This is a genomic window from Frankia nepalensis, assembly GCF_016786325.1.
Classification (GTDB): domain Bacteria; phylum Actinomycetota; class Actinomycetes; order Frankiales; family Frankiaceae; genus Pseudofrankia; species Pseudofrankia nepalensis.
The window spans coordinates 1-55,497 of the sequence record NZ_JADWYU010000142.1; the positions used below are offsets into that span (position 1 = coordinate 1).

The 55,497-nt window shown below is 67.6% G+C and carries 54 protein-coding genes and 8 pseudogenes; 29 read left to right on the forward strand and 33 right to left on the reverse strand.

All coding sequences use genetic code 11. The features are described 5' to 3' along the window. Both I6A81_RS21185 and I6A81_RS21190 read left to right on the forward strand, forming a co-directional pair. A pseudogene (locus I6A81_RS21185) lies at window positions 1-269 on the forward strand (phosphoribosylaminoimidazole synthetase); the annotation flags it as partial. Between the two features lie 170 nt (window positions 270-439). Further along, a pseudogene (locus tag I6A81_RS21190) lies at window positions 440-790 on the forward strand (IS66-like element ISFsp11 family transposase); the annotation flags it as partial. A gap of 102 nt (window positions 791-892) precedes the next feature. Here the strand turns inward: I6A81_RS21190 and I6A81_RS43670 are convergent. Further along, window positions 893-1,033, reverse strand: a complete 141-nt coding sequence (locus tag I6A81_RS43670; protein ID WP_238428026.1) for an integrase core domain-containing protein — start codon at window positions 1,031-1,033, stop codon at window positions 893-895. Between the two features lie 769 nt (window positions 1,034-1,802). Here I6A81_RS43670 and I6A81_RS21200 point away from each other — a divergent pair. Continuing rightward, window positions 1,803-2,111, forward strand: coding sequence for a hypothetical protein (locus I6A81_RS21200; protein WP_202998788.1), 309 nt, complete (start codon window positions 1,803-1,805; stop codon window positions 2,109-2,111). Window positions 2,112-2,414: 303 nt separating this feature from the next. Here I6A81_RS21200 and I6A81_RS43675 read toward each other — a convergent pair whose 3' ends face one another. Next, window positions 2,415-2,558, reverse strand: coding sequence for a hypothetical protein (locus tag I6A81_RS43675; RefSeq protein WP_238427992.1), 144 nt, complete (start codon window positions 2,556-2,558; stop codon window positions 2,415-2,417). A 147-nt stretch (window positions 2,559-2,705) separates the two neighbouring features. On the opposite strand from I6A81_RS43675, the gene I6A81_RS21205 reads away from it, so the two are divergent. Together I6A81_RS21205 and I6A81_RS21210 are read left to right on the forward strand one after the other, a co-directional pair. Next, complete coding sequence (locus I6A81_RS21205; RefSeq protein ID WP_203010282.1) at window positions 2,706-3,725, forward strand: polymorphic toxin-type HINT domain-containing protein; 1,020 nt, start codon at window positions 2,706-2,708, stop codon at window positions 3,723-3,725. Beyond that, window positions 3,722-4,222: a hypothetical protein gene (locus I6A81_RS21210; RefSeq protein ID WP_202998784.1), complete on the forward strand. Its 501-nt coding sequence runs from the start codon at window positions 3,722-3,724 to the stop codon at window positions 4,220-4,222. The genes I6A81_RS21205 and I6A81_RS21210 overlap by 4 nt, the downstream gene beginning before the upstream one ends. 39 nt (window positions 4,223-4,261) lie before the next feature. Here I6A81_RS21210 and I6A81_RS43680 read toward each other — a convergent pair. Continuing rightward, window positions 4,262-4,982: pseudogene (locus I6A81_RS43680) on the reverse strand (IS701 family transposase); the annotation flags it as partial. A 2-nt stretch (window positions 4,983-4,984) separates the two neighbouring features. Here I6A81_RS43680 and I6A81_RS21220 point away from each other — a divergent pair. The 7 genes from I6A81_RS21220 to I6A81_RS21250 all read left to right on the forward strand — a co-directional run bounded on the left by I6A81_RS21220 (window position 4,985) and on the right by I6A81_RS21250 (window position 10,287). Beyond that, window positions 4,985-6,586, forward strand: a complete 1,602-nt coding sequence (locus I6A81_RS21220; RefSeq protein WP_202998780.1) for an RHS repeat-associated core domain-containing protein — start codon at window positions 4,985-4,987, stop codon at window positions 6,584-6,586. Continuing rightward, a complete protein-coding gene (locus tag I6A81_RS21225; protein ID WP_202998778.1) occupies window positions 6,553-7,101 on the forward strand; it encodes an EndoU domain-containing protein in 549 nt (182 codons plus the stop codon). Before I6A81_RS21220 ends, I6A81_RS21225 begins: the two co-directional genes overlap by 34 nt. Then, window positions 7,101-7,574 carry a hypothetical protein gene (locus I6A81_RS21230; protein WP_202998776.1) on the forward strand — a complete coding sequence of 158 codons (474 nt, stop codon included), beginning with the start codon at window positions 7,101-7,103 and terminating at the stop codon, window positions 7,572-7,574. Before I6A81_RS21225 ends, I6A81_RS21230 begins: the two co-directional genes overlap by 1 nt. A 193-nt stretch (window positions 7,575-7,767) precedes the next feature. Further along, entirely contained in the window at window positions 7,768-7,983 is a 216-nt protein-coding gene (locus I6A81_RS46250) for a deaminase domain-containing protein (RefSeq protein WP_203031661.1), read from the forward strand. 62 nt (window positions 7,984-8,045) lie between these two features. Continuing rightward, window positions 8,046-8,420: an SMI1/KNR4 family protein gene (locus I6A81_RS46255; RefSeq protein WP_202998772.1), complete on the forward strand. Its 375-nt coding sequence runs from the start codon at window positions 8,046-8,048 to the stop codon at window positions 8,418-8,420. A 476-nt stretch (window positions 8,421-8,896) separates the two neighbouring features. After that, a complete protein-coding gene (locus I6A81_RS21245) occupies window positions 8,897-9,448 on the forward strand; it encodes a polymorphic toxin-type HINT domain-containing protein (protein ID WP_307874807.1) in 552 nt (183 codons plus the stop codon). Window positions 9,449-9,522: 74 nt separating this feature from the next. Beyond that, window positions 9,523-10,287 (forward strand): barstar family protein, encoded by a 765-nt coding sequence (locus I6A81_RS21250; protein WP_202998768.1) that lies wholly within the window; start codon window positions 9,523-9,525, stop codon window positions 10,285-10,287. 246 nt (window positions 10,288-10,533) lie between these two features. On the opposite strand, the gene I6A81_RS21255 is transcribed toward I6A81_RS21250, so the two are convergent. The 8 genes from I6A81_RS21255 to I6A81_RS21290 form a co-directional block, all read right to left on the reverse strand. Continuing rightward, complete coding sequence (locus tag I6A81_RS21255) at window positions 10,534-11,277, reverse strand: class I SAM-dependent methyltransferase (protein WP_307874799.1); 744 nt, start codon at window positions 11,275-11,277, stop codon at window positions 10,534-10,536. 156 nt (window positions 11,278-11,433) lie between these two features. Further along, entirely contained in the window at window positions 11,434-12,879 is a 1,446-nt protein-coding gene (locus I6A81_RS21260) for an ATP-binding protein (protein WP_202998766.1), read from the reverse strand. 123 nt (window positions 12,880-13,002) lie between these two features. Further along, the gene (locus tag I6A81_RS21265; protein WP_202998764.1) at window positions 13,003-14,592 is read right to left on the reverse strand and encodes an SCO6880 family protein; all 1,590 of its coding nucleotides are present in this window, start codon (window positions 14,590-14,592) and stop codon (window positions 13,003-13,005) included. Then, complete coding sequence (locus tag I6A81_RS21270) at window positions 14,589-15,794, reverse strand: hypothetical protein (RefSeq protein WP_202998762.1); 1,206 nt, start codon at window positions 15,792-15,794, stop codon at window positions 14,589-14,591. Before I6A81_RS21270 ends, I6A81_RS21265 begins: the two co-directional genes overlap by 4 nt. Next, entirely contained in the window at window positions 15,779-16,675 is an 897-nt protein-coding gene (locus I6A81_RS21275) for a hypothetical protein (protein WP_202998760.1), read from the reverse strand. The genes I6A81_RS21270 and I6A81_RS21275 overlap by 16 nt, the downstream gene beginning before the upstream one ends. Further along, the gene (locus tag I6A81_RS21280) at window positions 16,672-17,088 is read right to left on the reverse strand and encodes a hypothetical protein (protein WP_202998758.1); all 417 of its coding nucleotides are present in this window, start codon (window positions 17,086-17,088) and stop codon (window positions 16,672-16,674) included. The genes I6A81_RS21275 and I6A81_RS21280 overlap by 4 nt, the downstream gene beginning before the upstream one ends. Window positions 17,089-17,798: 710 nt before the next feature. After that, the gene (locus I6A81_RS45015) at window positions 17,799-19,472 is read right to left on the reverse strand and encodes a TerD family protein (RefSeq protein ID WP_202998756.1); all 1,674 of its coding nucleotides are present in this window, start codon (window positions 19,470-19,472) and stop codon (window positions 17,799-17,801) included. Between the two features lie 80 nt (window positions 19,473-19,552). Next, complete coding sequence (locus tag I6A81_RS21290) at window positions 19,553-19,936, reverse strand: hypothetical protein (protein WP_202998754.1); 384 nt, start codon at window positions 19,934-19,936, stop codon at window positions 19,553-19,555. A 102-nt stretch (window positions 19,937-20,038) separates the two neighbouring features. Here I6A81_RS21290 and I6A81_RS46260 point away from each other — a divergent pair. The 3 genes and pseudogenes from I6A81_RS46260 to I6A81_RS46265 form a co-directional block, all read left to right on the forward strand. Beyond that, window positions 20,039-20,846, forward strand: a pseudogene (locus I6A81_RS46260) (IS5 family transposase); the annotation flags it as partial. A gap of 242 nt (window positions 20,847-21,088) precedes the next feature. Further along, window positions 21,089-22,543 (forward strand): IS110 family RNA-guided transposase, encoded by a 1,455-nt coding sequence (locus I6A81_RS21300; RefSeq protein ID WP_202998802.1) that lies wholly within the window; start codon window positions 21,089-21,091, stop codon window positions 22,541-22,543. A gap of 183 nt (window positions 22,544-22,726) precedes the next feature. Beyond that, window positions 22,727-22,816: pseudogene (locus tag I6A81_RS46265) on the forward strand (IS5 family transposase); the annotation flags it as partial. Between the two features lie 111 nt (window positions 22,817-22,927). On the opposite strand, the gene I6A81_RS21305 reads toward I6A81_RS46265, so the two are convergent. Continuing rightward, window positions 22,928-23,275: a VOC family protein gene (locus I6A81_RS21305; protein ID WP_047224654.1), complete on the reverse strand. Its 348-nt coding sequence runs from the start codon at window positions 23,273-23,275 to the stop codon at window positions 22,928-22,930. A 499-nt stretch (window positions 23,276-23,774) separates the two neighbouring features. Here I6A81_RS21305 and I6A81_RS21310 point away from each other — a divergent pair, with 499 nt between their 5' ends. Further along, window positions 23,775-25,055, forward strand: a complete 1,281-nt coding sequence (locus tag I6A81_RS21310; protein ID WP_202998753.1) for an IS256 family transposase — start codon at window positions 23,775-23,777, stop codon at window positions 25,053-25,055. Window positions 25,056-25,225: 170 nt separating this feature from the next. On the opposite strand, the gene I6A81_RS21315 is transcribed toward I6A81_RS21310, so the two are convergent. The 3 genes from I6A81_RS21315 to I6A81_RS21325 all read right to left on the reverse strand — a co-directional run bounded on the left by I6A81_RS21315 (window position 25,226) and on the right by I6A81_RS21325 (window position 27,150). Beyond that, on the reverse strand, window positions 25,226-25,912 hold the full coding sequence (locus tag I6A81_RS21315; RefSeq protein ID WP_202998752.1) for a hypothetical protein: 687 nt from the start codon (window positions 25,910-25,912) through the stop codon (window positions 25,226-25,228). 170 nt (window positions 25,913-26,082) lie between these two features. Then, window positions 26,083-26,625, reverse strand: a complete 543-nt coding sequence (locus I6A81_RS21320) for a hypothetical protein (protein ID WP_202998751.1) — start codon at window positions 26,623-26,625, stop codon at window positions 26,083-26,085. 51 nt (window positions 26,626-26,676) lie between these two features. Then, a complete protein-coding gene (locus I6A81_RS21325) occupies window positions 26,677-27,150 on the reverse strand; it encodes a hypothetical protein (protein WP_202998750.1) in 474 nt (157 codons plus the stop codon). 438 nt (window positions 27,151-27,588) lie between these two features. Here I6A81_RS21325 and I6A81_RS21330 point away from each other — a divergent pair, with 438 nt between their 5' ends. Then, window positions 27,589-28,299 (forward strand): hypothetical protein, encoded by a 711-nt coding sequence (locus I6A81_RS21330; RefSeq protein ID WP_202998749.1) that lies wholly within the window; start codon window positions 27,589-27,591, stop codon window positions 28,297-28,299. Window positions 28,300-28,543: 244 nt separating this feature from the next. Here the strand turns inward: I6A81_RS21330 and I6A81_RS21335 are convergent, their stop codons facing one another. The 5 genes from I6A81_RS21335 to I6A81_RS21355 all read right to left on the reverse strand — a co-directional run bounded on the left by I6A81_RS21335 (window position 28,544) and on the right by I6A81_RS21355 (window position 34,792). Next, window positions 28,544-31,459: a TIR domain-containing protein gene (locus I6A81_RS21335; RefSeq protein ID WP_202998748.1), complete on the reverse strand. Its 2,916-nt coding sequence runs from the start codon at window positions 31,457-31,459 to the stop codon at window positions 28,544-28,546. Window positions 31,460-32,212: 753 nt separating this feature from the next. After that, the gene (locus I6A81_RS21340; protein ID WP_202998746.1) at window positions 32,213-32,914 is read right to left on the reverse strand and encodes a helix-turn-helix domain-containing protein; all 702 of its coding nucleotides are present in this window, start codon (window positions 32,912-32,914) and stop codon (window positions 32,213-32,215) included. Next, complete coding sequence (locus tag I6A81_RS21345) at window positions 32,911-33,462, reverse strand: hypothetical protein (RefSeq protein WP_202998744.1); 552 nt, start codon at window positions 33,460-33,462, stop codon at window positions 32,911-32,913. The genes I6A81_RS21340 and I6A81_RS21345 overlap by 4 nt, the downstream gene beginning before the upstream one ends. A gap of 59 nt (window positions 33,463-33,521) precedes the next feature. Then, window positions 33,522-34,097: a recombinase family protein gene (locus tag I6A81_RS45695; protein WP_202998743.1), complete on the reverse strand. Its 576-nt coding sequence runs from the start codon at window positions 34,095-34,097 to the stop codon at window positions 33,522-33,524. Window positions 34,098-34,249: 152 nt separating this feature from the next. Further along, window positions 34,250-34,792 (reverse strand): ATP-binding protein, encoded by a 543-nt coding sequence (locus I6A81_RS21355; RefSeq protein ID WP_202998742.1) that lies wholly within the window; start codon window positions 34,790-34,792, stop codon window positions 34,250-34,252. 291 nt (window positions 34,793-35,083) lie between these two features. Here I6A81_RS21355 and I6A81_RS21360 point away from each other — a divergent pair, with 291 nt between their 5' ends. The 6 genes and pseudogenes from I6A81_RS21360 to I6A81_RS21380 all read left to right on the forward strand — a co-directional run bounded on the left by I6A81_RS21360 (window position 35,084) and on the right by I6A81_RS21380 (window position 38,085). Continuing rightward, window positions 35,084-35,953: a helix-turn-helix domain-containing protein gene (locus I6A81_RS21360; RefSeq protein ID WP_307874802.1), complete on the forward strand. Its 870-nt coding sequence runs from the start codon at window positions 35,084-35,086 to the stop codon at window positions 35,951-35,953. 14 nt (window positions 35,954-35,967) lie between these two features. Next, window positions 35,968-36,177, forward strand: a complete 210-nt coding sequence (locus tag I6A81_RS21365; RefSeq protein ID WP_202998740.1) for a DUF397 domain-containing protein — start codon at window positions 35,968-35,970, stop codon at window positions 36,175-36,177. Between the two features lie 281 nt (window positions 36,178-36,458). Continuing rightward, window positions 36,459-36,923, forward strand: coding sequence for a hypothetical protein (locus I6A81_RS21370; RefSeq protein ID WP_202998739.1), 465 nt, complete (start codon window positions 36,459-36,461; stop codon window positions 36,921-36,923). Between the two features lie 202 nt (window positions 36,924-37,125). Further along, window positions 37,126-37,379 (forward strand): annotated as a pseudogene (locus I6A81_RS46270) (DUF4291 family protein); the annotation flags it as partial. Continuing rightward, window positions 37,371-37,799, forward strand: a pseudogene (locus I6A81_RS21375) (transposase); the annotation flags it as partial. The pseudogenes I6A81_RS46270 and I6A81_RS21375, both read left to right, overlap by 9 nt. Before the next feature lie 37 nt (window positions 37,800-37,836). Next, window positions 37,837-38,085, forward strand: coding sequence for a hypothetical protein (locus tag I6A81_RS21380; protein ID WP_202998737.1), 249 nt, complete (start codon window positions 37,837-37,839; stop codon window positions 38,083-38,085). A 189-nt stretch (window positions 38,086-38,274) separates the two neighbouring features. On the opposite strand, the gene I6A81_RS21385 is transcribed toward I6A81_RS21380, so the two are convergent. The 4 genes from I6A81_RS21385 to I6A81_RS21400 all read right to left on the reverse strand — a co-directional run bounded on the left by I6A81_RS21385 (window position 38,275) and on the right by I6A81_RS21400 (window position 43,239). Further along, a complete protein-coding gene (locus I6A81_RS21385) occupies window positions 38,275-39,405 on the reverse strand; it encodes a hypothetical protein (RefSeq protein ID WP_202998735.1) in 1,131 nt (376 codons plus the stop codon). 83 nt (window positions 39,406-39,488) lie between these two features. After that, window positions 39,489-39,770 carry a hypothetical protein gene (locus I6A81_RS21390; RefSeq protein WP_202998733.1) on the reverse strand — a complete coding sequence of 94 codons (282 nt, stop codon included), beginning with the start codon at window positions 39,768-39,770 and terminating at the stop codon, window positions 39,489-39,491. Next, window positions 39,767-42,448, reverse strand: a complete 2,682-nt coding sequence (locus tag I6A81_RS21395) for an SUMF1/EgtB/PvdO family nonheme iron enzyme (protein ID WP_202998731.1) — start codon at window positions 42,446-42,448, stop codon at window positions 39,767-39,769. The genes I6A81_RS21390 and I6A81_RS21395 overlap by 4 nt, the downstream gene beginning before the upstream one ends. Next, entirely contained in the window at window positions 42,445-43,239 is a 795-nt protein-coding gene (locus tag I6A81_RS21400; RefSeq protein WP_202998722.1) for a class I SAM-dependent methyltransferase, read from the reverse strand. Before I6A81_RS21400 ends, I6A81_RS21395 begins: the two co-directional genes overlap by 4 nt. A gap of 318 nt (window positions 43,240-43,557) precedes the next feature. On the opposite strand from I6A81_RS21400, the gene I6A81_RS21405 reads away from it, so the two are divergent. Next, the gene (locus I6A81_RS21405; protein ID WP_202998720.1) at window positions 43,558-44,223 is read left to right on the forward strand and encodes a hypothetical protein; all 666 of its coding nucleotides are present in this window, start codon (window positions 43,558-43,560) and stop codon (window positions 44,221-44,223) included. A 207-nt stretch (window positions 44,224-44,430) separates the two neighbouring features. Here I6A81_RS21405 and I6A81_RS21410 read toward each other — a convergent pair whose 3' ends face one another. Beyond that, window positions 44,431-45,588 (reverse strand): hypothetical protein, encoded by a 1,158-nt coding sequence (locus tag I6A81_RS21410; RefSeq protein WP_202998718.1) that lies wholly within the window; start codon window positions 45,586-45,588, stop codon window positions 44,431-44,433. Next, window positions 45,588-46,478, reverse strand: a complete 891-nt coding sequence (locus I6A81_RS21415) for a GNAT family N-acetyltransferase (protein WP_202998717.1) — start codon at window positions 46,476-46,478, stop codon at window positions 45,588-45,590. The genes I6A81_RS21410 and I6A81_RS21415 overlap by 1 nt, the downstream gene beginning before the upstream one ends. Window positions 46,479-47,030: 552 nt before the next feature. Between I6A81_RS21415 and I6A81_RS21420 the strand changes: the two genes are divergently transcribed. Beyond that, entirely contained in the window at window positions 47,031-47,288 is a 258-nt protein-coding gene (locus I6A81_RS21420) for a glutaredoxin family protein (RefSeq protein ID WP_202998716.1), read from the forward strand. Window positions 47,289-47,661: 373 nt separating this feature from the next. On the opposite strand, the gene I6A81_RS21425 is transcribed toward I6A81_RS21420, so the two are convergent. From I6A81_RS21425 to I6A81_RS21435, 3 genes are all read right to left on the reverse strand, one after another. Further along, window positions 47,662-48,153 carry a hypothetical protein gene (locus I6A81_RS21425; protein WP_202998715.1) on the reverse strand — a complete coding sequence of 164 codons (492 nt, stop codon included), beginning with the start codon at window positions 48,151-48,153 and terminating at the stop codon, window positions 47,662-47,664. A gap of 1,194 nt (window positions 48,154-49,347) precedes the next feature. Further along, window positions 49,348-49,686: an ankyrin repeat domain-containing protein gene (locus I6A81_RS21430; RefSeq protein ID WP_202998714.1), complete on the reverse strand. Its 339-nt coding sequence runs from the start codon at window positions 49,684-49,686 to the stop codon at window positions 49,348-49,350. Window positions 49,687-49,712: 26 nt separating this feature from the next. Then, a complete protein-coding gene (locus I6A81_RS21435; RefSeq protein WP_285222610.1) occupies window positions 49,713-50,231 on the reverse strand; it encodes a phosphotransferase family protein in 519 nt (172 codons plus the stop codon). 165 nt (window positions 50,232-50,396) lie between these two features. Between I6A81_RS21435 and I6A81_RS21440 the strand changes: the two genes are divergently transcribed. Together I6A81_RS21440 and I6A81_RS21445 are read left to right on the forward strand one after the other, a co-directional pair. After that, a complete protein-coding gene (locus I6A81_RS21440; protein WP_202998713.1) occupies window positions 50,397-50,939 on the forward strand; it encodes a hypothetical protein in 543 nt (180 codons plus the stop codon). Window positions 50,940-51,431: 492 nt separating this feature from the next. After that, window positions 51,432-51,665, forward strand: coding sequence for a hypothetical protein (locus I6A81_RS21445; protein WP_202998712.1), 234 nt, complete (start codon window positions 51,432-51,434; stop codon window positions 51,663-51,665). Between the two features lie 55 nt (window positions 51,666-51,720). On the opposite strand, the gene I6A81_RS21450 is transcribed toward I6A81_RS21445, so the two are convergent. Further along, window positions 51,721-52,281, reverse strand: a complete 561-nt coding sequence (locus I6A81_RS21450; RefSeq protein ID WP_202998711.1) for a hypothetical protein — start codon at window positions 52,279-52,281, stop codon at window positions 51,721-51,723. A 178-nt stretch (window positions 52,282-52,459) separates the two neighbouring features. Here I6A81_RS21450 and I6A81_RS21455 point away from each other — a divergent pair, with 178 nt between their 5' ends. Continuing rightward, window positions 52,460-52,906 (forward strand): hypothetical protein, encoded by a 447-nt coding sequence (locus I6A81_RS21455; RefSeq protein ID WP_202998709.1) that lies wholly within the window; start codon window positions 52,460-52,462, stop codon window positions 52,904-52,906. Here I6A81_RS21455 and I6A81_RS21460 read toward each other — a convergent pair. After that, on the reverse strand, window positions 52,881-53,234 hold the full coding sequence (locus I6A81_RS21460) for a phosphotransferase family protein (protein WP_323132736.1): 354 nt from the start codon (window positions 53,232-53,234) through the stop codon (window positions 52,881-52,883). The two genes, I6A81_RS21455 and I6A81_RS21460, sit on opposite strands and share 26 nt — an antisense overlap. Before the next feature lie 7 nt (window positions 53,235-53,241). Next, window positions 53,242-53,544: a hypothetical protein gene (locus I6A81_RS46030; protein WP_323132737.1), complete on the reverse strand. Its 303-nt coding sequence runs from the start codon at window positions 53,542-53,544 to the stop codon at window positions 53,242-53,244. Window positions 53,545-53,915: 371 nt separating this feature from the next. Between I6A81_RS46030 and I6A81_RS21465 the strand changes: the two genes are divergently transcribed. Further along, window positions 53,916-54,485: a hypothetical protein gene (locus I6A81_RS21465; protein WP_202998706.1), complete on the forward strand. Its 570-nt coding sequence runs from the start codon at window positions 53,916-53,918 to the stop codon at window positions 54,483-54,485. A 157-nt stretch (window positions 54,486-54,642) separates the two neighbouring features. Here the strand turns inward: I6A81_RS21465 and I6A81_RS21470 are convergent. Next, window positions 54,643-55,497 (reverse strand): annotated as a pseudogene (locus tag I6A81_RS21470) (hypothetical protein); the annotation flags it as partial.

The following is a 55,497-nucleotide window of genomic DNA, read 5'->3' on the forward strand; positions in this document are numbered from 1 at the left end:
ACCCAGTAGCTGCGATATCGATTTATGGTGGCATGCTTATGGTCTTGATCCGAGACGACACTAGCCTCCCTAACTGGTACCCCATGGAAATGTTTGAGGTAGTGGACTCCCGCCTGCCTCCCGGCTGGTTATTTACTAGTTATCCTAACTCGGATTTCCTTCAGGCGATCTGGGGATATGGGGAGCTGGTAATGGATGAGTTCCATTACGACGCGTTGCTGGAGCGCGAAGAGAACGCCCTCATGATTTTTAGCTCCAGAGTAGCGTGATTTCCTTCATGATCGATATCATGTAGGTCACAGTGTCGCGGGCGTTGAGGGCGTCCTTCGTTCGCCTGCGTTGGTGCCCATTCAGGGGTGTGCAGGGGTAGCCGCTGACTTGGGGTTTGTGTTGCGGGGACGCGTTGTGATCGTTGCTTGATCCTGGTGGCTGGGCGTCGATGATCAGGGTTGTGGCTGACCCGTCCGCGTACTCGTGGGAGTCGCGTCTCGCGGCTGCTGAGGCGCGGATCGGGGAGCTCGCTGCCGGACAGGCGGCGTCGCTGGCGGCGAATGACCGGCTGGCGTCGGTTAGCGAGCGGCTGCGCCGCGTCGTGGACGACGCGGTCGCGCGGCACCAGGAGGAGCTCGGCGCGGTGCGCGCCGAACGGGACCGGGCTGCGCGGCGGGTCGAGGAACTCGAGCTTGAGATCGCTGACCTGCGCCGGCAGGTCTCCCAGGACAGCACGAACTCCTCGGTGCCGCCGTCGAAGGACCCGATCGCGGCCAGGGAGAGGCGGAAGGCCGAGCGGCGCGAGGCTGAAGGGTGCAACTAGACGATTCCGCTGGTCAGGTTATTGATCAGGCGGCTCTTTGATATTCGTGGAGAAGGCCGCCGAGGCGGTCGATGCGTTTCATTGGGCCGCTTGGATCGCCGACTGAGGCCGGCCGATCGGGGATGTCGAGCGGTGAGGTCGAGCGGTGTTGTAATGCTCGACGTAGATCGACAGGACCTGTTCGGCGCGGCAACGGTTCCAGATCAAGGTCCAGTCCAGGCACTCGGCGCGCGCGGTGCGGACCCAGCGTTCGGCGAACGCGTTCGCGCGCGGCGCCTGGGTCGGTGTCTCCTACGACGCCGGTGGCCTTCCCGTCACCCTGCTTGCCCCAGGCGGCGTGACCCGCAGCGCCACCTACGACGAGTTCGGCTGGCGCATCACCGAGACCGGCTACGGCTCTGGCGTGACCGGCGCGGCCCGGGCGCTCGAGTACGACCTGGTGGGCAACCTCGTGCAGATCGACATCCCGGCGGGCAGTATCCCGTTCGACTACAACGACCGCGGAGAAACTGCTACGCCCCGACGGACGCCAGGCCACAGTCTCCGGCCTCCAACCCGACACCAGCCGCCAGGCACCCGCCTACAACCTCACCGTCGCCGACCTCCACACGTACAATGTGCTCGCGGGTTCGACACCGGTCCTCGTTCACAACTCCGGGCCATGCGAGATTCCCTGGTCTAGTGGGTCGGTATCGAGGGCGTCGAAGGCAATTGATGAAGGTGCGACGAGTATCGTGGTTCGATCCAGAGCTGACGCAGAGGAACTCTTCCTTGGGAAATTTCAAGGGCAGGGATACCGGAACGCTCAGGGCTTCGACGGGCCTGGCACGAAGCAGTACTTTGGTAGGAAGCCCGGCCTTATCATTGGGACGATGAACTTGGCCCTGATGGACGTGTTCTCGGCCATGGATCCGCAGATGGAGACTTCCACCACCTGCAGATCCATGCATTCGATGGCCCGGTCATCCGGATCTTCTGGGGAGGGTAGATGAAGACTCAAGCGAAGAACCGCCTGGTCATGACCAAGGCGGAGATCTCGGTCCGTCGACCGAGCAGTAACCCTGGCTGCTACTCGTGGGTCTGGGTGAACCCGATGCTGGACGGTCGGTTCCGGGTCGCTGCGATTGAGGTACCCAAACACCTTGTAGACGAGGACGTCTGTTTCTACGATGGTGATTTCGAGACCCCGTATATTAAGATTGTCAGCGAGATCTCGGAGATTGATGATGCGGTAAGGGAAGTCGGAGCCGATCCGGAGGAGCTGGACGCGCCCTGGTATAACGACTTTCCCTTGTGATCGATGCTTTGGCGATTCAACGTTGGTCCATGGCCATCGTGGTCGCACAGGGCCACCACGTCGCGGTAGTCCGGTGGTGACTTGAAAGGTGCGGCGTTGTCCTCGGCGGACAGTTCCAGCACGGTCTTGCGAGTGATGTCGGGCGTTTCAGATCGCGTTCGGTGGTGACGATCTACTCGGTAAGCGCGGCGATCTCGGCATGAAGCCGTTCCACGGTCCGCGCGGCTCGGATCCGCCAGGCCTCGATCTGTTCCAGCAGGTCTTTCATCACCGGTCCTGGCTCTCGCCCCGGTTGTCTGCTGGTCAGGTCGGTGGGTCGCGCCAGGTCGGCGTGGACGCGCGGGTCAGCCGCCGGGTTATCACGTCGACCATCGACCAGCGGATAATCGCGACCGCACTGGACAGTTTCGCCTCATAGTCCGCGGCCAGGCGGCGGTGCAGCATCAACGTGCCGAACGTCTGCTCGACCCGCTACCGCTTTGGCAGCGGCGTGCCCCCCGCACCCCGGGCTGGCGGCCGACAACCGCCACGGCGATGCCCAGACCGGCGCCGTGCGCGGCGACGGCGTTCTTGAACCCGGCGTCCACCCACGCCATGCGCACCGACGGTGCCGACGCCGCGACCGCGTCCAACGTCAAATCCACCGTCAACGGCGTCGTGTCCGTCGCGAGCACGGTCAAGGACGTCGTCGTCGATGCCAGCAAGGCCACCTTCTCCGCGCTGCAGACCGGTGGTGCCTGGGTCGCGAACAGTACGTTCTTCCAGTACTGCGCCATGGTCCCCGGTGTCGTCGGTACCGTCTGCGGCTCCGCCCAGGCCGTCGGCTACGCCCTCAACGGCCAGTGGGCCGAGGCCGCCCTCGCCGGCGCTGGGATGCTCCCCGGCGCGGCCGTCGTCGCCGGCGGCGCCAAGGCCCTCAAGACCCTCAAACAAGCCGAAGCCGCCGCCACGACCGCAAGCCGCTACGGCGACGACATCACCGACGCCGCCCTCTCCTGCACGGTCGGCGGCGGCCGCAAGAGCTTCGCCGGTGATACCCCTGTTCTCCTCGCCAACGGCACCACCAAACCCATCGACCAGATCAAGGTCGGCGACCAGGTCCTCGCCACCAACCCCGAGAGCGGGGAGCAGGGCCCGAGAACAGTCACCCACACCTGGATCCACCTAGACGACCTCTACCAGCTCGAGATCAACGGCGAGCTGATCGTCGTCACCGAGGACCACCCCATCTGGTCGATGACTGACCACACCTGGGAAGACACACAGGACCTCGACACCGGCGAACACGTCCTCACCGCCAACGGCACCACCCTCCCCGTCACCCACCCCATCAACCCCGACACCGCCGCCGCCTACAACCTCACCATCGACGGAATCCACACATACTACGTCCTCGCCGGTAATGAATCCATACTTGTCCACAACTCTGGTGGCGTAGACTGGGATGCCGTCAGAAATAATCGGGATGGTAGATATGTCGATGACGATGACTACAATACACCGCGAGATCATGAGAGGCAGAATCGGCAGTTTGACGACGCCGTGGATCAACTCGGACGGGAACGGGGTATCCGCTCACTGAAGCTGAGGAGCGGAGGCTGCATGATGCTGTGACGGGGCAGAGATATGACTACCACGGAATCGTCGAAGAGGAGGGAAAATCTTTGGCGGTTGAGCACTGGCAGGAGCATATTCGTACGCTTCTCGTTGATACACGGCTGGTTTCTATAGGCAGGGCGCTCAACCTGATGATTATCGCATTTTCTCCAGGGGGAGACCTTGGCGACGAGAGTGTTCGCCTTCACGTTCAATGTCCGATGAGGTTCAGGCACCGTGACAGTCTGCTCATTGGAAGTGGTGACTTGGCATTCGAGAGGCCGGAAACTGGCGAGAAAAGATACGACACGCGTGCGGCTGAGTTTAATTCTGTTCTGAAGGGGGAGGTCGTCAGAGTTGAGGATGTTCGCCACGGTCCGGCGGGAAGTCTTTCCGTGGAGTGCTCGGGTGGTCTTTTCATTGAAGTTTTCCCCGCCACTCTCCGGCACGTCGAGGCGTGGCGGGTCCTGAGAGTCGGAGATGAACATTTTGGCTATCCACCGGATTTGATCTAGTACTACAGGAACAGTGGTCTTGCCGTGGCGCTGGGTGGGTCAGACTGGTGCGGCGGCTGGTCGTATTGCGCCGATGCGTCGGAGGAAGTGGTAGCGGCGGGCGGTTGCCTGGTGGTGGCGGCAGTTCGATCACCAGATTACGAGTGCGGCGGGCAGGATATCTGTCCGGATCAGTGCGACGAGATGACGGATGTCGTTGAGGCTGATCGGGATAATCGTGGTTCTATCCGGGGCCGCGTGGTCTGTGATGGGAATGCGGTCGGAGCGGCGCCGATTGCCGGCGGCGGTGGTCGTTGGTGTTCCAGTCGGGGAATCGGTGCGGCTTTTCGCGGCGGTGACAGCGAGCCGGGCGTGGGCGAGCATCGCGAGGGTGATGTGCCGGTACCAGGATGGTCGAGTCGGACCTCGATACCCGATCGGCGGCCCGCGACAGTCACCAGCGTCGCGAGCGGGACCGGTGTCGGGCTATGCGTGAGGAAGAGCGCGGCTTCCCGTTCCTGGTCCCGGCCGCGGCGGATGAGTACCTGATGTGGCCGGTTCTCGGACCCGGCGCGGTCGGTCGTGTCTACCAGCGCCCAGTCGTAGAGGCGAGGGCCTTTCGCCCGTCCACAGCCAAATAGGTCCCGCAGGCGGTGGCCGGGACGAGAACCGCGAGTTCGTCGGCGCGGCGGCGTCCGACGGCCGTGGTCACCTGGAGGTCGTACCGGATACCGAGCACGAAGCCGACCTGGTGTTCTTCCAGCCAGTCCCGGTGAATCGGCGGTGGGTGTCCGTGTCGAGCGTGTCTTCGAGGTAGTCCGTGACCGGCCCTCGAACCGGTCCAGCCCGGTCAGCACCGCCGATTCCACGGTCACGACGTTCGGGTTCGACGCGTTCGACCGGCTGGTGTCCCACACCGCCGGCCCGGTCACCACCGACTACACCTACGACGGGCTGGACCAGATCGTCACGGGCAACAGCGCCGAGGACTTCGTCTACGACGGTCTTGAGAAGGAACCCGGCGTCGACGGCACGTCGGCCTACGTCCGCGGCCCCGCCGGCGAGCTTCTCGGGACCAGCACCGCGGGCGGTGCCTGGGCCACGCTGGAGAACCAGCACGGTGACGTCGTCGCGGCGCTCACCATCGACGGCACCGCGCTGACCGACGACCGCTCCTACGACCCGTTCGGTGTTCCCCTGGACGCCGGTGACCCGAACCTGCGGGTCGGCTACCAGGGCAGCTGGACCGACCCGGACACCGGGCTCGTCAACGCCCTGGCCCGTTGGTACGACCCGGCGACCGGCACGTTCCTCTCCCGGGACACGGCGGCCCTGTCCTGGACCGGGACCGCGGCTGACAACCGCCACACCTATGGCGGGGCGAACCCGGTGCGCTACTCCGACCCGACCGGCTTCGACCTGGCCGTCGGCCGGTCCAAGCAGTCGACCGAGCAGGAGCCACGGTTCGCGCGGTACTCGAAGGACCCGCGCTACGGCGAACTGACCGACTCGCAGCTGTGGGAGATGGCCCGACTCGGCGAGGACCAGTTCTGGGCCGGCATCAGGGCCTACAACGCCGGCGTCAGATCCTACAACAGTTACGGAGATATCTTCGGGGGCGGCAGCACCAACGGTCCCATGATCCAAGCGGAAAATCTCGCCACGAAGTATCCCAACGTCGACGCTGACGCACGCATCAACATGGTCGTCTACGGCGAGGACGAGTTCTTGGCCGGCGTCACGGCCTACAAGGCCTATGAGAAGGCTCTGACCGCCAAGTATCCCGATCTCGGTCATGACGCGATCGACCAGATGATCAAGATTGGTGAGGACAAGTTCTGGCCCGGCGTCAACGCCAAGGTCGCCTACGACCAGGCGCGCTCCGCCGCGACGCAGCAGGCGTTGAAGGCCCTGCACGCCGACAGCATCGCGGCGACCTCGCTCGTCGTCGCACCGCCTGTCCAGAAGAAGAAGGACTGCGGCCTCTTCAACCCCGGCTGCGCTGTCAGCGGCGCCTTCAAAGCGACCGTCGGCTCCGTCACAGAGACCGTCGTCAACGTGACCCAGTCCGCGGGCAACTGGGTCGCGAACAACCAGCTCGTGTCGATGTGCGCGAACTTTGTGCCGGGCACTCTCGGGGTAGACTGCGGCAGCGCCCAGGCGCTGGGGCACCTGGTCAACGGATGGTACGCCGACGCCGCGATGTCTGCGGCCGGGGTCGTGGTCCCTGCCGTGGGTGGAATCGTCCTTGCCAAGGGCGGCGGCGCCGTCATCAAGGCCCTCAACAAGGCGGACTGCAACAGCTTCACCCTGGAGACCCGGTCCTGCTCGCCGATGGCACCTCCAAGCCGATGGCCGAGATTGACCTGGGCGATCAGGTTTTGACCGACCCCGAGACGGGCCGCACCGAGCCCCACGCGGTCGCCGACCTCATCGCCGACCTCCACATGTACTATGTGCCGGCTGGGCAGACACCGGTACTCGTTCACAACAGCAATGGAAACCGGGGAATTGGTCGGGAGCTGATTGGTGACGAGGGGTCGGATCACATCCTTGATGGTCACAGGTATCCGGGGATGGCGGGTAAGGACGCTTTCCCGAAGGGGTGGTCCGATGACCAGATTCTGGATGCTGTTGCTGACGTGGTGACGAGTCCAAATAGCCGAAGGATCTGGTACAAGGGATCTGCTGTGTGGGCCGATAGGACCCTGAAGGCCAGGAAGGGTGAACCCGTGGTTCAGAATGTGATCGGGACCGTGGGAGGGGTGAGAATCCTAGTGCGTTACGAACCTCTCACTGGAAAGGTGCTCACAGCGTTCCCGCACTGTGGGAATATTTCAATCGATCCGGGTGTGGCATCTTCAATGATTGGAGGATCATGGAGAGAGATACGAGTCTGATGGAAATGCTGCATGATCTGGATGATCCCGAATGGCCAGAAGCACCGGCTGACTACAGTGCAGCCGATGCTGCGGCTTCATTCAGCCTTCTGGCTGTGCAGGTAGGTTCTCGCTTCTCTACGCCTTGTGAGATCGATCGAGACATCCAGGACTCCGCTCAGTACGGACGAATCGAAGTGCCGGGGGAAGCCACAGTTTGCGGGACGAGGATCGTTGTCCTAGTGAGCAAGTTCAAGCCATTGGCAATGCTGGCGGCCGATAACCCTGGCGCCTTCTTGGGTACGGATGAAGCGCGGGCTGAAGGCGAGCTCGACGCGAGTGACCTTGAGAAGGTAGAGCAAGTTCTTGCTGAATCGGGGTACGTTACGATTCCGGAAGAACTCCTCACAATTCGCTATGACGGATCCACTCTCCTGCGTTTCCACGGTTCTGGGGAGCCGAGTTGGTGGGACCGATTCTTCGGTTCTTTCTGATGGATCTCAAGTATCGGGTCCCATAACGTTGGCGCGGCGCTGACGCCCCTGTGTTGTCAACCGATCTGAGTGGCTGGCGGAGATGTGCGCGGGATGGCGTTGTAGATCTCGCGGGCGACGTATCTCTTCAGGCAGCGGACCACCTCGCGTGGGAGCGACGAGCGGCCAACATGTCAATCCAGGGGAGGTCGGCATGCCTTCTGTGAGAAGGTTTGACCCTGGAACGCGCCCCTATGGTTCGGAGACGTTTATCTTCGAGAAGCTGGCGCGGCGCCTTACTTCAGGTTCGCGTGGTGTGATCAATTTGTATTCGGAGCGCGTCGTCTGCAACAGCTGTGCAAACCTAATTGCCGAGTTCAAGAAAGCGTTCCCGGGGGTTGGGATCAATATTTCGGCAGGAGGTGGCTAGTGCTTTCTGTTTCTAGCATTGTTGCGCGCGCCAGGAAGGATGACTCAGGCCTTGTCGCAGGGATGAGTGATGCGGAAATCGGCCGGGTCTGCGAGGCCTGGGGGGTTCAGTCCCTCCCGGGTCGGTACAGGGAGTTCTTGTCTTTGGCGGGACGCGGGGCTGGCGGAATTCTCCGTGGGACCGATGCGTTCTTCCCGGAGATACTTGACATGCGACGAGCGACTGATGATTTTTTCGCCGATAATCCGGGAGGGATTGATCTTCCGGATGGTGCGGTTGTCTTCGCCATGCATCAGGGGTATCAGGTTTACTGGATGGATTCGATTTCCGTGGAGGATCCTCCTGTGAGTCTCTATATGGAACGAGAGAAGTCTCCGATGATAAGGTGGGGGTCTTTCCTTGAATTCTTGAATTCGGAATGCGAAAACTCCTGCTGAGTGACGAGCTTGCCCTGGAAGCGTGAAGAAGATCGGCCCGGGCGGAGCCCGGGTCTGATGGGGCCGGGTGGGTCTACCCGGCGTCGCGCGTTTGATGGGCCAGGTTCCCGACCTGGCCTTGTTCCTGGCCGCGGGGTCACAGAGGCTCCGGAGTCCAGGATGGCCCGAAGGGGCTGTGGGACTTCAAAATGCGGCTTGGGTCTGTGAGCTGGTCCTTCGCGGCGATTTTGATCGTCTGGGGATGCTGTCAGGCGGCGTTGCGGTACTCGCTGATCAGGCTGCCGAGGATGCGTGTGCGCCGGGCTAGGGACCCCGGCGCCGGGCGGCCGAGGCTGGCGGTTTGGGTGGGCGCTGGCCAAGTGTCCGATGGGGTCAATACCCACCTGGCGACACACGCCACGGATCCCGAAACCGGGCAACAGGCAGCCAAGACGGTCACCCACGTCTAGGTCCACCACGACACCCTTACCGACTTGGTGCTCGCGGACGGCACGGTGCTGGCCACGACAGAGGACCACCCGTTCTGGTCGGCCACCGACCACCGCTTCGAACGCGCCGACGAACTCGCCCCCGGCGAGAAACTGCTACGCCCCGACAGACGCCAAACCACAGTGTCCGGCCTCCAACCCGACACCAGCCGCCAGGCGCCCGCCTACAACCTCACCGTCGCCGACATCCACACGTACTATGTGTTGGCGGGGGCTACGCCGGTTCTCGTTCACAACAACAATGGCTGCCCCACTGGGAGGTTGTCGGATCCCCTGCCCAGGGGGATGAACAACAAGATCGCTTCTGCCTACGACGACGTGAAAGCGGGACGGATTCCTTCGCGCGACACCTACTCAGGGCGTGAACATTCGTGGTGGGCAGGATCTAAGGAATACCGCGTGCTTGGTAGGCCGGAAACCGACAGGATCCTGGAAAAGGAGTTGCCCAACGGTGTCAAGGTGTACGGTTGGACATCCACGCACTACACGAAGATTCAACGCTTCGCTGCACCCCACTTCCCTGACTCGAGGTGGAATTAGTAGCCTTATTCGTTAACTGGCGCGGTGACACTTCGGTGTTGCCGCACCAGCTCCGGTTAGGGGTCACGTACTGTATGACCAGTGAACTGCCTATGGTAGTTGAGGAGGATTTCCCGCTGTATGTGGTGGCCGATGAGGAGTCTGGAGGCGTACTCGTCGCGGCCGAGGAGGTGGAGGGATTTTTTGTCGATCCGGGGGAGGAGGCGCCGGAAGTTATATTCTTGAGGGCTCATGAGGTTAACATGGGTAGGCGAAGGTCTGAAGACGCGGTGCTGCGGATTGTTAACCGTCGCCGGGAAAAGATCGGCGAATACCTCATCGGCCGGGTTGTGCTCGGCGATGTCGGGAAAGAATCGTCAGACGGTAAGATTTCGAGCGTTCCGTATCGATTCTTTGGTGATCGTTGCGAGTATCCCGGGGCTGCAAGAATCTGGCGACGCTGGGCGTTGGCCGTCGCAATGGAGAAGGGAGAATGGCTTCAATGGCCGGCGAGTCATCACGGTGCCTGGCTCCACGTTGTCCAGAACGCTTGGTTTGCCTCGAATCACAGGGCTGTCCGCTATGGAGCCGATGACGTCGTACATTTGGATGGCGCCCAAATCTCCACGAAGCCGGGATTCTTCTGTGCATTGGGAGAGGCGGTCAATGGTCCTGGTGGGTATTTTGGGTCAAATCTTGATGCGATGGCGGACTGTATTTCTTCGAGTTTCAGAGAGGGGTCTCAAATGAAGATTGTTTGGCAAGATTTCCGGATGTCCCAGGAGTCGCTGGGTCGCGCCTTTGTAGACTCGGTCATGGAGGTAATGCGTGAATTCAAGGTGGACGTCGCCATTTGCTGACTTTGTAGTTATTCGGTTGCTGGTGATCTGGTAACTATATCAGTTATCTGATGATCGTCAGGCTGTGGCGGGCAGCCAGGGGCGGCCTTCGGCGAGCTGGACGAGGGCTTGGAAGGTGGCTATGCCGTGTTTGGTGGCGGTGATAGGTAGCTGCGTAGGGCGCAGAACTGGCGGGCGCCGGTGAGGGTGCGTAGGCAGCCGGCTGACGGCGGATTCCGGCCGTCGCTGGAGAGGGAGGACTCTTCCTCAGCGGACGGTTCTGGCTTCTGCCCGGTGGTTCTGTTCGTGGCGGTAGTAGGAGTGGACGGCGGGTTGGCCGGTGTAGTTGGGGCCGGCGTGGTCGTCGGCGCCGAGGTAGGTGAACGGCAGGGCGATGTCCCGGTGGCCCTGGCGGGTGAGGCGGTGGCGGCGGGTGTCGTAGGTCAGGCCGGTGGTGCGTAGCGCCGTGGTCAGTGTCCGTCCGGCGGGCTGTCGGTTGGCCAGTCGCACGCTGGTGGCGTCGAAGTCGGCGATGAACAGGCCGTCGTCGGTCAGTGTGCGTGCCGCGCGGGTGATGACGGCGAGTTTGTCGCCGACGTAGTGCAGGCCGTGTACGCAGGTGATCAGGTCGAACGGGCCGGGGGGCTGCCAGGTGGTGACGGAGGCGGTGATCAGCTGTACCGGGCTGTCGGGGGGTTGTGGGGTGAACGCGTCGACGAGGTCGACGCCGACGAGGCGGACGGCGTCGTCGAGGCCGAGGCCGCGCAGTTCTTCGGCGGCTTGGAGCAGGGCTCGGCCGGTGCCGCAGCACAGGTCGAGCCACCTGACCTCGGTCGGTCCGCTTTCGTGTCGGCGGCTGGCGAGGCGGGTGCGCAGCCAGTCCAGTGGGTGGAATCCCAGTTCGCGTTGGTAGCTGTTGACGCCGGCGAGTTGGCGCTGTCGGTTCATGTCCCGGTTGGCGACGACCGACGAGGCGGCGAGGGTGTCGTCGTCGAGCAGGCGGGAGGTCACGACGACAGCGTGTCAGACACAGCCGGTAGTGCCGCCGGCCGATCGGCCCGAGTGATACAGGCTTGGGCGCGGCCGTGCGCCGCTGCCGGGGATCTCCGCCAGATCTCCTGCCCGAGCCTGGTCGTGCCGGCTCGGTGGGTCGAACCGGCGGCGGGGTCAGGTTCTGTTGGTCATGGCCGTGTCGGTGTCGGCGAAGGTCCATTCGTCGGAGGTGATGTGGTGGTCGACGAGGGCGGTGCGGGCGCCGATCTGCCAGAGCGCGGTGAACGGCGGTAGCTGGTCGAGGAGTGCGGCCTGGCGTCGGGTGAGGCCCATGTCGGTGAGGAGTCTGCCGACGTGTTCGGGGTTTTGGTGGAGGTAGACACGGACGGAGGTGGTGTTGAGGAGGCCTTCGGCGGTACGGGTGCCGGCGAAGGCGGGGCCGGCCCGCTGGGTGTCCAGGTCGGCGATGGCGTGGGTGATGAGGATGTTGACCTGGCCGAACTGGCGGCCCAGGCGCCACTGGTTGTGGAGGTGGCGGGTGATGGCGGGGTCGTCGAGGGCGATCCAGGCCTCGTCGACGATGGTGACCTTGTGAGCATGCGGCTGCCCGTACATGACGGCGGCGAGCCAGCCGGTGGCCGCGGTCAACACGAGTTTCAGCGTGCGGGGCTGGGTGAGCAGGGCGGACAGGTCGAGGACGAGGCCGGGGGCCGTGTGCCAGCGAAGGCCTGTGCTGGTGGGGCCGTCGCAGATGCCGCGCAGGTCGTGCTCGAGGAGGGTGACCGTGGCGTCGAGGAGAGGGCGGCGGCGGTCGAGGAGTTCGTCGAGTGTGGTGTCGAGGTCGTCGGCCAATGTGTGGTCCGGCTGGGCGAGCAGGTGGCGGACGTCGTGCAGGGTCGGGGCGTCCGGGCCTGAGGCGGCCGCGCCGGGTCGGGTGGTGAGGCGGCGGGCGGTCTCGACGAGGAGGCGCTGCTGGCCGGGGTCGAGGGCGGGGCGGTCCAGCGCGATGGCGAGCAGGGTTTCCAGGACGGCGGCGCGGCGCGCGGCGACGTCACCGACCTCGTCGCCGGTCTCGTCGTCGGGCTGACCTGCCGGGACGCGGTGGCGTGGAGCGCTGGTGGCCGAGCGGGTGGTCGGCGACGTGCGGGCGGCCGCATGCCCGCCCACGGGTCTCGTCGCGGGTCGCGCGGCGGCTGGTGCGGTGGTGGCCGTGATGCCCGGGGTGGTGTCGAGGGGGTTGACGCGCAGGGTGCCGCCGGGTTGGAGGCGTAGGACGGCGTGGCCGAGTCGGTGGCCCAGCGTGGTCCATTCGCCTTTGGGGTCGAGGACGGCGGTCCAGCGGGGGCGGCCCGCCGGGGTGGTCAGGGCGGTGGTGCGGTGGAGGTAGGCCTTGGCGAGGGCGGATTTGCCGTGGGCGCCGGCGCCGGAGATGAGCATGTTGGGGCCTTGGATGAGGCCGTGCTCGTAGGCGGTGATGAGGTCGAAGTGGAAGGCGCCGCCGGCGAGGCGGTCGGTGCCGAGCAGCGGGCCGGTGGGTGGCAGCGCGCTCTCAATCGACAGGGGGCTCAGCGCGCACAGGTGGGCGGTGGTGGCGATGTCCCAGGGCAGCGCGACGGGCACGGCTGGGGGTCGGCCGGCGCGGCGGCGGCTTCGTGGGCGGCGTGGGTGTCGGGAGGGCTGGGGCATGGGGCGGCTCCGCGGGAGGGCGGTCCGGCGACGGCGATGGGCGGATGACGCTGGGTGTCACGTCGCGGGGTGGGGACGGCGTGGGGTGAGGCCGAGGGGGAGTGCGGCGGGCAGGGCGTGCTGGTGGCGGCCGTGCAGGGGATGTAGGTCGGTGATGCCGGCGCGGGCGGCGAGGTCGACCAGGTCGGCGGTGGCCGTGTCGAGGGCCTGGCGGTCGGGGCTGGCGAGGTCGAGCAGGGCGGTGTAGGCGAGTTCGGGGTGGCCAGCGGACAGTTCGGCGTCGCGTTGGTCGATGTCGTCGCGGGCGTCGGTGAGGTGGGTGGGGATGCGGACGCCGTGGCGGTGGCGGATCTGGAGGGCGAGGTCGAGGGCGGCGGTGTCGTGGTTGAGGCGGCGCCGGGAGGTGGGGGGTGGGATCGGGGTGTAGGCGACGGTGAGGGTTCGGGCGGTCGGGGTTTCGTGCAGGAGGGGGTCGAGCCAGCCGGGGTGCAGGGGACTGGTGGGCCACGCGGCGATGTGGAAGACGCGGTGCCAGGTGGCGCCGACGCGGGCGGCGTCCCAGCGGGCCTCGATCTCGGCGCTCGGCGCGTCGGCCGACGCCGGGGATGTGGATGACGTCGGGAATGTGGGTGGTTCCGGGGCTGGCGGGACTGGGGTGTCGCGGGCGCCGGGAAGGCCGGCGCGGGCCGCGAGGCCGGCTGGTAGGCGGGTCGGTGCGTTCGGTGTCCGCGCGGGCCCGCCGTCGGCTGGATGGCTGGGTCTGTGGGGGTCGGTGTGGGCGGTGATCTCGGCGGACAGCTGGGCGGTGGACAGGGCGCCGTGGACGGTGAGGCCGGCGGTGGTGGCGCGGGTGATGAGAGCGTGGGCGGCGTCGAGGGCGGCCAGCTCGGGGCGACGGCCGCGGGCGTGGTGGGAGTTGACGGTGATCCAGAGGCGTAGGTCGTGGTGTTGGAGCAGGGTGTCGGCGAGCAGGTGGCGGTAGGAGGCCAGTGGGGTCTGGCCGGCGTCGCCGGCCGCGCCGCGCGTGGACCCGGCACGGTGTGGTCTGGTGGCGCTGGTCGGGGTGAGCGGTGGGGGTGGGGCGTGGTGGGTGCGCAGGGTCCAGCCGAAGGTGAGGGTGGATCGGTCGCGGGCGGTCTGGGCGAGCAGGCGGGCCCAGGCGGCGAGGTGGCGGTGCTGGTCGGCGGGGTCGAGGAGGGTGAACGGGCCGCCGCGGACGTCGAGGACGACGGTGAGCGCGCCGGTGCGGCGGTGGTGGATCAGCATGGGCGGGTTGCCGTCGGTGGTGGGTAGCTGGCCGGTGGGGGCGTCGAGCAGGTCGAGGCCGCGTAGCCAGCGGGGTGAGCCGGCTGGCCGCGCGGCGCCGGCCGCGGTGGTCGGCCGGTGGCGGTCGCGGGTGAGGGCGTGGCGGATGAGCAGGGGCAGCAGGTGGTGGAGGGGTTGGCCGGCGACGCGGACGGTGGCGAGCAGGACGGCGGTGGCCAGGGTCGCGGTGCCGGCGAGCAGGCCTGCGCGGCCGGGCAGGAGCGTGGTCGCGGCGGCGAGCCCGGCCAGGCCGGTGCCGGCGAGGGCGAGCTGGGCGAGGGTCAGGCCGTAGAGCGCGGTGCCGGTGCGTCGGGGTGGGAGCCGGTAGACGGGGTCGGTCACGGGCCGTTCCCGGTCGGGGTGGCCGCGCCTCCGGGCTCGGGACGTCCCCGCCGGCGGCGCACCCGCCCCGCCGGCGGAGGCGTCGGGGGCGGTGGTGGGTCCGGGGTCGGCCGCGGCTGGGGCGGGGTGTCCGCGGCAGGTGGTGGCGGGTCGGGGCGGGGATCGGCCCGGTGGGGTTCGGGTGGCGGGTCGGGCAGGGCGCGGGGTGTGTCGAAGTGGGGTCGGTCGCTGGCCGGGGTGGTGCTGCCAGTGGTGGGGGTGCGGGCGGTGCCGCCGGGCAGGCCGCGACCCCGGCCGGCGAGCAGGGTGCGGCCCCAGTAGGCCATCTGGGCGGTCTGCATGGTGGCGCGGAACGGGGCGCGGGCGATGCCCTGGGACAGGGCGTAGGCCTCGGCGAGTGGGAGCAGTCGCCAGACGATGGCCGGCATGAACACGGCGACGGTGACGACGGCCAGGCCCAGGATGTACTGGCCCCATCCGGCTCCGGTGCTGTCGGCGTCGTCGTGCTGGGCGACCTGGTCGATGCCGATCCGCAGCGCGACGTAGATCGCTGGTTTCGCGAGGACCGCGGCGGTGATCAGGCGCAGGACCTGGCCGGCGGCCGGGCGGGCGGCGGGGACGACGGAAGCGGCGAACGACCCCGGGGCGAGCGCGACGACGATGAGGATCAGCGCGTCGCGTACGACGAGCTCCATGTAGAGGAGCACGCCGCCGAGGAACGCCAGCACGGTGACCAGCAGCCCCGGGAAGTCCGGGGACGGCGGCGCCGCCATCAGCGTCGTCACCTCCCGGGCCTTGTCCGGGGGCAGGACGGCGTCGGCGAGCACGTCGGCGATGGCGAGCATCTGGTCGACGAGCCAGGGCAGGCCGCCGATCGCCAGCACGGCGATGGGCAGTTGTACGCCCATGCGGGCGAACGCCTGCCCGGGCTGGCCGGACAGCAGGCCCTGGATCACCCCGATGACGATCGCGACGGCAAGCAGCAGGGTGCTGAACGAGGCGACCGTGCGGTACGGGCCGTCGGCGGCGAGGAAGGTCTGCGCGGTGACCGGAGGCCGGGTCGACGCGGTGAACATCGCGGACAGCAGCTCACCGAGCCGGGTGCCGAACGACGCGGCGAACATCGCCACCATCGCCTGCATGACCCCGGTGATCGAGTCCTGCGCGGACCCGGCCAGTGGACCGATCAGCAGCGGGAACATGACACGGCCCGCCCCTGCCGAACCGGCGCGGCCGGAAGCGCCGTCCGGGTCGGGTGCCCGGCCCCGGTCTCGACGAGCTCACCGGGTGAGGGCGCTGTGGTCGGATCGGCGGACGGCTGCCCACCGCGGCGGGGATCGACCGGGTCGTCATCGTCGTGACCGCCGGCGCAGGCCGCGGACACGGCCAGGCCGGGCACCTGGACCTGGGCCGGGTTCGGCGGGCAGTCCGAGGTCGGACGGTGCAGCAGCAGCCAGACCGTGAGCCCGCTCAGCGTGAGGAGCGCGGCCAGGACCGCCGCGGCCAGCCAGCGCAACGTCCGTTCCCGCCGTGGTTCCGGCCAGGGCGCCGCCCCACGCGGGGCCGTCCAGCCGGGAACAGGAGTGGGCGTGATCGGCCAGGTGGGCGCGGGCCCCGGTGGCACCCAGCCGGTCCCGCCGAAGCCATCGGCCCAGCGCTGCCCGTCGTCCCAGCCGGAACCGGCCACGCCAGCGTGAAGGTGCCAGCCGGACCCGGAGCGGCCCGCCGACCGGTCGACGGTGGGCCGTTCCCACCAGCGCTGACCGGTGCTCGGATCGAGGCCAGACGTGGCGTCGCCGGGAGTGGGGCCGGGCGGGTCGACGGGCGGCAGCCCTGGGTCGGGCCGGTCCGACGCGTAGTCGGCGTCGTGGGGGCCGGCGTTGTCGGTCGGCCAGCCGAGGTCGGCGAGCCAGGGGGCGCCGGGCGGCCAACCGCCGTCTCGCGTCGCCGACCAGCCGGTGTCGGGCAGCCACGGCTCGTCGGGCTCCCGCACGCGGGCCGGCTGCGCGGGCCAGACCGGATCGGGACCAGGCAGGCCGGAGCCGTCGGATGGGCGCGGGGCGTCCGGGTCGTGGGTGCTCACTTGCTCACCCAGCCGATCAGCGCCGGGGCGAGCGGGATCAGCACGGCCCCGCCGCCACCCCCGAACACCATCGTCAGGCCCCGGCTGGAGGCCTGCCCGTTCCCGGTCGCCCGGCCGATGCCCAGCATCGCCGCGCCGATCAGGACCGACGCGAGGCTGCACGCCAACCCGACCTGCGACGCCACATCCAGGAACATCTCGATCTTTTCCTTGCCGGGCATGTCCCGCCAACCTGGGTTGACGTTGATCCCGGGCACACCCCCGCCGCCGGCCAGCGCGGGCGTCGCCGCCACCGCCCGCCGCGCAGACAGACATATCTCGGCGAGCACCGCCGCGCCGGCCACGGCCAGCGCCCGGCGGCCCCGCCGCCACCAGGCGGCCGGCCCTCGCCGGCGCGTTCCACTGGGAACCATCAGCACCTCCGGAAGTCGGAAAAGGGCTCCTACTTCCGCAGTGCGAATCTGACCCCCTCAAACGGAACTTGCTTCCCAGCGAAATCTTTGTCGATCTTGAAGGCTGGTGGTCGTCGGCCGGCGGGGCACCCGCGGGCGCGTCTTTCTGGCCGCCGGCGCGGGTCCGCGGTCGGGTCCTCGGCCCACCGGCGCCGAGCTCTCGATCGCGGGCGGCCGCGGGCCACCAGGGGACGTTGACGGCCCGACGCCGGCGCGGATCCCGTGAGGAGCGGGATGGTCTGTCGGCGCGCGAGACGCCGAGCGGACCGGCGTGGCGCTGTTGCGCTCTCATCTGCGTCCGGTGTAGGACAGGTAGAGCGGCGGGCCGGCTACCTGCGCGACCCGACGGTTTCGCCCACAAGCAGATGCCAATACGGGTAGAGGCTTACTCCACGCCCCGACATGTTCGACCGGCCGGACGCCAAGGCACGGGACTTGCCGCTCACACGGATCCGCGCCGCGGTCAGCCCGATGTCGCGCCGACATTCCAGGCGCGCGGCCTCCCTGAGCCCCTTACGGCGTCGGTAGCCGTCGCCCCGCACTGGTAGCAGCTCTCACCACGAAGACTGTTCCCGGGCAGACTGAGTCTTGCTCAAGACTAGTTCAGTTGCCTGTACCGCCGAGGGGCGCGGCACCCCGCCGGCACGATCCGCGTCGGGCTGCTGGCGGGGTCAGATGCGGGCGCCTTTTTCCTGGTTGCAGCGGCGGCAGAGGAGCTGGAGGTTGCCGACGCTGGTGGCGCCGCCGAGGCTGTGCGGGATGACGTGGTCGAACTCGAGGTACTCGGTCGCGCGGCACTGGGAGCAGGCGCCGCCGTCGCGCTGCCAGACGGCGGCCTTGACGTCGGGTGGGATCGTACGGGTGTCGCGTTGGCCGGGGGCGAGGACGAGTCGTTTGGCGACGCGCAACGTGCCGGAGAGCACGGCGGCGGCGTATTCGGGGTCGGCGAGCAGGTAGGTGCCGCTGGTGCGGGTGGTGGTGGAGATGTCGACGCCGCCGTAGCAGGGCATGACGGCGTGAACCTTGGCCCAGGGGGTCTCGGACCCGCCGGCGCCGGGAGAGATGAAACGCAGCTTCTTGCTGGAGGCGATCAGCCGGCCCTCGGTGCGCCGCGCTCCGTTGGCGAGTTGGCGGACGTGGGTGGCGGGGGCGTCGAGGTGCATGATCTCGTCGAGTTCCAGGTGGAGCATCGGGTTCTGGATCCGTGGGAGGTCGCCGTCGCGGATGCGGGTGAAAGTCAGGCCGCGTTCGAGCCGGGCGCGCATGCGGTTGACGGCGTCGTCCTGGATGTTCAGCGCCGTCGCGGCGGTGTTGAACCCGGCGAGTTCGTGCTGCTCGATCACGCCGTCGGCGTAGGCAAACGCGACAATGCGCTCCAGGTAGCCCAGCCCCGCGCGCCGGTACATCTCGTAGGCATGGCCTTCGGGCACCCGTTGGAAGCGGAGTTCGGCCCACAGCGCGTCCAGGGCGGGCTTGGTCGCTCCTTGTTGGGTGAGTACGTCGCTGAGTCTGTGCTGCCATTGCAAAAGCGCGATATGGATGCGGGACTCGCACGCCGCGCACGGTGCCGCGCCGCGGAACATCTGCCTGCGCTTGGGCCCGCCGCATCCGCCGCAGGTGCTGTCGGTCTCACGCCAGGCGGGGATACGGTGGTCGGCCCACGCCGAGCCGTCCCACCAGCGCAGGCAGGACGGGTCGGTGGGGTCCGGGTGCCAGTCGGCGCGTGCAGCGGCCGCCGGGGTGGGCGCCCGGGCGGCGGGGACGGGCTGGACGGGGGCCGATGGCGTGGCGGGCCGGGCCGCTGGGGGACGTGGCTGGCTCGGCGCGGGCTCGGGCGCGGGGGCGTCATCGTCGACCTGGATGCCGTAGTTCCTGGCCAGGCCGGCGAGGCCGCTGTCCCAGCCCTGCCCGACGGCGCGGAACTTCCAGCCGTCACCACGGCGGTAAAGCTCACCGAAGACCATGGTGGTCACCGGCTGCGCGCCGTTGGGAGTGAAGCAGGCCAGCGGGCGGCCCGACTCCTCCAGCAGGTTGACCCGCAGGTCGGAAACGTCCAGGAAGGTTCCGGCGTCGACGGAGCCCGCGAGCACGATCACGTCGATGGCGGGCTCGACGGTCGCCAGCGCGGCCGCGAACGAACCGGCGCTGATCCGTACCGCGCCGGACGGGTGAACGGGCTGGTTGAAGAACACGAGGTCCGCGTCGGACCGGACCTGACCGGACGCGGTCAGCAGCACGGCGCACACATCGACATCCGGGCCGCCGCGCACGTCCAGTGACAACCGCACGGTCCGGGTCGGGACCTGCAGGTTCGCGCCGGCTGTCAGGGCCAGGGCGGCAGCCATCGAAACTTCCCCCGTTTCGTGATAGCCCTGCGTCCGCAGGGAGCGTGGTGCAGACGGGCAGTATGCATCGTCATCTGCGTTCAGGAGAAGACCCATCGTGCGCCCGCGAACAACAGCTCACGCCCGTTGTGGAAACTTGTCGGCCGATAGTGACTGGTGCAGGTCGCGGGGGTTATCGGGCTTGAGCCCCCCGATACTCCGGCGTGTGCGGCATTTGGGTGAATCGTTCCGATTGTGGAGGCGTGTTGGCGGCGGCGACGTGGCTTCAGATCCTTGCCTGTTGAGGCCTTCAGGATGCCCGATTGTTCTGGGATCGTGGATTGTGTGACGTCGACGGTGGGGGCGTCCATCGCCTTGATCGCCTTGATCGCCTTGGCGGGCGTGGTGCCGCGGCGTTGGCGGGTGGCGGTGCTCGGGCTGGTTGGCGGGTAGGGGCGGTGGCCGTCGTGCTCGTCGCGTTGCACTGGCACGAGCGCCGTCAGCTACGCCGAGTTGTCGGTACCAGGGCGGCCAGCGGCTAGGGCCTGTGTCGAAAGTGGATCTTGGGTGCGAGATGATCTTTATTCGTGGCGCGTGGAGATCTGACGGACGAGCAATGGGCCGTGCTGGAGCTGCTGTTACCGAAGGGCAAGAAGCCCGGCTGGCCACCGATATGGACCCGGCGGCAGCTGATCGACGGCATACGGTTACGGGTTCGTACCGGCATCCCGTGGCGGGACATGTCCGCCGAGTACGGGCCGTGGGGCCGGGCGTATGACCTGTTCCGCCGCTGGCAGCGCAACGGCACCTGGCAGCGCATCTTCACCGAACTCCAGGCCAGGGCCGATGCCAAGGACCTGATCACCTGGGACCTCAACGTCGACTCCACCGTCTGCCGGGCCCACCAGCACGCCGCCGGAGCGAGGAAAAGGGGGACCTGCAGAAGGAGCCGCCCGGCGGTGTCGCCGTCGAGCCCGACGACCACGGCCTCGGGCGCTCACGCGGCGGCCTGACCACCAAGCTGCACCTCGCCGTCGAGCAGGGGCAAAAGCCCATGTCCATCGTGATCACCGCCGGGCAGCGCGGGGACTCCCCGCAGTTCGAGGTTGTCCTGGGCGGCATCAGGGTGCCCCGGCTGGGGTCCGGCAGACCGCGCACCCGGCCGAGGAGGGTGCGAGCCGATAAGGCGTACGCCTCCCGGAAGAACCGCGCCTACCTGCGCAGACGTGGCATCGCTGCACCATCCCGGACAAGGCCGACCAGGCCCGCAACCGAAGGAAACGCGGCTCCCGCGGCGGCCGTCCGCCGAAGTTCGACCCGGAGGACTACAAGGCTCGGCACGCGGTCGAGTGCGGCATCAATCGCCTCAAAAGTTCCCCTGGCCTTCGGGCACGCCGCCCCGGTGTGAAAGCTCCGCCTGGCTCTTGCGGGCGCGCCCGGAGCAGCCTGGCAGGGTGCGGGTCGACCGCCCGTCCAACGCCGTCCGTTCCTTGGCCTTCGTAGCCGTTCAAAAGTTTGGCGAGGGATCTTGACCTTGCGGGTCGCCCGCTGTGCCTCGAGCACGCCAGTCAGAGTGTTGATCCTGTGTCGGTCCCCGGGCGGTCGCTACCTGTAGGTATCGATCGGTTGGGGATGTGGTGGGCGGTTCGGTCGAGGTCGTCGTGGACGACGCCGAGCAGATCCTGGAGCGTGTCGCGGCGATCGACGTCGCGAAGGCGTCCGGGAAGGTGTGCGTGCGGGTCCCGCACGACACGAAGGAAGGCAGGCGGGTCACCCGCGTCTTCGACGTCGTCGCGACGGTCCCGGCGGTGGAGGGGCTGGCGGACCACCTCGTCTGCCAGGGCATCGAGCGGGTGGTTCTCGAGAGCACCTCGGACTACTGGCGGGTCTTCTACTACCTGCTCGAGGAGCGGGGCCTTGAGGTGTGGCTGGTCAACGCCCGCGATGTGAAGAACGTCCCCGGAAGACCCAAAACGGACAAGCTGGACGCCGTGTGGCTGGCGAAGCTGAACGAGCGCTCGATGCTGCGCCGGTCGTTCGTGCCGCCGGTGGACATCCGCCGGATGCGGGACGTGACCCGGATGCGGGTCGACCTCGTCGCGGACCGCACGCGGGCCAAGCAACGTGGCGAGAAGGTGCTCGAAGGGGCGCTGATCAAGCTCTCGTCGGTGGTCTCGGACCTCTTCGGGGTAGCGGGTCGGCGGATCCTCGACGCGCTGGTGGCCGGGGAACGCGACCCGCGCCGGCTCGCGGCGCTCGGCACCGGCCTGAAGGCCTCACCGGAAGCGCTGACCGCGGCGCTGACCGGCCGGTTCAGCGACCACGACGCCTTCCTGCTGAAGATCTACCTGGATCAGGTCGACGCACTCGACCAGCAGATCGCCACACTGTCCGCGCGGGTCGAACAGATGACCGCGGCGATGCTCCTGCCCGCCCGCCAGTCCGGCACTGTCGAACCCGCCGGGGCCACCGTGGTGGACGGGGTGCCCGGAACGGTCTCGACCGTCACCGGTGAGATCATCCCACCCGCCGCCGATGCTCCCGCCGACGCCACGCCCCCACCCACCGACCGGCCACCGGTGCCACGGACAGTCGCGGATCTCGTCGACCTGCTCGACCAGGTCCCCGGGATCGGCAGGGACTCCGCGCAGCTGATCCTCGCGGAGATCGGGATGGACATGAGCCCGTTCCCAACCTCGGGGCACCTGGCGTCGTGGGCGAAGCTGACCTCACGCACGATCCAGACCGGAGCATCCCTGCGGATGGGCCGGACCGGACGCGGCAACCGCTATGTGCGCCGCACGCTTGGCACGGCCGCGGTCTCCGCCGGGCGCACCAACACCTTCCTCGGAGTACGCCACCGACGACTACGCGCCCGCCGCGGCGGGCTGAAGGCCCTCGTCGCCACCAGCCGCGCCATCCTGGAGATCATCTGGCGGATGGTGCACGACCAGGTGCCATTCCGGGAGCTCGGCGCTGACCACCACACCCGCCAGCCGGACCCGGAACGGCGCAAACACGCGCTGGTACGGCAGATGAAAAACCTCGGGGTCTCGCCCGAGGAGGCCGCCTCGATGCTCGCCGCGGCCTGAGCCCCCGACCCCGCGGCCTGACGGCCGCGCACCGGGGGCCGCGCAAACCTCGACACGCACCCGTACCACTCGCCCTGACAGAAGGCACGCCGACAGCCACCCAAACCGCCGCCTTCCCACGCATCAGCGGCCAAGTGCCCTGATGCGCGCGAGCCTGCCCAGGTCACCTTGGGGTTTCCAGTCAGGCACCGTGCCGTGGCCACGAGGTACGACAAGCTAGCGGTCCGCTACGAGGCAACCGTACTGGTAGCGGCCATCAACGAGTGGCTGTGACCAGCACATCTGACGCCATCCCTCTCCGAGGCGGCCAGCAGCTGATGAACCGCTCGCCCAAGCCTGAGCGCTACGGCGTCTGACGGGGGATACCTGTCAACGGCGGTGATGTCAGGAAGACGTGAGGCAGAAGGGGTGGCCAGCCGGATCCAGGAGTACCCGCCAGCGTCCGTCGCCGGGCTGATGGTCCGGTTTGGCCGCGCCGAGTTCCAGAGCCAGCTCTTCCATCGCATCGAGGTCGTCAGCGCGGAAATCCAGGTGGAACTGTTGTGGCACGTCCTGACCCGGCCACTGCGGAGCCCGGTATCCGTCAACCCTCTGGAATCCCAGATCACAGCCGGAGTCGTCCGTCAGAGCGACGAACTCGTCCGTACTGAAGAGTTCGCGCATCCCGGTCAGCGCACCGTAGAAGCCCGCCAGCGTCTGCGGGTCGGCACAGTCCAGAGTCACCCCTCGCAGTACAGCGCCTGGCACCATCCGCTCCTTCGCGTCCGCCCGTCTGCCTCCGTGAGCCGCCGCTGCGCGCGATCACCGGCCACAGCCACACCGTACTCGCCACATCCACCGCTGAAGTAGCGGTTTACCCCTGCCTCAGAGCAACGGGTGGCTGTGACCGGCGCTTTCGATACACGCCCTAGAACCGGCGCGGGACTGTTTCAAGATCGGCTCTGGCTCGAATTCGGTGGTGACCGCCTGTTAGCAGGCGCAGTCGACGCGGCAGGCGGCGAACACGACTGAACCAGATGCCTGGTGATCGTTTCCGAGTCCCTCGACCGCCACGGCGACATCTCCAAACGAGCCGATATGCGACATACTCGGCACGCACGGGGCCGCGGTGTGCGGTGACTCCGCGTTACCACCGAATTTGAGCCAGAGCCTCAAGATCGGTGTTTCCGGCCCGACACGCCGGGCCTAGGGTCCGGCGGGATGGGCACTGTGAGTGATGACATCGGGTGATATGACCCCTCGCAAACAAGATCGCGATCCGGGGCGGCAGCTGTCGCCGGAGCAGGCCGCCGCGGCCGCGATGGTCGCGGACGCGAAGGCGCGGGGCCTGGCGCTGACGGGGCCGGACGGCCTTTTGAAGCTGTTCACGAGGTCCGTGCTCGAGGCGGCTTTGGCCGAGGAGATGACCGAGCACCTCGGCCACGAGAAGAACCGCGCACCGGCTGAGAGGGAATCGGCCAACGTCCGGAACGGCAGTCGGGAGAAGACAGTCGTCTCCGAGGCTGCGGGTGAGGTTCGGATCGCGGTCCCGCGCGACCGTGAGGGCACGTTCGAGCCGCGGATCGTGAAGAAGCGTCAGCGCCGCCTGACGGGCGTCGACGAGATCGTGCTCTCCCTGTATGCAAAGGGGCTGACGACCGGGGAGATCTCGGCGCATTTCGACGAGATCTACGGGGCGTCGGTGTCGAAGGAGACCATATCCAGGATCACCGACACCGTTCTCGCGGAGATGAACGAATGGGCGTCCCGCCCGCTCGACCGCGTCTACGTCGCGATCTTCATCGACGCGGTCGTCGTGAAGATCCGCGACGGGCAGGTCGGCAACCGGCCCGTCTACGCCGCCATCGGGGTCACCGTCGACGACCACAAGGACGTCCTGGGCCTGTGGGCGGGCACCGGCGGCGAGGGCGCGAAGTTCTGGATGGCGGTGCTCACCGACCTGCGCAACCGCGGCGTCGCCGACGTGTTCTTCCTCGTCTGCGACGGGCTGAAGGGACTGCCCGAGGTCGTCGAGAACGTCTGGCCGGCCACCACCGTCCAGACCTGCATCATTCATCTGATCCGGAACACGTTCCGGTTGACGTCCCGAGCCGACCACGACGCCGTCAAACGCGATCTGCGGCCCATCTACACGGCCCCGACCCCGGAAGCGGCCGCCGTCGCGCTCGACGAGTTCGAGGAAACCTGGGGAAAGAAGTACCGCGCCGTTATCCGGCTGTGGCGGAACGCCTGGGAGGAGTTCATCCCGTTCCTCGACTACGACGTGGAAATACGTCGGGTGCTGTGCTCGACGAACGCGATCGAGTCGCTGAACGCCCGCTACCGCCGCGCGGTCCGCGCCCGCGGGCATTTCCCGTCCGACCAGGCCGCACTCAAGTGCCTGTACCTTGTGACCCGCAGCCTGGACCCGACCGGGACCGGCCGCGCCCGGTGGGCAGTCCGCTGGAAGCCCGTGATCGACGCTATGGCGATCACCTTCCGTGACCGCTGGCCGTCCGCCGAGACCTACTGATCAAACCTGCCGGAAACACCGATCACGGAACACTCCCGATCTTCAGTGCCCTCCTAGAACCGGCGCGGCAGGGGCATCGTCCGGCGCGCGCTGTGTCCGCCCTCGTTCCCGCCGGAGCGAACGCGGTTCTTCTTCTGGAAGTTCTGATGGTCTTGGGACGACCGCGATGGTCAGTGATCGCGGCTGGTGAGGGTTGGCGTGGTCGCGGCGTCGGTCGTCGTGGCCGCCTGGGCGAGCAGGGTCTGGGTTTGTTCGAGGCGGGCGGTGGCGGTCTCGAGCCAGGCGGCGGCCAGGTCGCGCTCGGTGGGGCGGAGTTGGTCAGTGTGGGCGAGGTGGGCGCGGGCGTCGCTGATCACGGCACCGGCTGCGTCGAGTTCGGTGGTGATCTGCGCCAACGGGTGCGGTGTGTCGCCTGGCGCGGCCGGTGGCCTGGCTGGCGCTGGCCGGTCCACAGGTCGGTGGGGGTGCTGCCTGGCATCGAGGCCGGCGAGCGGCGTGCAGGTGGTCTGACCGGTGGGGGTGTCGGGGGAGTCTGCGAGGAGGACGTGGAGAAGGTGGCCCTCGGGCCAGCCGAGGGCGTGGGAGAGGGCGGCGAGGGTGCTGTCGCGGACGCGCCGGGTGCCGATGCCGCGTTGCAGGACGCGGATCGTCGCGACCGAGACGCGCGACAGGTCGGCGAGGCGCTGCTGGGTGAAGCGGCAATCGGCCAGCCGGGTGTTGAGCGCGGTGGCGACCGCCGCCCAGTCCTCCGCGGCGCCGCCCGAGGGCGCGGCTTCGGTGGTCGGCGCGCGGTGTATTTCGGTGGCCGGGGACGCCGCAGTCGCACGAGTCGCGCTGGCAGCCGTCGTCGGAGTCATCGCGTCACCGCCGTGGGCCGGGTGCCGTGGGGGCGGAGGTCCTCTGGCCAGGCGGGGAGACGCTGAAGCTGAGTGAGTTCCCAGATGACGCGGTCCCGGCCAGGTAGCTGCGCGCCTGCGGCATCGGACAGGGGACGGTGACCGCGGGCCGAGCGCCGCCAGAACTCTTCTCAGGCTGTCCGGTCGATCCTTCCGAGCGTGCATTCGACGCCGCCGACGATGTTGTCGCGGGACCAGCCGATTTGCGGTTTGTCGGCTACGGCGCCGGGTTGGAGTAGTCCGGTTCGCGTGGAGGATATGCCGGTGACGGCCCTGTCCCGGTTGCTGGTGAAGGTGACTTCGATGGTGTAGCTCTGAGCGGTCTGGGTGGTGTTGGTGACGGCGACGGCGGTGGGGAGGCCGGACTCGTAGTCGACGGCGCAGGACGCGAGCCACGCCTCGGTGTCGGGAGGCGGAGTCAGGCGTGTCGCCGGGGGGCGTGTTCGGGTGGACTCCGGTTGGGGGCCGTCGGCGTCCTGGGGGCGGGGTTCGGTGATGTCGGCTGGCCAGTTGGCGGTGTTCGCCTCGGGGTCGCGCGGTGTTTCCCCGCAGCCGGCGCCGAGGAGTACCAGGAACGCGAGAGCGGCGCCGAGTCCGAGTTGCGGGACGCGGCTGGCTGGGCGGGGCTGGGGCTCACGGGGGTGGGAGTCCTTCCGGTGACGTCGGTGGACCATTGGACGGTGGTGGAGCGGTCCGGTTCCGGCCGCGGCGCCGTTCGCGGTTGGTCATCGCTGTTTGTGGATGACCTCGGGGTGGGGTGGGGCTGGCCAGAGGGTCAGGTGGTGTTCCTCGACGGGTTCGAAGGCGACGTTGAGTGCTCGGCCGGCGTCCCAGCCGCGGGTTTTGATCCTGATCCGGTACCAGCCGGGTCCTGCGTGGGACAGGACGCCGGCGTCGGTGCGTGGGGTGTATTCCCAGTCTCGGAGGTGGGTGTTTCCGGTGATGCTTCGGTAGCTGACGTCGACGACGGCCTCCCAGCCATCGGTGTCGGGGATCGGCGCGGGTGGTTCGAGGTCGATGGTGATGCGGAGCACGCCGGTGTGGGTTGCACAGCGCACGTATACCCAGCCTTCGCCTGCTGCTATGGCGCCGTTGCCTTTCTTGGTGTCAAAGATGGCTTCGATCGGCATCAGCGTTCCGTCGTCGCCGAGGGAGTACTGGGAGAACGCTGTGTGGAAAGAGTCCGTGGTCCAGGCCATACACCGATGATATCGCCAGGCCGAATGGTTCCACGGCCCGACGGACCGCTTGGGGTGTCCGGGGATCATCTCCGAGAATCTCTTACGCCGCCGAATCGGTGCCCGCTCACCCATGGACTGCGCGGCCCGGCAGGGGAGTCGCTGGGCGAGCGAGCGTTCGGGGCCGCGCGGTCTGGCGAGAGAGACTGGGGCCGCACGACCTGATGACGCAGCATGTGCAGTTCCGCTGTCCACGCCGCGTCAGTTCGGGTCAGCAGGACGAGCCAGTCGAACGCCCGGATCGTAGTCAGATGGAGCATCCGCGTGGCTAGGAGCCGCGACCGTAGGTCGAGGTTCGAGACGGCAAACTCGCATTGACGGCCCGAATCCGCGTTCTGGTACGGAACTGGGCTTCTCGGGGCGTTGCGTGGAAGGCGCTTAATCTGGGAAGCTCTATCTATGGAGGATGAGTCAACCCGTCGATCGCCTGATGATTCGAGAAAGCACGCCCTGGGAGCACCGGGCGGGACGGACGAGGATGTCGAGTTCGAGTCGCTCACTCGCGGTCGTGAGCCAGAATCCGCTTCACGCGCTACCGCAGGCCTGGCTGGCGGAACGGTTGGCTGGTACATCGAGCGGGTGTGGGCCGTGATGCGACTGGATCTGCTCTCGCCCGAACTGCAGGACTCCCGGCGGATAGTCGCCACCGAGAACGGGCTGACAGAACTGATGCTCTCAATGTCCGTACCTCGCCCACCCGATGCGCCAATCAGCCCTCGCGATCTTGGCATGGACGTCGTGTTCGGCGGGCGGATCGTACGGGTCGACCGGCGAGGCGACACGATCTTCTCCGCAGTGCTGCGGCTGCCACGCCCGCTAAAGACCGGGGAACGACACGATATTGGATGCGTATGGCAGCTACCGCCAGGGCAGCCGATGACTCCGCGCTACGCGATGAGCCCAACCATCCGCTGCGACGCGCTGGACCTGCGGGTCCGGTTCCCCCGCGATGCCGATCCTAGGGTGGAGCGCTTGGACGGACTGCCCATACGCGCTGTCGAGGATCTCACCCTCGACCTTCCGGTGGTGCCACTAGACGGGGCGGCGGAGGCTTCGGCGCATTTCGATCATCTCGCTCTCGGCCTGTCCTATGGCCTGCGTTGGACCTGACCAGATGGCGCTGCACGTGACTGGTTAGGCCTCTGGTTACCGGAGCCGATCGCGACGGTGAGTTCGGTGGCGATCTAACTCGCCCCTCCGTGCGCAGGCAGTCACAACCGCGGCGAGCAAGAACGTGAGCCATCTTCACGACCAGCATGTGCTGGCGGTTGAGGATCATGAGACTTGCTGAACGGCAGATCCATTCTGCGGGTTCCGATCGTCGGCACACTGATGACGGCGATCGGCGTCGTTCTCACCACGTAGGGCCGTCTGCGATAGCCCCCTGCATTGTGAAGCCAAACCGGCGTAGTCGATCATCGCCTTGTCGAGCGAGAAGGTCCGCTAACTGGTTGGCGGCCCAGGTGTCGCCGGTAGTGGCACGGGCGCGTAGCTCGTCATGGTCGCCGGCCTGAACAAGCAGGTCAACGAGCCGATAGGCAGCCCAGGCATCCCCTACGTCCGCGAGAGTACGCAGCTCGCGGCGGTCACCGGATTGGGCGAGTAGGTCGGCGAGTTGGCGGGCTGTCCAGGTGTCGTCGACATGGGCGCGCAGGAGCGCGACTGCATCATTATGGCCAACACCTTGAACGAGCAGATCGACAAGCCGACGCGTGGCCCACCCGTCGCCGGCTTCGGAGCGAGCGCCCAACTCGTCACGGTCATCGGTCTGGACAAGTAGCTCGACGAGCCGGTCGGCGGCCCAGGTGTCGCCGGCATCGGCGCGGGCGCGTAGCTCCTCCCGGTCGCCGGCCTGAAGAAGCTGGTCTGCCAGCCGTCGGGCTGTCCACATGTCGCCGGCATCGGCGCGGGCGCGTAGCTCCTCCCGGTCGCCGAGCTGCACAAGTAGCTCCGCCAGCCGGTCGGCGGCCTGGCTGTTGCCCGCATCGGCATGGGTACGCAGGATGGCGATCGCGTCGCCATGGTTCCCGGCATGAACGAGCAGGTCGGCAAGTCGAAGAGCAGCCCAGGTGTCGCCGGCGTCGACGCGGGCACGCAGTTCGATGGTGTCCTCGGATTGAGTAAGGAGATCGGCAAGCCGGCGCGCGGCCCAGGTGTCGCCGGCGTCGGCGCGGGCACGCAGCTCCTCCCGGTCGCCGAAATGTGCGAGTAGGTCAGCAAGCTTGCGTGCTGCCCAGGGATCGTTGATATGGGCGCGCAAGACTGTGATCGCATCGTCGTTGTGACCGGTTTGAACGAGCAGGTCGCTGAGCAAGCTGGCGGCCCAGGCATCACCGGCTTCTGCGCGAGTACGCAATTCAATGGTGCCCTCGGATTGGACGAGTAGATCGGCGAGGCGCTTGGCGGCCCAGCTGTTACCAGCGTCGGCGTGCACACGCAGGACTGCGATCGCGCTGGTGATATTGCCAGCCTCGACAAGAAGATCGGCAAGTCTGTCTGCGGCATGGCTACTACCAGCGTCGGCGTGCACACGCAGGACCGCGATCGCGCCAGAGTCATCGCCAGCTTTGACAAGAAGGTCAGCAAGCCGATGGGCAGCTTGGCTGTCACCGGCGTCGGCCGCCTTACGCAGCAAAGGGATTGCAACGCCGTATAGATATCGATCTGCTGCTGCATCGGCGACACGGCGGATGTCGTCGGGATCGGTGAGGTGAGCGTGGAGAGAGTTCCAGAGGCTTGCGGGTATACGGGTCCGGCTGCGGGTGTGTGACGCGTGCTGACGAAGGTAATCGGCAGCGATGTAACCGATGAGCGTTCCCATGCCCGCGCCGACCGGGGTGAGGGTGCTGGTCGAGCCGTGCAGGCGGCGAGTGTTGTGAGCCAAGGCCTGCTCGAACCAGTCGACGGGTGCCTCGGCTTGCTGGCGGGGGGTGCAGTAGTCGACCGCGGCGGCTCGTAGCAGCCCTGGCGGCAACGGCATTCGGGCGCCGAGGCGGTTGGCGTCGAGCGCGGCGGTCAGTACCGCTTTGGCGTAGGGCGGGGCGGTAGTCAGGTGGTTCAGTAGCTCGGGTGCGGCGGCGAGGTGTTGCGGCAGGCTGTAGCTGTGATCCAGCGCGAGACAGGTGGCGATCTGGGCGTCACCAGCTGCTGCGGCGGCGCGGGCCCTGCCGGTTTCGCCCGGGGAGAAGGTGGTGTTGAGGCTGATCAATTCGGCGAGACGGAGCACTTCGCGCGCATGCCGGTGTGGATCCGGTCTGTCGGGCTCAGGGAGCAGCGTGTACGCGTCGTAGAAACTCGGCCAGATCGTTGCGATCAGTACTACTAGGCCCCGTCCGCCCAGCAGTCTGCGCAGTGTGCCCGCGTTCAGACCGTGGTCACCGTCGAGATAGTTCTGGATCTCATCGAGCCAGACCACCAGTTGGCTCGTTCCAAGCTCGATGAGCGCCGAGACGGCAGCTGGGTCTGCGGGGTGAACGAGCCACCAGTTTGGCAGTTCGGCCCGCACCGCCTCATAGGCGGTGCGGGTCTTGCCCACGGACGAGTCCCCGACTAGCAGCACGAATCCGCTGCGCCCCGCGGCCGCGACGAGTTTGGCTCGGATACCGTCGGTAGCCCTGTCTGCGTCGCGGGTGACATACGTCGGTAGATCCCTGTCCACCGCGCCAGGCACGCGGATCGGCCGGTGGACTCCCAGCCAGTAGGGATCGGCCTCTTGGACCCGTCGCCAACCGGCCGAGGGGCCATCAGACGGCCCTGGAAATCGTGGCGGGGTCCGGGCGGCCTCAGTGGGCAGGCCGCCTGGGAAGGCCGGGGGACGCTCGGGTTTGCCCCGCATGCCTGCCACGGCGGTTAGTAGCCGCGCCCCGGCTTCCTCCTGGTCCAGTCCAAAAAGATCAACGCCGACCAGCTGCCCCAGAAGCCCCGGCAGGGCACAGTCCTCAACGCGCACGACGACCAGCCGCCGTTGTGCGCCAGTCGGATCGCCGGCCCACGCCGCCTGCCACTGCGCGATTTCCGCCGCCGACGCTAGATACGCCTGCGACATCACCGCGACCATCCGCGCTGACGCCGAGAGTGCCCGCTGGGTTTCCTGAACGAGGTTTGCCCCAGCGGCGAAGTCCCAGGCCCGCAGCGTCACTCGATGGCCGGCACCTTCTAGCTGCCAGGAGATCCACTCTGCCCAGACCCCGTCGACCGCTGCGTACGACACGAAGACGTCCGCACCGTCACCAACGTGCGCGTCGACCGGACTGTCCGCCTCCGTTGCCACGTCGACAGGCTCCCGCAATCCGATCTGTCACGGACGGTGACGGTGTGGTTGAACCCGGGTCTGGGTCCCCGTGTGTCCCTAGTCCTGGGCACGCTGGAACGTTCTGTGGCCGCGGTGCGAGCCAAGCTCGGTGAGATGCCCTCGATGGTCTTGGCGGCGGTCGCAATGGGCCCTATCATCTAGCGTGACAGGCCGGCTTGTACGGGGAACCGGTCAGTTTTCAATGTATTTGGTTGCCGCCACGCAGTTCTGCATCACCAGCACGGACGCACCAGTTATCGAGGCCAGGCGGCGTCTCGGGACTGGAGCGTGCCTTCGTGCTGTGGCCATACCTCGTAGCCTCATTGACTGGTCCCGCGATTCTCGGCGGCTTGGCCCACGCACTCGCCGTCGCTCTTCGGGAACGTACCAGGCGCAGGAAGATCGACCGAGTGTTCGATGCGTACCGCCTTGCGCTCGAGTCGGGCCAGCAAACGGACCTCGTGGAACTAACCCGGGCGTTGGGTGATCCAGAGGTCCAGCCACAGCGACTTGGGGCGGCTCCACTCGTCAGGCGGGACCGGCAGCGATAACCATCTGGGTGTCAGAAGGGCACTACCCGAGATCTTTCATCGCTCGGTCGGGTGTGATCGTGAGCCGCCCGCTCACCACTGTTGATATTGAGTTTGCCGTTCGAACCCGCGGAGTGCGCAATGGCGGCCTGGGTCCGTGAGCTGGGACCATGCGACGGCCAGGCCCCCGGCATGACGGTCATTATGAGAGTTGACGGTCCAGGCCGGCGGATGCGTCGACACACGCAGATGTAGGCATCGGTGCCGCCTGGGAGAGAATGGCCTGGGCCTGTTCCAGGCGGGCGGTGGCGGTTTCCAGCCAGGCCAGGGCGAGGTCACGCTCCGCGGAGTGCACCTGGTCGGTGTGGGTGAGGTGGGCACGGGCGTCGTCGATCGCGGCGCTGGCGGTGTCCAGGTCGGTGGCGATCCGTGCGAGTGGGTGTTGTCCGCTGTCGGGTTCGGTCGGAGACCGGGCTTCTGGTCGCCGGTCCGGATGATGGTGTGGGCGCAGGCTGGCGGTGACGCTGGCAAGGGGCGACGTACCGGTGGCCGGGTCGGTGTCGGTGTTGGGAACGCCGCTTCGAAGGAGAATGCTCAGGAGATGGCCGTCGGGCCAGGCGAGGGCGCGGGAGACGGCGGCGAGGGTGGTGTCGCGGACTCTGCGGGGGCTCGTGCCGCGCTGCAGGACACGAATAGTCGCGACCGAGATGCGCGACAGATCGGCGAGGCGCTGCTGGGTGAGGCGTCTTTCGGTAAGGCGGGTGTTGAGCGCGGCGGCGACCGCGACCCAGTCTTCGGCGGTGCCGCCCGCCGGCGGGGGTTCGGTGGTCGGCGGGCCGTGTACGTCGGCGGCCGGGGAGGTTGTCGCGGTGCTCGTCGCGCTGGTCGCCGTCGTCGGGGTCATCGCGTTGCCGCGATGGGTCGTGCGCCGCGGGGGCGGAGGTCTTCTGGCCAGGCCGGGAGGTGGCGTTGGTGGGTGAGTTCCCAGACGACGCGGTGCTGGATCGCGTCCTGGGTGATGACCATGACCGGGTGGGGAAGGATCACGGTCCCGCTTTCCCAGGCGCAGGCCGGGCGGATGCCACAGGTGATCACAGGGCGGGTGGCGGTGGCGGGGTGGCGTTGGTCGGCGAGGAGGCGGGCGACGGCGAGGGCAAGCTGAGTGCGTGCCGGGGAGGTGAGTCGGGGGCAGATGACAAGAGCCTGGCTGTTGGTGGTGGTGGCCAGAGCACGGGCCTTGGCCTCGGGTGGGTGGGGATGGGCGGGAACGAACGTCAGCCCGCCCTCGCGGCCAGGTTGGCTGTCGCGCCCGGGTGCGTCGTTGGGTGTGGGTTCGCTGGCGGACGTGGAGGTCGGGTGCCGGTCGACGAGTACGCCGGGCCTGGCGGGAAAGCGAAAGACCTCAAGTTCGACGGGGTGAAGGGCGTCGGCGGCGCCGTCGAGACTGATCATCAACTGGTGGGTGAGGTTTCGTGTTCGCGCGCTGGCTGGGTCCGGGCCACTCATGGCGGTCATCGAGGATGTCCGGCGAGATCCGGGGTTGGGTGGAAGACAAGGGTGGTGGACACGTCGCCGTAGCTCTCGACGAAACGGGAGTCGGCGGGAAGGCGGACGAGGGCACTGGCGAGGGCGGCGGCGGGGTCGCCGGGTTCCAGGCTGATCTCGAAGGTGCCCTGGGCGGTGAGACGTACGCTGCCGGATCCGGACAGTGGCCGTCGGATCGGATCTTCCAGTGTCGGGGCGGCGGGGAGGTGCGGCGCCGGAGTAGTGAGAGTGCGGAGGGTGGCGCCGGTCTGAGCGAGCCGATGCATGAGGGCGCGATGGGCGGTCGGGGCGGCCGGTAGATGGGTGGGGCCGGGAACGAGGAGTACGGCGCCAGGATGGTCGGCGAGTTCGGTCAGGAGACGGTCGAGGCTGGGACGGTCAGGCATGGCGGGGATGGTGTTCCGGTCGGCGTAGACCTCCAACAACGCCAGGCCAGCGTGGGCGGCGTGGGCGGCCAGGCGGCTGTGGAGGCCGTTGATCTGGTCCTCGTCGGTGTCGGGGACGGCGAGGTAGCCGTAGGCGGTCCGGGGGGTCGTGGCCACCAGGTGGAGCGTGGACGCCGCGTTGAGCGGCGCGGCTGGGGTGGCGGGGTGGGACTGGGGGCGTGGCGCGGGCTGGGCCATCGCGTCCTCCAGAACGGTTCGGCTGTGTCCGGGTAGGAGAGTGGATCTTCTGGGTGCTCGGCGGTTGGGTGTCAGAGGTGGTGGAGGCGGTGCGCGACGCGGCGCAGAAGCGCCGGGTCGGCCGGGCGGGTGACGGGCTTGGTGGGCTGACGGCGGATCGGTAGGCCGTGGACAGTGGTCGGGGCCTGGGTGGCGATCTCAGCCCAGACGGCCTTCCTCGGGGAGCCGCCGGCTTGGATGGCGTCGTAGCCCCAGCGTTCGGCGAGCGCCTCGACGAGAAGCAGGCCCCGGCCGCCCTCGTCATCCGCGTCCGGGACGCGGGGGAGCGGCGGCCGGGGGTCGGGATCTTCGACCTCGATCCGGAGCCTGTCGACGGCCGCGGTCAGGCGCAATTCGACGCCAGGCAGCTGCCCGGCAGGGCCGGTGCGCGTCGGGCCGCGGACCAGCGCGTTCGTGACGAGCTCGGCGGTGAGTAGTTCAGCCACGTCGAGCGTGTGGGCCAGCTCCCACCAGGTGAGCATCCAGCGCATGAAGTACCGGGCCAGCGGGCAGGCGATCGGGTCGGAGGGGAGCGCGATCATCGCTGCCCGGCTGGCGACGAAGGTGGTGCTCATGGTGATGCCGTCGCAGCGGTGCCGCGGTCGCTGAGCGCGGCGAGTGGTCGGCCGTCGGCGTCTGGCCTGGCGCTCTGTTGTGGGGTCATCGGCCTCACCTCTCTGCCGCTGGTGGGCGGTGCGCGCCTCCGTCGGCCCCTGGCATGGGCGACGGAGCGTGGCCGTCTAGGTTCGATCACAGCATGTCCCCGCACGGCACTCTTTTGCAAGGCTTGCAAAGCGCATAGGTTGCAGAAAATGGTGAGCCGGCCTGGCCGGGCCAGGTCGGCGAGGGAGAAGGAGGGAAGCGACGTGCCGAAGGACCGCCCCACGCCGCCGACCGTCCGCTCGCGGCGGCTGGCCGCCGAGCTACGCCGCCTGCGTGAGGCCGCCGGGCTCACTCGCGAGCAGGTCTCGACGCAGACCGGGATCAATCCGGCCACTCTCTACCGGCACGAGACCGCCACGGCCCGCTCCCGGCCACAGCGACGCACGATGATCGCGCTGCTCAACCTGTACGGCGCCACCGACCAGCAACGCGAGGACCTGCTCGCGCTGTCCCGAGAGGTCGACGTCCAGGGCTGGCTGCGGCCCTACCACGCCGAGCTACCCGAGCCCTACACCACCTACATCAGCTTCGAGGCCGAGGCCCGGGCCGTGCGTAACTACGAGTCGCTGTTCATCCCCGGCCTGCTGCAGACCGAGGACTACGCCCGAGCCGTCATCCGCGGCAACCTTCCCATGGCCACCCCCACCCAGGTCGACCAGCGTGTCCAGGCCCGGATGGAGCGTCAGGTCGTCCTGAGCAAGGACAGCCCGCTGCAACTGTGGGCGATCGTCGACGAGGCGGCTCTGCACCGCCAGGTCGGCGGTGCGGCCGTCATGCGTTCCCAGCTCGAGAAACTCCTCGAGACCGCCGAACAGCCCCACGTGACCGTCCAGGTGATCCCCTACGCCGCCGGCGCGCACGGTGGGATGCAGGGCTCCTACATCCTGCTCGACTTCCCCAACTCCGCCGACCCCGCCGTCGTCTACGTCGAGTCCATGGCCGGTGACCTGTTTCTCGAGGCCGAGGCCGACATCCGCCGTTATAGCCTCGTCTTCGACACCCTGCGCGCGCAGGCGCTCAGCCCCGACGACACGGCAGGGCTCATCACCAACGTGGCCGCCGGCCGGCAGTGAGAGAGGCGGACCTCATGGCCCAGCACCCCGACCTCACCTGCGCCACGTGGCGCAAGAGCACCTACAGCGGCGGCAACGGTGCCTGCGTCGAGGTCGCCGCCCTCCCCGACGGCGGCCGCGCCGTCCGCGACTCCAAGGACCCCGACGGCCCCGCCCTGCGCTTCACCGCCGCGGAATGGGCGGCCTTCCTCGCCGGTATACGCGACGGCGAGTTCGACGCGTGATCGGTTCGTAGATCCCCAGACGTGCCGCAACTTCAGCGGCCTATCTGGAGTTCGACGCTGCGGGGCGAACATCGCGAACGGGCTGCCGCGCGCTTGGCACTGTCGTCCGATGGACTTCCCCCTGGAGCGCCTGCCGTCGTCGCCACAACCATTGAGGGGACAGGGTGCTCTCGGAGTACGAGCAGCATCTTCGTGATCGGGTACTCGCCGCTCCGCTGTCTGGACCGCCTTCGCCTTGGCGCCATCCGACCGCGGCGTACAGGTCCCTCCCGGTCGGAGGCTTGCTGGGTGTCGGGTTCGGTAACCATTCGCACGACGGGCGTGATCTGCTCGTCGTCGTGTCGCATGACGGCCACGGTGTGATCGACACTCGCGACTACGCGAAGCTGATCCGCGACCGGGATCCGGATGCCAGCGACCTCCTGCCCTCGGACGATGACCTGTCAGTACCCGGTCTGGGCCTGTTGGCCGGCACTCGTGTGCGCATCGCTGGGCTGTTCGGCGGCGGGCTGCACAGCACGACGAGCGACGGGTGGGCCATCGACGTCGTCGCACCGGAATGGCTGCGCCACCGGGTCCTGCTCTCGAGCGACGGCGGACGCTACGAAGGCCCGTCCGGAACCGACTGGTGGCACATCTTCCAGGCGCACTCGGAACTCCGCGCAGCCGGTTTCTCCCCCTCCGGGCGCAGTCTCGTCATCGCCACGAGCAGCGACGTCACGCTCCTGATCCGCTACCTTTCCTGACCTTCCTTGAGGCGCGGCCTACCGCTCCGCTGGTAGATCGCTGACAGGTCGGCTCGGCAAGTGATAGCCAGAGCAACGGCTGGCGAGCGGTCGTTCTCCTGCTGGAGGCCGCCCGATCCGGTGAAGATCAGGTCTCGACTGGCGTGCTCCGGAACTGAAATGGGTTGGACGGTGACGGGGAGCCGCGCCACTCTGACAGGCAATGCGACAAATCTACGCGAGCCACACCGAGCAGACGGTTACCGTCTACCAGGCCTTCCCACCCGCGATCGTCGAACCGGCCCTGAGGACGGGAACGTGCGTCCCGCCGTTCCGCGCGTAGAGCGGATGACCTGGATCAAGCCCTCGTTCCTGTGGATGATGTACCGCTCCGGCTGGGCGACCAAGCCGGACCAGGAACGGGTCCTCGCCATCCAGATCGGCCGGGATGATCTGTTCTGGGCGCTGTCCCGAGCCGACCACGACGCCGTCAAACGCGATCTGCGGCCCATCTACACGGCCCCGACCCCGGATGCCGCGGCCGTCGCGTTGGACGAGTTTGAACAGACCTGGGGAAAGAAGTACCGCGCCGTCATCCGGCTGTGGCGAAACGCCTGGGAGGAGTTCATTCCGTTCCTCGACTATGACGTGGAAATACGTCGGGTGCTGTGCTCGACGAACGCGATCGAGTCGCTGAACGCCCGCTACCGCCGCGCGGTCCGCGCCCGCGGGCATTTCCCGTCCGACCAGGCCGCACTCAAGTGCCTGTACCTTGTGACCCGCAGCCTGGACCCGACCGGGACCGGCCGCGCCCGGTGGGCAGTCCGCTGGAAGCCCGTGATCGACGCTATGGCGATCACCTTCCGTGACCGCTGGCCGTCCGCCGAGACCTACTGATCAAACCTGCCGGAAACACCGATCACGGAACACTCCCATGGATGACGACATTCAGCTGATCAGCGACGGCGATGGCTTGGCGGTCATCGGAAGTCCGACGGTTGTCGAACGCTTCCTCGTCTCCGAAGGACTGCCGTCGAAGGACCTCGGACTGCCAAGACTCGGATTAGCCTCAGTGCCGTGGCTGGAGCCGCGCAGGCGGGCGACTCCGGAAACGATGGTGATGACCAATTCCGCGAGGGGCCCGTGGCGAAGCTCCTCGGGCGCCGACCGTTCGCTGTGGTGATGTGGGAGGTGCACACGCCGGCAAGGTCCGGATGGGACACGATCTCGCTCGCCAGAACTCGCAGGTTCGGCTCTTCACCTTGGTAGACCAGGGTCGTCATCGTAGCCTCCCGATTGCTCAGGGGATTCCGGAATCTGTGGCTAGGGCGGAGTTCGTGTGCGGGGCACCAGGGAACTGAGCAGAAGCATGTCACTCCAGACGGCGGAGGCTTCGTAGGAGAACACGGCCGAGGCGGGTAATGAGGAGAACGGCGGTGCCAGCTACCGCCCCGGCGAGCGCGAGAAGGAGGTCTCGGATCGTGTCGGCGCCGAGGACCTGGAGGACGCCGAGTGCGGCGCCGAAGGGAAGGCCGACCACCGTCAGGAGGCCGAGTGCGGCGCTGGTGCGGGTGCCTTCCTGGGTTTGGGCGATGCGGTTGAGGTCGGCGATCTCGTTGAGGATGGCGTCGAATTTTTCGGGGAGGTGGTGTTGGGCCTGGTAGGCGGTGAGGATGTTGTTGGCGGGGCCGTGGTGGCTGGCGTCGCGGAGCCAGTAGATGGCGCGGAAGCGGGCGAGGCGGGTTTCGAGGCGGGCGAGGTGGCGTGGGAGGTCGCGGGCGTTAAACGCGAGGGCGGTTTCGTCGATGAGGGCGGCGATGGCGGTGTTCTGGATCATGCCGATGAGGAGGGCGTCGGTGTAGGCGGCGTGGGTGTAGTACTGGGCGTAGCCGAGGTAGGGATCGTCGTCGCCCTGGTCGGGGCGTTGGCCGAGGAAGGCGGCGCCGTCGCGGGCGACGAAGCCTCGCCAGTCGGCCGAGAGGACGACCTTTCCGAGGTGCAGGTCGGCGGCGTGGTCAGGGTCGGGTGGGAAGTCGGTGTGGCTGGTCCGGGTGGCGAGTTGCCAGAGCCATAGGTCGGTGGTGCTCCAGCCTGGGACCGGTTCCGAGTTGGGCGGTGGCGGTAGGTCGGGCTCCAGCCGGGTGAGGAAGGCGATGGTGAATGGCCTAGCGCCGGCTGTGAGGGTTACCCAGGTGGGTAGCAGGGCGGCGAGGTTCGGTGACTGGGTGGTGCTGGCGCGGCGGCCGGCGACGGCGCGCAGGATGCCGAGGAGGTCGGAGCTGTCGGCGCCGAGGTGGAACACGGCGAATGCCTGGGCGTTTTCGGCTTTCGGGTCGGGCACGAGGATCTCGATGCCGAATACGGTTGCGCCCGGCACGGTTGTGGCTGGCCGTCGGTGCCATCGGGTCGGCTGATCGGCGGTGCCGTAGAGGATGCGTGCGCAGGCCGGGCTGAAATAGGTGGAGCGGGCGGTGACGGTTGCCCTGGCCTGGCGGTAGGTCAATGGCAGAGGCCCTTCGGGCCAGGTGGGGATGGCGGTGACGGTGGCCGGGGTGATGACGACGAGGGAATGCCGGCCGGTGGGGGCTATCGGTAGAATTCGTCGACCTCCGGCAGGTCCAGACGGATGACGAAATGGGCGCGACCGGTAGTCGGGTCGGTTTCAAAGCGGAGGCGTTCGCCGACGATGACGGTGCGGAATCCTTCGGTGACGATGTCGCTGTAGTCGAAGCCGTGGGTCTCGCCGGTGTCGTCGTCCCGGACGTAGTAGGTGGCGGTCACCTGGTGAGGGCCGGCGCCAAGAGGCTGGCGGTCGACGACGCGGCCGAACCGTTGCTCCGCGCCGGTGCGGACGTTGTCGGGGGTCATGGGAGGTCCTGGACGCAGCGGAAGCCGACGGCGTTGCTGGCGCCGCGGCGGCGGTAGAGGCCCTTCGAGGAGGTCTGGACGGCGCGGTAGGGGTTGTCGTAGGAGCCGCCGCAGATGACGGCCGAGTTGATGTCCTCGAAGAGGGTGGCGGTCCATTCCCAGACGTTGCCGGCCATGCCACGCACTCCGAACGGGGAGCGGTTGGTGGGGGGGGCCATGACGGAGGTGGGGGCGCTGTCACGGAGCTGGCCGCTGTCGATCTCCTGTTTCCACACCTCGTAGGTGACGAGAGGGTGGCCGCTGTAGGAGTCGGCGCAGTTGACCGCGGTCAGGTCGAGGGCGTCGCCCCAGGGGAACAGGCGGCCGTCGGTGCCGCGGGCGGCGGCTTCCCATTCGACGCAGGTTGGGAGCCGTTTGCCCTCGAAACGGGCGAAGGCGTGGGCGGACCACCAGTTGACGCAGGTGACCGGGTGGTCGTCGTAGGCGGGGTCGGTGAAGTAGGCCGGGTTGCGCAGGCGTTCGGCCCAGGGGGAGTGGGTGTGCTCGGCGGGGGTGTCGGAGTGGTCGAAGGTGGCGCAGCCGTCGCGTTCGACCGCGGCCAGAAAGCGTTTGTACCGGCCGACGGTGACGGGGTGTTCGTCAAACAGGACCGGCCGGTCCAGGGTGCGGAGCAGGAGGCGATGGCTGGGACCGAGCAGGTAGGTCCCGGCGGGCAGAACGAGAGGCGGCACACCGGTGGGCGTTTCGGTGCCGAGGTGGTGCAGGAAGCGGCGGACCTGTTCGGTCAGGAACGGCTCGCCGAGCTGGGCGGCGGCGGCGCGGCCGGCCGGGGCACGTAGGTGGCGGGCGGCGAAGTACTCCTGGAACACGGTGTGCACCGGGGCCACCGCGGCGGGCCCGGCCTGGCGGAACAGTGGGGCGAGCAGGAACGTGTCTGCGGTGACCCGGCCGTCGGTGAAGCAGTCGATACCGAGTTCGGTGCACAGCTCGGCGAGGGTGAACACCGACCGGTCGGCCAGGAACGCCGCGCCCAGGCAGGCGTCCAGCTTCGGGCCGACCTGGGGTAGTCCACTGTCGGTGAGGACTTGGTCGACGCGGGCGGCGACCAGCGCGGCGAGCCGCCCGGTCTGCTCGTCGGCGAGGCCGTCGTCGTGGCCGGTCTGCTCGGCGAGCAGGAGTTCCAGTGGCGAGGCCGTGTAGGCCCGGGTGTCGCGGTGGATCTCGACGTCGTCGAGGCGGACGACGCTGAACCGGGGCAGCTCGAGCGGGTCGACCCCGCCGGCGTGCAACTGCTGGACGAGCTTCTCCGAGATCAGTGTCGAGCTGTTCAGTAGCCGGCGGACCTGCGGCGAGTCGGCAAGGAACGAGTAGCGCGAGGACAGCACGACGGTCGACTCGGCCGAGATCGCCTGCGCGACGTCGGCGAACAGGTCCAGGAACGCCGGCAGGCTGGTGTTCGCGACGGCCTCGTCGATCGCGTCGAGCACGCACAGCACCGATCCGGCGCGGATGAGGTAGAGGAACACGTCGAAGACCCGGTTGCGTGGAACCTTCACGTGCGGGCCGAGGACCCGGGTGACGAAGTCCGCGAACTGCTCGTCGTGGCCCTTGAGGCTCAGATCCAGGTAGAACCGGTACCGGTGTGTGGACGGGTCCGCCCCGTCGATCGCGAGCCGGTGGAGCAGGGTCGTCTTCCCGCTGCCCGGCCCGCCGATCACCAGGACGTTCGCCGAGCTGCCGACCAGGCGGCGCAGGATCGCCGCGGCGTCGTCGGTCTCGGTGACCGTCAGATCACCAGTGCGCGGGTCGGTCTCCAGCACATCGGCCGCGACCGTGACCTCGGCCCCGGCCCCAGGGGTGGGCGAGGAGTGGGCGAGGGCCGCGAGGTGGGCAGGGACGTCGACGATGCGTTCGACGAACCGGTCGTAGGCGACGATCCGCACCTGTCCGTCCGGGCACGGCGCCGCCTCGGCCGGCGGTTCGTCGTCGACGATCAGGAACCGGGTCAGTTTCGGCAGCCGGGTCTGCAACAGCTCCCCGCCGGTCGCGGCGAGCAGTTGATCGAGCTCGCCTACGTTACGACCGATGATGATCTCGACGTAGTCGACCTGCAGGCCGGCCTGCCGGCAGAACAGCTGGTAGACCGTGCTCTCCGACAGCTCGAACCGTTTGATCAGCCGATAGCCCAGTGTCGTGTACAGCCCGGCCAGGAACTCGGCCTTGCGCTCGACCAGCGGGTTCAGCGCCGGAGCCTCCCCGGTGATCGCGGTGACGCCGGTGCTGGTGAACCACTCCAGCACGTCCAGCAGCCGCCGCACCGCGAGCAGGCCGTCCTCCTCGGCGATGTCATAGCCATCGTGGGTCGACCGGTTCCGCAGCCGCTGGATATCGGTCAACGCATTGAGCACGTTCGTGCTGCGGATATGCGGCCGACAACCCTTGATCAGATCGTTCAGTGCCTTCCCCGACGGGTCGCCGAGCACCTCGTGATGGGTCCACAGCTGCTTGAGCAGCCGTTCGGAGATCTTCCCGATCAGCGCGATCGTGTTCTCCGGATAGCCGTCCCCGAGCGAGCGCACCGGCCGCTCGAAGTCCAGCCCCAGGTGCCGGGCGATACGCGCATGACCGTCAAGTTCCGTCCGCAGCCGGCGCAGCCGATCATCGACCGTCTCCGTCACCGTGCCTCCAGCCGGGTGCCGAGCACGAACGCGAACCGGTCCGGAAACACCAGCACCGGTCCGGGGTGGTGGGCGTCGATATCGGCCACCCCAGCGTCGATCTCCGCGTCGGAGAACGAGGCCAGCAGCGACATGTACCGGTCGCGCACCATCGCCAGGTACCGATCCTTCGGAATCGCCAGCTCGAACTCCTGGTAGGCCACGCTGGCCGTCAGCCCCGCCGCCCGCATGAAGCCCGCGATGTCCTCCGGGTTCGGCTGCAGCTGGGTGAACCGCTCCAGCGCCGCGTCGAACAGCGGATAGCCGATCGTCGTCGGCAACATCACCACCAGCAGCCGCCCACCCGGCGCCAGCAGCCCGGCCAGCCCGGCGACCACCCACGACCGGTCCTCGGCCGCCACATGGTGGATTGCCTCCTTGACCACGACCGCGGTCAGCGAACCGCGCGACGGAAGCCGAACCGGCACCCGGGATTCCTCCGGCCGCCGTGCGAGCTGCTCGGCCGACGCCTGCACCGGAACCAGTCCGGGATCGTCGGGCAGCTGGCTCAGCATCCCCTCGGACGGGTCGACACACAGGACCGGCGCAGCGGGACGGACCAGCTCCACAAGACGGCGGGCGAAGAGCCCGGTCCCGCAGCCGACATCCGCGATCCGATCAGCGGCGGTCAACGCCAGCGCCGAGGCGATCTGGCCGGTCATCCAACCAAGAAACGCCTCGCTGTAGGCCCAGTTCTGGTCGTAGCTGCCGGCGAGTCGCTCGTAGTGCGCGGACGTCTCAGAACCAGCCAACCAAGACCACCCCCGGGGCAGCGGAGCCAGACGGATCGTAACCGACCCACTCCCTACAGACCCTAGAATCGGGCAGTCTGGTCAGCGGAATCCGGCAAGCCGGCTGCTACGCGAGGTACTCGTGCCGCCTCTCCTCCACTCCTCCACGACACCGACGACTCGGCGTACCCGCGCCGCCGGGCCGTTCGCGGGAGCGCCCCCTTCCAACTGCCCAGGCCCGCGGTGATCTGGAACAGGCCGCGGTCTTGGGGTCGGCTGGAACCGCCGACCTTCAGATCTGATCCTGGGCGTCTACAAGAACGGCTCGGTGCGTTGACGGTGGCGGGAGCGGTCCGTCTGGTGATGGCGGGTGCGGTGCTGTCGGTGCTCCTGGGATGCGACCGATCCGAGGTGGTGGAAGATCTGCGCACACCTGGCGCGGCGGAGGCAGCGGATTCGGTGAGAGCGGTGGATCCGGCGAACGCGGGTTCGGCGGGCGGCGTGGACGGCACCGCCGTTTCGATGCTTGAGCATGTCCAGGTGGCGACGGCTATGTATGACCACGGGCAGTTCTACCTGTACACGAATGTCTGGGACGGGGTCGACTACCCAGGGGTTGTCGACCGTGCGATCGAGGCCGGTGGGATCGCCCAGGACGGGCCGTTGCTGGTCGTCCTCTCGTCCCATCAGTGCAACTTCGCGGTGACGCTGCGGGTGGAGCAGTGGAGCGCGCAGCCTCCGGATGACCTGGACGACTGGCAGGAGGTGTTCGCGGCCTCGATCGACGTTGACGCGTTCGGACTTCTGTACGAGTCGACGACGAGCGTGCAGAACCTGCGGCTGGAGGCGTTGCCGGGTCGGTATGCCGTTCGGATCAGCGGCCGTGGGTTCGTGCAGCGTGGTTGGCCGGGTTCGACCACGCCGGGCGACGAATGGCGCGTTCAGCTGTGGCCCCAGGAAGGCGACCGGCAGGAGCCTGCGCGGCTGAAGGCATGGAGCGGCTGACCCGCGCACGGTCCCGTCGACAGCAGGAAGATCAGTCACGCCGCGGGATGGCGCCCGAGGCCGGCGAGTTACACCTGATCCTCGGCCGGATCACGACGAAGGATCCCAAGTAGCCCGGTCTTATGTGGCTCACGCTCATAGTCACGAGGGACATCGAGTGGCTCGTACGTGGCGGAGGTCTCGTGCTGCAGCCCTCTGTCCGCCGCGTCAGCCGGCGTCGGAGAGGACGTGCAGAGCTCCGTCCACGAGGATGCAGCCCGCCTTGACCGCTGTGCTGACGGCCGGGGAGTCCAGGCATGCCAGGTCCGCGTCGTCGTGCCACATGGCGATGTCGGAGGCGATCGCCAGCGCGCGGTTGTCGTCGGCCCGCGCGAGGGCGACGGCCAGGTCCAGGTAGACGCCGGGCTGGGTTCCCTCGAAGCGCTCGGCCAGGCTGGCGATCTGGTCGATGACGCTGGCCGCATGATGTGGGTAGAGCCCGGCTAGGAAGGCCAGCGCGGCTTGGTTCGCGGGCGGTTCGACATCCCATCGGGCGAGCAGCGCGGGAACCTGTTCCCCGACCGTGGCATGCACCTCCTGGGTCCATTTCGCGGGCGCGGGCGGTCGGCCTTGGACGACCGCCAGATCCGCGTCCCAGGTCAGGCTGTGGCCCCCTTGACCGGCCGCCCAGAGCAACTGGCAGTACAGGTCGAGGCGGCGCTTGGACGGGAGCGCTCCCGAGGTGATCAGGCGGGTCAGGAAGGGCAGAGCCGGGGCGGTGGCCGAGTAGCAGGTTCCCTGGTGCAGCAGGTTGTCACCGAACAACTCGTCAAGGATCTTCGCCCAGTCCTGGCGCGGGTCCGTCAGCAGCCGGATCAGGACCGGGACGTCGTCGGCCTTGCCGAACGCGTGGTCGAGGTCCGCCCAGGGGATTTCGTCGAGCCCGGACAGGTCAATCGCGACGTCCTCGACATGGTCGGGAGACAGTTCCAACGACAGGGGTGGTGGTGCGTCGACGAACAGGACGGCGGGGAGTGGAGGACGCGCTCCGGGGTTGTTGAGGAAGATGGCGGCCGACGTCGGCCGGAGCTTCGCGAGTGTCTTCGTGTTGCCCCGTATTCCTCCCGGTGAATGGCTGCCAAGATGTTGCCGGGCGAGCACAACGGCCTGGCGGCCCACCATCTCGAAGGCGCGGTGTCCCACCGCATCGGCCGGGTAGGGCCCCTCATCGTAGGCCACGACCATCCAGCCGTGGTCCAGGCGCGACGGGTTACCCGTCACCAGGGCGAATCCATGCGCCGCGAGGGCTTCGGCCAGCGCGCGGGCGCGTTTCTCGTCCGGCACCGCGAACGCATGGCTTCCCGCCACCGCCGACCAGCCTGTCATTACACGAAGTCCCTTCTGGACATCCGTCCACACGTTGGTTCGTTGTCTCGCGCTTCCTGAACTGGCCCCCGGTCCTCCGGGTGCCGGGGCGGTGCCACCCGGCCGGGCCGCACCGCGTGCCGCTGGTAGACGTCTGCGGGTCGTCGTGTGCGTCGATTCAAACACTGCCCCGCAGTCAGGTGGGCTGGGTGTGGAGGCTGCCGAGGTCGGTGAGGCCTTCGGACTGGCAGAAGGCGGTCGGAGGGGCCGCCTACGACGGTCTGGAGGAGTTGGTAGGCGGCGCCGTGGGTGTGGCCCCAGTACATGGCGGCGCGCCAGAGGGCGCGGCCGAGGCCGTGGCCGCGCCAGGCGGGCAGGACGGCGAAGTACTGGGGGAGCAGGCGTGGGCAGCCGAGCGGGTCGGGCAGGGTTTCCATGGGGCCGATCGCGCCGACGACCTCGCCGTCGCGGACGGCCGTGAGGACCGGGCCGACGCCGCCCGCGAGCAGCCGTCCGCGCAGGAATGGAAAACCGTCGTCGGCGCCTGTCGCGAACGCGGCGAAAGTCGCCGCGACCTTCTTGGGAAGGTCGTCGAGGGGCGTGATGTCGTCGCCCGGGGCCGGCCAGGTGCGGTCGCGGGTGAGCGCTGCCACCTGGATGCGGACCGTGGATGCGGCGGCCGGGGTCCCGGGGCGCAGGTAGGAGACGACGGCGCAGGCCGCGGTGCCGAGGCGGGGGCGCAGCGTTCCGGCGAGGGCGTGTGCTGCCTGGCGGTTGTGGTCCAGGCGGTCGGGGTCGTCGTCGTAGAGGTGGACCTTGACGCGGCCGGCGCCTCGGGTGGACAGCGTCGGCACCAGCGTCATCCCGTCGCGGTGGACGATCGCGTCCGGCAGGACCTGTTCGTCCTTCACCTGGGACCAGCATCGGTCTGGACCGTTCTCGTTCTTGTTGACAGTCGGGAGGTAGGTTGCCGCTGATCGCGGTGGAGCATCCGGTGGCGACACGCCGACATTTCGCCCAGGAGTACAAGGACCAGGCTGACGAGCGTGGTGAGGACTGCGCGGTCGCCGGCGTCGAGGCGGGGCGCATCGCACTGTCGCTGTCGTGACGGTTGTGTGTCCGGCTGCCCTGCGTCAAGATCCTTGGCACAGGGGTTGGTTGGCCCTGAGCCCAAGGAGATCGAATGAGTCGCCCCCGGTGTTCCCCACCGAGGACAAGATCCGGATCGAGTTGTCCGTGCTGGCCGGAGAGATGACGATCGCGGAGGCCGCCCGCCGGAACAAGGTCAGCCATCGCTGTTCGCCGGCTGCCACACCGGCCGCGACACCATCACCGCCATCCGCGACGCCGGATTCGCCGTCAACGACCTCCACCGTTTCCACTTCCCCGACACCGGCCCACCCAGCCCCACCACCCCACACGCCCGCGGCGCCGCCACCCGCCGCCCCAAAGACGGCACACCGATGAGCGCCACCAGCAGGAAACAGGCACCGGTCACCGTCTACACCCGACCCGGATGCCCCCACAGCTTCCTGCTACGCCGCGGCCTACGCCGCCGCCGGATCGACTTCACCGAAGTCAACATCTGGGCCGACCCCCACGGCGCGGCCGCCGTACGCGCCGTCGCCGCCGGTAACGAAACCGTGCCCACCGTCCACGTCGCCGGACAGTGGCTCGTCAACCCCAGCACCGCCCAGGTCGACCAGCTCGCACGCCAGTGACCACCCGCACCCGCACGCCGCCACCTCACCACTCCAAAGAGCAGCTCGGCGCCCAGGTTCGGACAGCGCCGCAACGCCGTGTCTAGTCCCAGGTGATGCTTGACGCCGCGACGCCGCAGCCTGCCGAATTGCTCGATTGAGATCAAGGCGACCGAGAGGCACCAGACGCATCTGGAGAGTTCTCCCGACGCACGAATTAATTCGTCGCTCAAACTGCCTACCGCGATTACAAAGGGCTATTCCGGCTTACGGGGGAAGGTCGTCATTTCCTCGAGCCAGCCATGACAGTGCATCATCTTTCTCCGCAGCCGTGCGATATGGACTTCCCGCATTCTTTCGGACAATGTTCCGAAGAGACTGCACCTTATGGGGATTAGGGAGGACGGCGGGTTCCGATGCAATCCTGCCAAACTGTTCCTTGCACAAATACCGAGCCATCCACGGCTGACATCACGAAAGCAGGGCGACCGTAGGGCCCGCCGGTAATCCCAGCGGCAGCTCCTTTCCCCATGATGTCCCAATCATCAAGCAACTCGACCAAGCCCCATACTGCCTCGACCTCCTCGTCATGCGATACAGTCTTCCCTCCGCCCGAACCGATAGGCACGCTGATCCCCAGCAAGAACTGGCGCTCGGCCGAAAACAAACCGAACTCCGTTGCCAGCGCGTACCAGTCAGCGTTCGCTTTCGAGACCAGGTCCGGGTCGTCCAGCCTGACAGTTCGATCCCGTCGACCCTCGTCGGGATGGCACGATGTCACCATGCCGGCCGCAAAAGGAGGAATTCCAGTCAAATACCTGAAGCCCAGAAACCGCAGGCCACAGCCTTCCAATGCGCGCGCAAGTAGCTCGACGTTCAGCGCCATACCTCCACGCCCCCCTCAGTCACACCCCGCCATGTCCATGAGTTTACCGTAGAAATTCCCTGCACCCTTTACGTTCCCCTTCGGACGCACGATATCGACTTCGAAGCCCGGCCGACGGCCGAGCCCCAGGCTGCTGACCGTGGTAGGTCACCACGCCCAGTTATGACCTCCACTCGTCTTCGGCATCACCACAACTCTCGCGTTCGCCAGCGTGTCAGCCTGTGGAGGGTGCGGCGGATGGGGGCAGGCGCCCCTGCGGCTTTTACGGTCACCCGGTCGTTGCGGACTTGGCCGATGAGTTCGACTGTCCGGTGTGCGGCGAGCCGCCTGAGGCCGATTCCGTGGGTGACTCAGCCTGAGCCTCGATCCACCACCGGTATGGGGTGTCCTGAACGTGTAGATGCCCTCTGACCTGGGATGATCGTCTTGCTGGAGTACCCATCGTTTCCGACCAAGAGGGCATCTACGAGATGCGATTGTTGTACGCCCCGTCGAAGATCTGTCTCGGGTTCGATGATTCGAACCTGACCGCGATGGGTGGGCTGGTGCCGGTGATGGCGCTGGCTGCCCGCTGCGGCCTGGGCCGGCTGGCGAATGTGCTGCCTCGGTGGCCCGTCGGTTCGTCGAGCAAGCTGCCGCCCACCGCTTGTGGCAACCGGCCTCCGCTATATAGATAGCCGCCCTGGATCCATCTTTCCAAGGTGAACCCGAGTGAGGTTTCCACGTGCCGAACTTATCCATCAGCACGCCTCGCCCCATCTCGCACGGCCGGCGAAAGAATCGCAGAGACCGCCATTTCAAGGAGAAGTTCTAGAACGACTTCTCGATCGAAACCTTCTCGATGGGACATTTCAATTGCCCATGGAGCGGCTAGCTGCATCCAGTACGAACGACCAGACCTCCACGCAGACTCGACCGTCAACTCAATGAGTCTTTCGGGAGTCGAAATTCCTCCCTGGTCGAGTTCCGGCCAGGAGTTGGAAAATTCAGCCAAGACTCCGGAAAGATCACGCTTCAGGTAGGGCCACATGGGAACGAACCCCGAGCCAGCAAGGGAAGCCCGCCCCTCCGACTCCACTCCGACCCCGATCAGGCCGTCGGGCATCATCCCGATCCATGCCCCGTCACTTCGGTACACCACCGGATTCCAGTTGGTCATCTTAGCCCCTAACCTGACGCTACCACATCTGGGCGTCACGTCCTGTCGGGGTGGGTTTCCCGCCATACCTCGAAGAGAGCAGTCGCCAGCCAGTGGCCGCACACAAACGCCATGTGCTCGGCTGTTACCCCTCTGCCGCCTTCGGGCCGTCGTAGCGGGTCCGCGCCCCGGGCAAGCAGATACGCCGTGGTACTCACCTCGAGCGGTTCCCCGGTCTGCGTGTGGCCGTCGATCTCGACATCGATCGCGTGATGCAGCAGCGTGAACCCGTAGTCATCCTCGTCGTGGATGTCCCCGCCAGCGTCCAGGAGATCCCGGAGTCTGGGGAGGTCCTCCAACTCGACCGCCAGGTGCAGCGGCGTCATGTCTGCCATCTCGATCCACCTGCCGTGACTCTGCTCTACAGCGGCGCCCAGTCACGGCGACTAGCACCCGAGCGCAGCGCCGCGATGCGCTTGCCGAACTCCGCCGCCGCCCGTGGTTCCGCGCCGACGTTCTGTCCGACCCAGATCACCATCATCGTCTCCCGGATGTCCCGCAGCACCGGGTACCCCTCCCAGGTCATGACGTCGAAGCCGTAGCCGTCGACGAACGCGCGGTACTCCTCGGCGCTGTGCCACCCGTAGGAGTCCGCGTACATCGCGGTCAGGAGCAGGTCCCATTCCCGCGGCCCGTGCGCGAAGCCGTCCAGGTCGATCAGCACCGCCCGCCCTGACTCGTCGCGCAGCACGTTGCCCACGTTCGCATCCCCATGCACCGGCCCGGCCGGCAGCACGAACGACAGATCGGCGTACTTCTTCCGGAGTTCGTACGTCAGACGAGCGAACCCCCAGTTCACAGCACGCAACGACACGAGGTCACCCGCTTGCCGAACCGAAGCCCTGAGCCGCGACAGCCGCGACCAGGCACGAAGTCTCAAGTCAACTTGCCAGCGGATGGCTGATGGCTGTGTCTGTCATGTGAGGCACGTTGTCTCATGGCCGTGTCTGCGGCGGCCACGGATGGAAGTCGCTGGCCAGTGGGACGGTCCGAGCTGGGAGATCGTTTCCCGCGCACTCGGTCCTGTCGGGTCTATCCTGCGCACGTGACCGACGAAAAGCTGTTCTGGGATCCGATCGCAGCACTCCCAGACGGTGAGCTCGAGGCATCCTTCGGCGGGCGTTGGGCGGACCGGCTCTGGTTGAACGTTCCTGGCCCCTTCTACACCGGCATGGCGGACAACTGCTGGACAGGCCGCCTGCACGCGCCGCGTCATGTGCTCTATGGCGGCGAGTATCTCGGTGAGTACGTGTATCGCCAGCCGGCGACTGCTACCGAGGTCCAGAGCCTGGTGGTGGCAGCGCAGGAAGATCCTTTCTGTGGCTACGCCTGCGACGGCGACAGTTGGTGGACACCTGGGGCCGTTCGCGAATGGTGGCATGACCGTGCACGGGTGATGGAGTATCTGGCAGTGCTGCTGCCCGAGTGGTCGTCCAGCGACATCCCAGCGGAGCAGGAAGCCGCTGAGGGACTGCGGGACTTCTCCGCATACATATCCAGCGGGCTGGCCGTGGACCTCCGGAGGTACCTGTTCCGGCTTGAAGAGGGGTACTACCCAGGGATCTCCCGGTCGCTTCCTGATCTCTGATGAGTGCCCGTGGCGGTCGTCAGTCCCCTGGGGTCGTCCAGGAGCGCGGCAGCGGGTTCGTTCTGTCCCACGGACTCCTTTCCGACTCCGGACCCGTGGGTGGAGGATGGATGCTGGCCAGCCTCAGCCACCAGGCCAACTACCTCGGCCGCTACGGCGAGGCCTGCAACTGGTTCGCGCCTCAGCCTCGGTCACCCGCACCCAGCCGAGCATGACCGTGGCGTCCCTCTCGCTGGCGATGCAGGCCCGCGCCCTGGCCAACCTCGGCGAAGCCAAAGAGTGCTCCCGGACCATCCACCAGGCCGAACAGCTCTTCGGGCGCCGGGACCCCGACCGCGCCCCACCGTGGATCGCGTTCTTCAACGCCGAGGAACTCGCCGGCGAAGCCGCCCACTGCTACCGCGACCTCGGCCACTCCGCCGAGACCCGCGCGTTCGGCACGAAGGCCCTGCACCCGCGGAACACCCACCCCGCACCTGGGCGTTTATCGGCATGGTCAACGCTGCCGGAGCACTCAACGGCGGCCAGCTGGACGAGGCGGTCACCCTCGCGACGGAGACACTGGACATCGGCACACCGCTGAAGTCCACTCGGTGCGTCCGCTACCTGAACGACTTCCACCGCACCCTGAGGACCCGCCACCCCAGCGAGCAGCAGGCCGCCGCGTTCGCCGCAAGGCTACGAGAGCACTACCCATCCGCCAACATCCCAGCCGGGCGTCCCTAAACTCGTGAGTTTCTCCGCCATTAAGGGGTGCGACCAGGCGTTGTCAAGATACCGTTTAGTCATCGGCACTCCAAAAATACTCCTCCTTAAATCCAAATACACCAGGATGATTCGCCCGAAAGCGGGGCTCCGTATTGGGTTGGCCTATTCTGATTCCAAAGGTCCAGAGTGGATCAAAAGACACGTGCTGATCGCCCGCGAAGGTGAACTCGGCAAATTTAACGATGCCAGATTCAAGGGATGATCCGTCATCAAGTAGGCAGCGGAGAGACAGGCATGGAAGATCGTCCGCCTCGCCGAAGTAGATTTCCGAGAGGCTCGCCACACCGGCTTCCGCCTCTTCGTCGTCGGGCAAACCCGGATCATGCGTGATCTTGCCCACAACCCTCATGGCGAGTTGATCACCTTGATTCACGGCGGTGAGTCGAAGGTAGGGACCTCCCGCCCCCGCCTCAAGGTAGACCTCGTCTGGAAGTAGATTGAAGCGCCGCACAGGGTCCGCCTCAATGCGCGCGGGATCCGCCTTCATAAAGTACCCAGGGACCAGGAGGTTGCTGAAGTGCTTGGTGCGCAGCAGCAGAAGGATCTCATCCAGATTCGTTCTGTCAGTTTTCATCGGCGAAGCCTACTCTTGTTGATCACCTTATTTGGGCGACTATCAACATCTTCAAGAAGCGTCCAGCAACTGCCGTCCTAGCGTAGTGCGACCGTCAGGCCATCCCCACGGTAGATCTTGCCTAGCGGGACACCCTTCTGTAGCGAAGCCTCACCAATGTAGCGTACAGTCTCCTGGCATGCAGTTGACTGACCTCCCGCAGGCCAAGGCCTGGGTTGCCGAGGTCGGCACCTTCGACCTACGGACGTTCACCCTGTCGAATGTGTCGATTGCCGAGGCCTGCGCTGTCGCCACGCTGATGTCTCCAGAATTCATCGAGTACCGAGGCTGCATACTCCTACGCTTCGTCTTCGATGCCTTAGACGCAAGCGGAGTCGATACGTGGATCGACCACTTCCGGGGCGATGTCCAGGCGGTTGAGACCATGGTGAACCACATCCATCTGTGGGAATTCTTCAAATCTCAGTCCGAGGACGAGGACGAGGCGCTGGTCGATCTCGCGCGCCGGATGGCGACTTCCTGGAAGTGCTCGGCGCGTTCGCAGTTTCCCGAGCGGGTGTTTGCCGTCGAGTTCGACGACGGCACCAACGACTACGGCCCTACTCTAGCGATCCACACGGTCTAGAACGGCCTCCAATGCCTCCAACACCAGTACGTAGCGTGATCATCCTGCGTTCGTACTCGGCCGCGATCTCGCTGGGCAGGTGAACGTTCTGCATGATCCACGTAGTCATCCTGATCTCGTGCACGCGGCGCAGCACCTCGAAGCCGGACCAGTCCGTCACGTCGAACCCGTAGGCGTCCACGAACGCCCGGTACTGCGCGTCGGTCCACCACCCAGCCGTCCGGTACTCCGTCGCCGTCATCGCCAGGTCCCACTCAGGCTGACCCCACCCGAACCGCTCGAAGTCGATCAGGACCGGGCCGCCCTCCGCGACCATCAGGTTGGCCACATGGGCATCACCGTGGATGGGCCCAAGCGCCAGGGCAAAGTCGAGACGCGTCGTCCTCCACCCCGTCGCGACCGATGATCTGCCGCCAGAACGTGACCGGGTGCCCGTCGACCTCCTGAGGCTGCGGCACATCGGCCAGGCGCGCCGCCGGATAGCCCACCTCGGCCAACCACCGGGAGACACCGGCTTCCTTCATCGCGTCGTCCCAGCGGCTCATCGACCGGGCCACCCGCACCACGACGCCGACGTCACGCAGCCGGAACAGCGCGTTCTCGCCTAACCGGACTAGCGCCGCGCCCGCGGGGTCCAACCCGACCCGCTCGCAGGCACGACCAGGATCGAGCCTGCCAACGCGGCCCAGAATCCCCGAGATGACAGCATGCCGCCGCCCCGTACCGTCCCGCCCATGGACGGCAGGCTAGCCCACCGCCCACCCGCAAGATCCAGACTTCAAGCGCTCGCCGAGCGGATCACACACCGCCACCGCCGACGCGAGCGACCACCACGACCGAAGGCCGTAACAGGCCCCAGCACCAGGACCGCGCCGCAACGCCGCTGTCGAGTCCCAGGTGATGCTTGACGTTTCTGTCCCAGCTGGTGGTTGACAGCGGGGACAGGAACCACAGGTAGCGGGCGCCTTGGGGAGGTGCGCATGGCCCGGGCATCGCTCGCCGTTCCGGCATGCAACGATTTCGCTGGTCGCGCCGGGCGGCCGACGGCCTGGGGGTGGTACTCATGGATCGCTGGAACGCCAAGCCGGATGAGGAACGCGCTGAGTGGGCTCTGGCTCCGCTTGCGGGTGTCGGGCCGCTCCGTTTCGGGATGCGTTCCGGCGAGGTGTCAGCGGCGCTGGGCATCGTTTCCCCCTTCCAGACGGACGTCGTGGTCATCGCCCGCAAGATGTTTCGCGACGTGGGAGTGACGACGTACTACAGCGGCTCCGCCGGTCTGGCCGGTGTCGCCGTCGACGCCCTGGTCGGCCCGCAGGTGACGTTTGACGGCACCCCGCTGGTCGGGCGCGTGCCGTCCGAACTCGAGCAGTGGTTCGTCGACCAGAGCGACGCCCGGAAGATTGATCTGAGGGTTACCGCCTACGGCGCTCTGGCATTGCCCGATCTTGGTCTCGTGATGCGCGTGCAGCGGGCGGGCGACGTGCTCCTCACCCGTCTGCTCATCCTCACCCACGAGTGGGCGATGAACCCCGACGACTACGTCCCCGAGTCAGAGTGGCACACATGGCACGCCTTCTGACGCCCGCCCGCCAGCGGGCGGTGTGCCAGCCGCAACGTCGCAACGTCGCGGCCTGCCGAATTGCTCGATTTTGAGATCAAGACCGCACCGCGCGATGGCTGCGCGCGGCCCCGGCGAGCCGTGCTCGCCGGCGCGTCGCGTCCAAGCAGGTCCTGCCTCAGCGCCACCAGCGTTGAATGCGAAGTATCGCTGACACGACCAATGCACCGATCGCTTCGGCCGTAGCGAGTTGGTCTCGCAGGGCGGCGGAGATCGTTGAGATAACCGTCGTTCTACCTGACACTGAAGCAGCCTCCAGCGCCTGGGCCAGGACGGGGCCGCGTGCGTCGGCGGGTAGGTGGGGTGCCAACGCGCTCAGCGCCGACGCCCGATCGCCCGGCGAGTCGATGGTGGTTGCGGCGGCGAGCGCCGGGGTGAGCAGGTCGGCGGGTAGGTGGGGTGCCAACCCGCGCAGCGCCGACGCCCGGTCGTCCGGCCGGTCGATGGTGGTTGCGGCGGCGAGCGCCGGGGTGAGCAGGTCGGCGGGTAGGTGGGGTGCCAACGCGCTCAGCGCCGACGCCCGGTCGTCCGGCCGGTCGATGGTGGTTGCGGCGGCGAGCGCCGGGGTGAGCAGGTCGGCGGGCAGGTGCGGTGCCAACGCGCTCAGCGCCGCCGCCCGGTCGTACGGCGAGTCGATGGCGGCCGCGGCGGCCAGTGCCTGGGTGAGCAGGTCGGCGGGCAGGTGCGGTGCCAACGCGCTCAGCGCCAACGCCAGCGCCGACGGCGAGTCGATGGCGGCTGCGGCGGCGAGCGCCTGAACCAGGACAGGGCCGCGTACCTCGGCGGGTAGGTGGGGTGCCAACCCGCGCAGCGCCGACGCCCGGTCGTCCGGCGAGTCGATGGCGGCCGCGGCGGCCACGGCCTGAGCCAGGACAGGGGCGCGTGCGTCCGCGGGTAGGTGGGGTGCCAACGCGCTCAGCGCCGACGCCTGGTCGTCCGGCCGGTCGATGGCGGTTGCGGCGGCCAGTGCCTG

Coding starts and splice junctions, on each gene's coding strand:
- I6A81_RS46250 (WP_203031661.1), top strand. CDS start 7,768: ATGCCTTCTGTGAGAAGGTTTGACCCTGGAACGCGCCCCTATGGTTCG.
- I6A81_RS21410 (WP_202998718.1), bottom strand. CDS start 45,588: ATGACAGGCTGGTCGGCGGTGGCGGGAAGCCATGCGTTCGCGGTGCCG.
- I6A81_RS21280 (WP_202998758.1), bottom strand. CDS start 17,088: ATGGTTCCCAGTGGAACGCGCCGGCGAGGGCCGGCCGCCTGGTGGCGG.
- I6A81_RS21270 (WP_202998762.1), bottom strand. CDS start 15,794: ATGTTCCCGCTGCTGATCGGTCCACTGGCCGGGTCCGCGCAGGACTCG.
- I6A81_RS21450 (WP_202998711.1), bottom strand. CDS start 52,281: ATGAAAACTGACAGAACGAATCTGGATGAGATCCTTCTGCTGCTGCGC.
- I6A81_RS21455 (WP_202998709.1), top strand. CDS start 52,460: ATGCAGTTGACTGACCTCCCGCAGGCCAAGGCCTGGGTTGCCGAGGTC.
- I6A81_RS21315 (WP_202998752.1), bottom strand. CDS start 25,912: ATGACTCCGACGACGGCTGCCAGCGCGACTCGTGCGACTGCGGCGTCC.
- I6A81_RS21390 (WP_202998733.1), bottom strand. CDS start 39,770: ATGACCCCCGACAACGTCCGCACCGGCGCGGAGCAACGGTTCGGCCGC.
- I6A81_RS21425 (WP_202998715.1), bottom strand. CDS start 48,153: ATGGCGCTGAACGTCGAGCTACTTGCGCGCGCATTGGAAGGCTGTGGC.
- I6A81_RS21345 (WP_202998744.1), bottom strand. CDS start 33,462: ATGATCAGTCTCGACGGCGCCGCCGACGCCCTTCACCCCGTCGAACTT.
- I6A81_RS21365 (WP_202998740.1), top strand. CDS start 35,968: ATGGCCCAGCACCCCGACCTCACCTGCGCCACGTGGCGCAAGAGCACC.
- I6A81_RS45015 (WP_202998756.1), bottom strand. CDS start 19,472: ATGGCTGCCGCCCTGGCCCTGACAGCCGGCGCGAACCTGCAGGTCCCG.
- I6A81_RS21340 (WP_202998746.1), bottom strand. CDS start 32,914: ATGACCCCGACGACGGCGACCAGCGCGACGAGCACCGCGACAACCTCC.
- I6A81_RS21310 (WP_202998753.1), top strand. CDS start 23,775: ATGACCCCTCGCAAACAAGATCGCGATCCGGGGCGGCAGCTGTCGCCG.
- I6A81_RS21465 (WP_202998706.1), top strand. CDS start 53,916: ATGCAACGATTTCGCTGGTCGCGCCGGGCGGCCGACGGCCTGGGGGTG.
- I6A81_RS21430 (WP_202998714.1), bottom strand. CDS start 49,686: ATGGCAGACATGACGCCGCTGCACCTGGCGGTCGAGTTGGAGGACCTC.
- I6A81_RS21380 (WP_202998737.1), top strand. CDS start 37,837: ATGGATGACGACATTCAGCTGATCAGCGACGGCGATGGCTTGGCGGTC.
- I6A81_RS46255 (WP_202998772.1), top strand. CDS start 8,046: ATGAGTGATGCGGAAATCGGCCGGGTCTGCGAGGCCTGGGGGGTTCAG.
- I6A81_RS21330 (WP_202998749.1), top strand. CDS start 27,589: ATGGAGGATGAGTCAACCCGTCGATCGCCTGATGATTCGAGAAAGCAC.
- I6A81_RS21355 (WP_202998742.1), bottom strand. CDS start 34,792: ATGAGCACCACCTTCGTCGCCAGCCGGGCAGCGATGATCGCGCTCCCC.
- I6A81_RS21225 (WP_202998778.1), top strand. CDS start 6,553: ATGGCCGAGATTGACCTGGGCGATCAGGTTTTGACCGACCCCGAGACG.
- I6A81_RS21205 (WP_203010282.1), top strand. CDS start 2,706: ATGCGCACCGACGGTGCCGACGCCGCGACCGCGTCCAACGTCAAATCC.
- I6A81_RS21420 (WP_202998716.1), top strand. CDS start 47,031: ATGAGCGCCACCAGCAGGAAACAGGCACCGGTCACCGTCTACACCCGA.
- I6A81_RS21230 (WP_202998776.1), top strand. CDS start 7,101: ATGGAAATGCTGCATGATCTGGATGATCCCGAATGGCCAGAAGCACCG.
- I6A81_RS21250 (WP_202998768.1), top strand. CDS start 9,523: ATGACCAGTGAACTGCCTATGGTAGTTGAGGAGGATTTCCCGCTGTAT.
- I6A81_RS21445 (WP_202998712.1), top strand. CDS start 51,432: ATGGTCAACGCTGCCGGAGCACTCAACGGCGGCCAGCTGGACGAGGCG.
- I6A81_RS21325 (WP_202998750.1), bottom strand. CDS start 27,150: ATGGCCTGGACCACGGACTCTTTCCACACAGCGTTCTCCCAGTACTCC.
- I6A81_RS21320 (WP_202998751.1), bottom strand. CDS start 26,625: ATGGTCCACCGACGTCACCGGAAGGACTCCCACCCCCGTGAGCCCCAG.
- I6A81_RS21200 (WP_202998788.1), top strand. CDS start 1,803: ATGAAGACTCAAGCGAAGAACCGCCTGGTCATGACCAAGGCGGAGATC.